Origin of the sequence: Paraburkholderia xenovorans LB400 (genome assembly GCF_000013645.1) — a bacterium.
Taxonomy (GTDB): domain Bacteria; phylum Pseudomonadota; class Gammaproteobacteria; order Burkholderiales; family Burkholderiaceae; genus Paraburkholderia; species Paraburkholderia xenovorans.
The window spans coordinates 1,719,959-1,777,629 of the sequence record NC_007951.1; the positions used below are offsets into that span (position 1 = coordinate 1,719,959).

Here is a 57,671-nt window from a genome sequence, read left to right on the forward strand (position 1 = left end):
GGAACGGCCGCGCGCGAGCGCGAATGTCGAAATTGCGCAAAAAGCCGTTGCTCAACTCCAGCACCGACGAGGTCAGCACGAAACGCTCACTGTCGGGCAGACGGAACAGGAAACCCGCGCCGACCAGGGTGGCGGTGATCCGCGACACGGTGGGCTTGGGAATGCCGGTCAGTTCCGTCAGATCGCGGTTGCTGAGCGGCGCGTCCGCGGCGGCGACGGCGCGCAGTACGGTCAAACCGCGCGCGAGGGCCGTGACTTCCTCGCCGGAGCCGTCTTTCTCTTTGACGGGATCCGCGGCGGTGTGGGAGGGCGTTGATCGACGCATGTGGATTTTTTGGAACTTTATTTCAATTTTCTGTACGCCACCGCGCTGACAATCGTCTCTCGAAGCGCGGACGGTGGCCCCGGAACGGGGCACGCAGCGGATTTTCTATCTGAAGATTCATTGTATCGGAATATTTTGCCGCAACGAATGTTGCCTCTTTAGATTTTGCTTGACTTAGTCAGCATAACCATAAAAAATGGAATCTCATTTCGAAAGACGGTTTCAGGTTCTATATTTTGAAGTTTTCGAACCTGCCGTGGTCCGCGCAATGTCTGGTCGAGTGTCTTCCCACAGTCCACCGTAACAGTCCATGCCGCGCACCGTATGGGCGACGCGTCGCACGCCGCGCTTTCGAATACCGTCTCTCAGGTTCTAGCACGGCCCTCGGAATGGCTAGAACTTTTGGGTATACGGATTTAATGGTTGATGGGGCACCTTCACCCCATCAATCTGATACCACCCTCAGATGGTTGATAGATCGACTCCGTAGTTGAGTTCCTCTGCGAAGTCCGGCAGTCCGTAACCGATGGTTTTCTTGTAGAAAGGAGAGACCTTCGCAGTCGGTGCCTTCTTCTTGTGCTTCGTGGTGTAGAGCATTCGTGCCCGCATCACCTCGAAGGAGTAACCGCGCCCTTCACGGTTCTTGTCCTTGGCCAGTCGGTTGATGGACTCCGTGTAAGCGTTGGTGACGGGCATGTCCGTCTCGAAGTAGGTCATGGTCTCTTCGCGCCAGTTTCCCACTGCCCTGACCAGATCGCTCCAGACTTCCTTTTGGCCCTTCGGGATGGTGGCTATCCACTCGTCCAGGGCGGCTTCTGCCTGGAGCCGTGTGGTGGCGTCCCAGATGCCGTAGAAGCGCTCCTTGTGCTCGTAGGCGGCCAGCAGTTGCGGGAACGCGCCTGTCCAGGTCTCCATGATGAGGCGCTCCCGGTCTGAGACTTCGTGAGCGCGTTTCAGCAGGATTTTCCGGTCTCCCTTGAGAGTCCGGCTCTGGGACGGTTTCAGCTCCTTTCTGAGGCCCTTGCGCACTCTCTCTAGGGCATCGTTGGCCATGCGCACCACATGGAACTTATCGACCACGATACGGGCCTGGGGCAGCACAGCCTTGACCGCTGCCCGGTAGGGGTTCCACATGTCCATGCTGACGATCTCGACCTTCTGCCGGTCTTTCAGCTTCATCAGGTAGTTGGTCACCACGTCCTGGCGGCGGGTGGCCAGCAGGTCGAGCAGGGTTCGCTCCTCAATGTTGGTCAGAATGCAGCGGTAGCGCTTGTTCAGGTATAGCTCGTCAATGCCCAGGATGCGGGGCGTCTCGAAGCGGTGCCAGCGCCCCAGGAACTCGGCGCGGGCGTTGAAGATGTCGCGCACCGTCTTCTCGTCCAGGCCGGTCTGTGCCGCCACAAAGGTGTAGGGGTGGTTGAAGGATTCCTTCTCCACGTACTCATGCAGCCGCAGTGTCATACGGAATCCGTCCACCATCTCCGGTAGCTGGGGCCTGAATGTTGTCTTGCAGGCCCGGCAGGTGTATCGGCGGCGGACCACCCAGAGAGTGACCCGCTTGCCGTGGATGGGCAGATCACGATAGGGAACGTCACGCTTGCCGAACCGTACGAACTCACCCTGCACGCCGCATTCCTCGCAGGCGATGGGATCGGGCACGTCCACCTGGAAGTGCATTTCGTCGTCGGTTGATTTGCAGCCCAGTACTTGGTATTGCGGCAGGTGAAGGATGTTGTCGGGAAGTTCGGTCATGGTGTTGTATAGGCGTAGGTGTCAGTCAGATCCATCCGGCTCGGCATTGGTGTTTGCTTTTTTACCCAACAAGCTGCTGGAAACGAAAAGTAAGGCACCGAGGACAATTGCAATATCAGCCAGGTTGAAGGCCGGCCAATGCCAGTCTCGCCAATAGAAATCAAAGGAATCCACAACATAGCCGCGAAAGACCCGGTCAATCAGGTTGCCCATGGCGCCACCGAGGATAAGACTGTAAGCGATGGCTTCTCCTTTATGACGATTTTCAAGGATCAGCTTGATCAGAAAAATCGAGACCACTACCGCGATTCCGATAAAAAAGTAGCGCTGCCAGCCTCCACCATTCGCAAAAAGACTGAATGCGGCACCGGTGTTCCATAGGTGCACCCAGTTAAAGAACGGGGTCACCGAAACATACTCGCCATAGGCCATTGATTGCTGCACCAGCCACTTTACAGCCTGATCAGACGCTGCCAGCAGGCCCGATATGGACAATAGGGCATACGGCGAGAGCTTTTTGCCAATAATGAGCATTATTTAACCCTTCAACGCCAAAATGCGTCTGGCACCGTTAAGTACAATGCCCCCCGCGATGGTGCCGATAATCAGATCCGGATAATTGGAACCGGTCCACGCGACCAGGGCGCCGGCGGTGATGACCCCCAGGTTGATCACCACGTCGTTGGCCGAGAATATCCAGCTTGCCTTCATGTGCGCCCCGCCTTCCCGATGTTTGGATATGAGCAGCAGACAACTGGTATTGGCAATCAATGCGACGAATGCGATAGCCATCATCACCAGCGATTCAGGCTCACTACCGAATACAAAGCGTCTCACCACCTCTACGAGCACGCCCACAGCCAAGATCAGTTGCAGTACACCAGCAAGATGCGCGGCACGTACCTGCATTTTCACGCTATGTCCAACCGCATAAAGGGCAAGCCCGTACACCGCCGCATCGGCAAAATTGTCCAGGGATTCTCCAATCAGGCCGGTGGACTGGGCGATCAGACCGGCAGTCATTTCCACCACGAACAGAAGTGCATTGATGCCGAGCAACCAGCGCAGGGTCCCGGATTCTTGCTTAGCAGAAGCTGCCGAAAACTCGGCGGCCTTGATGGTCTCCGGATTTGCAGCGACGGTTTCCTGAAGCGAGGCGCCTAGCCCCAAGGTCTTCAGTTTCGAGGTGACGGGCTCGACCTCGCCGTCATGCACGACCTTCAGCCGGCGGTTCGACAAGTCGAAGGACAGCGCCCGAATCTCCTCAAAGCCGTTCAGGGCTAGGCGAATCATTCGTTCTTCTGATGGACAGTCCATCTTCGGCACGGCATAAACACTGACCCATCTCCCTGGCGCCTCGGAGGAGGCCTGTATATCGGTATCCGCTGCGGACGTTGCATCACCGCCACAGGCGCCACCACAGGATTTGCTCATGATACGACTCCACTTGAACAATGTTGTGGTACCATTTAAAACTATAAAGCTACTATAAGGTCAATAGAGTAAAGAATCCGTTGGGGAGGAGGCTGATGCGCATTGGTCAGTTGGCGCAGTTGGTAGGGGTCGAAACACAGACGATCCGCTTCTATGAACAGCAGGGCTTGTTGCCGCCGCCTGATCGGCAGGACAACGGTTACCGTGTCTATACCGAGAAGCATGGTGAGGGGCTGGCCTTCATCCGTCGCTGCAGAATCCTGGGCCTGTCACTGGCTGAGATTCACGAACTACAGAGCTATCAGGACGACCCTCATCAGCCTTGTGCCGCCGTCAACGCCTTGCTCGATGATCACATCTCTCATGTGCGGTCGCAGATAACCGCTCTGCAAGCGCTTGAGAAACAACTCGTTTCACTGAGAGCGAGTTGCAACGATGACCGGGAAGTTGAGGCGTGTGGGGTTCTTGCTGGAATTAGCGAAGGAAACATGCACCAGCAGTAGGTGAAGCATCAACCAGATAATCCGATGAGATGCCGGTCTGTCTCACTCTCATGCAAAGGTAAGATCAACCATTTAATCCGCTTACCCGAACTTTTTAAGGCGTCACGGCAACGTGACGCCTTTTTTTTCGTGCGCCTGGAGACGTTCAGCAAGGTAACCCTCACCGGTTGCGGGTAGCTGGGACATTGCGGTCCGCATCGGTGAGTTGCCCGTAGACAGTGACATGACGGTTCGCACGCTCTGCGAGACCCGCTTGGGTCTTTATGCATCCCCACACTATCTGGCCGAAGACCTCCGGGCGATAACCTGTAAGACAAGCCGTCCAGTTTCCACGATTCATCGCGGGACGCGTGCCCCCGCCGTGCGGATGACCTATCGGCTGGTACGGGAGCGCGTCAGATGAGTTCCTTCAGTACGTCCGGATGCCAGTCGTTCAACTGGTCGATGCGACCCTCGCGGACCTTGTTCGCCCAGTCCGGATTGACCAGCATGCCGCGCCCCACGGCAATCAGGTCGAAGTCGCCACGGTCGACCAGGTACAACAGGTGGTCAAGTGAGGCAACGTTGCTGCCCTCACCCATGAGCGTGTCGATATGCTCGCCCGTCATGCCAATGGAGCCTACGGTCATGGTCGGCTTTCCAGAGAGCTTTTTCGTCCATGCGGCAAGGTTCTGGTCAGAATTGAATTCCGTGTCCCAGAAACGGCGTGTCGAGCAATGGAAAACATCGACGCCGGCATCCGCCATAAGGCTCACAAACTGATCGAGCTCGGCGGGCGTGTTGAAACGCAACATGGCGCTCGAGGGAATGGGGGTCGCACTGTTGCCGCTGCACATCGTCCAGCGGGACCTGATTGAGGGTCGTCTCGTGCATGCGCCCGAACCAGCCGGCTAACGCCGCCTGGCAGGCCTTACGCAGCGAGTTGTTCCTGGTGCAGCGCGACGAGTTCGGCTTCATCCTTCAAAGCCTTTTGAACTGCCGGGCGGGCCTCGATACGGGCGATGAAGGCAGCCAGATTCCTGAGGTGATCCAGGTTGACGCCCGAACGCTCGTGCCACAGCGTTGCCCACACGTATGCGTCTGCTACGGTGAACTGTTCGCCCGTCAGGTACGAACGGCCGTCGGACAGTTGTTTGTCGAGCACGCCGTATGCCGTGAGCAACTTGTTCGTATGAAATTCGATGCCTTCCGGCGTCATCAGCTTGCGCATCAGGGGGATATGCTTCTGCGCGATTTCGGTAGCGATGAAGGTCAGCAACTGGTCCATACGTGCACGTTCGATCGTACCGTGCTTCGGAATCAGGTTTGTTTCCGGATGCTGGTCAGCGAGGTAGGACGTGATGGTGATGGTCTCGGTCAGCGCTTCCTGTTCACCGTCGAGAACCAGCGCCGGCACGTAGAGAAGCGGGTTGACATCAGAGAAGGCCGTCCCGTCGGAGGTCGACTTGCCGAATACGTCAAAGTGAACCAGTTCCGGCCGCAACCCGATTTCGTTAGCGATGGCCTAGGCGGCGAGGGAGCAGGTAGCCTGGGCGATGTAGAGTTTCATTCGAGTGTCTTCCTATGAGGATGAATGACCGGTTCGAGCCGGGTTTCAGTGGGTGCGTCGAGGTGCACCGTTGAGATGAAGTATCGTCAAAACGGGGCAATGGATAAACATCGGTTCAAGCGTCAGTCTGTCGAATCCAAAGCGACAATCGATGAGTCGATTTCCATGCGGCCGAGTTGTGTGACCGCGCCGACCAGCGTCCGTCGGGCGCTCCTATTGACCGTGGGCCGCACCGTGCCTCGTCAGCTCTGCCGCAAGCTGTTCGATGTAAGCATCCGTCATTCCGCAGTCCGCGAGCGCACGTTGAAGTTTGAAAACGTACTCTGCGTTCGTGCCGAATGAGCCGGAGGCCGTTGCGATGAGCGGCGCTATGGTCGCCGGCCGTGCATCCGCTTCGAATTGCGCCTGCCCGGCGTTGGACCGTGTGGATTCCATCGAGGTGCTCGAAGACTGAAAGTCGCGCCCACGATTGCTTCACGAAGCGAAAAAGGGTACCTGGAAATCCAGTTGCCCTTTACGCATGGAGCGGCCCGAGGTCAGTACACCGGACCCTCTACGAATCAGTTCGGCGCAGGGGCGAGGACGTGGCCCGCAGCCTTCCATTCGCGGACGCTGGCGAACGCCGCGCGGACTTCCGCCGCGAAGATTTCCGGCTGTTCGAAAGCGGCGAAGTGGCCGCCCTTTGCCGTACGGTTCCAGTAGAACATCTTGCTGAACGTGCGCTCAGCCCAGGCCTTCGGCGGCGTGTAGATTTCGCCTGGGAAGACGCTGACAGCAACCGGGATGTCGACGGGCACCGCAGCGAACGTCAGGCCCGGATGCTCCGCGTACATGCGTGCCGAGGATGCGCCGCTATTCGTCAGCCAGTACAGCGTGATGTTGTCGAGCATCTGGTCGTAGGAGAACACGTCTTCCGGGACACCGTTGCTATGGCTCCACGCACCGAGCTTCTCGTAAATCCAGGCGGCGAGGCCGGCGGGTGAATCGGCGAGTGAATAGCCGATGGTTTGCGGCCGCGTCGTCTGAAGGTGATGGTAGAAGGAGCCGTCACTGGCGAAACGCAGGCATTGGTCGATGGCAATCTGTTCGTCCGGCGTCGGCACTTCCGGGAACTGGGCCGGCGCAACGAACGGGAGGTTCACGTGAATGGCGCGCAGACCCTCGAGCTTGATTCGACCCATCTCGGTGGTGATGACGCTGCCCCAGTCACCGCCCTGTGCAACGTATTCGTCGTAGCCCAGGCTCTTCATGAGCGTGTCCCATGCCCGGCCGATGCGGTTGCGTTCCCAGCCCCTCGCTGTCGGCTTGTCACTGAAGCCGTAACCGGGAATTGAGGGCAGAACGACGTGGAATGCGTCTTCGGCGTTGCCGCCGTGAGCAGTCGGGTCGACCAGCAGGTCAATGACGTCGAGGAATTCGACGATGGAACCCGGCCATCCGTGAGTCATCACAACGGGCAGCGCATTGTCGTGCCTTGAACGGATATGCAGAAAGTGAATGCCGAGGCCGTCGATGTCGGCCTTGTACTGAGGGTAACCGTTGATGCGAGCTTCAACGCGACGCCAGTCGTATTGGGTGCGCCAGTATTCGACTAGTTTCCGGAGCGCGTCCAGTTGCGCGCCCTGGGACTGGTCGTCCACTGTTTCGCGTTCAGGGAAACGGGTGGCGTCAAGACGCGTTTTCAGGTCGTCAAGGGCCGACTGCGGAATGTCGATACGAAACGGAGTGATGTTCATCTTCGAACCTGCCATGTGAATAGCCTGGAGAGGGAGGTCATCCTAGGCGAACGGGCGGGTTTCAAAAAGACACGTTTGGGAGACGCAGAGTTGCCCGTTGGGAGACAGTGGCCGAAGCTTATTTTTTGCAGTCGAGAAAAGTATTGTCGCTTGTGGGGAGACGCTCTAACCACCGTAGCGTTATTTATCTTACGCAATTCGCTGTTCAGAATGACGTCCTTCGAAGGCCTCATTCCGCGTGAGCCCGTCGACGTGCTTCGCACTCCAATCACTTCACAGGTTCACCGATGAATACTGCAACGTCATCCGGGACGGATAGCAACAGGCTGCTGATTCTTGCAGCCGTCTGTCTTTCCGCGCTAGTTTTGCCTCTCGCCTTTTCAGGAGGCGCCGTCGCTACGCCCGCAATCGGGCGAGACCTGGGGGGTAGCCCCGCCATGCTCACCTGGGTGACTAACGCTTTCATGCTGAGCTTCGGCAGCCTGCTAATGGCCGCCGGTGCGCTGGCTGACCAGTTCGGTCGCAAACGGCTCTTCGTCCTCGGTCTGGGCGGCTTCATCATCACTTCGTTCGCTATGAGCTTCGCGCCTTCGGTGCTGTGGCTCGATATTCTGCGCGGTGTTCAGGGTGTCGCGGCAGCGGCGTCGCTCTCCAGCGGCGGCGCATCGCTTGCGCAGGAGTTCGACGGGCATGCACGTACGCGCGCATTCAGTATGCTCGGCACGAGCTTTGGCATCGGCCTGGCATTCGGACCGCTGATGGCCGGCATGCTGATCGAGCAATTTGGCTGGCGCTCGATTTTCCTCGTCATCGCTGCGATTGGCGTTGTCGCCTTCATCTTTGGCGTGCCGCGTATGCGTGAGACGCGCGACCCGAACGCAACGGGGCTCGACTATCCGGGTACGGTCACTTTCACGGCGACGCTCGCACTCTTCACGTTCGGCGTGATTCAGGCACCGGAAAGCGGATGGGGTAGCCCGCTTGTTGTGACGCTTCTCGTTGCATCGGTTGTCTTTCTCGCCGCGTTCATCGTGGTCGAGACGCACGTCAAGCGTCCGATGCTCGAGTTGAGTCTATTCAGATATCCGCGCTTTGTCGGCGTGCAGATTCTGCCGGTGGGCACCTGCTATTGCTACATCGTGCTGATCGTCATGTTGCCGTTGCGGTTCATTGGTGCGGAAGGGTTGAGCGAAATCGACGCGGGCATGCTGATGATCGCGCTCTCGGCCCCGATGCTGGCCGTGCCGATGCTGGTTGCTTCGTTCACGCGCTGGATGTCCGCCGGCGTGCTGTCGGGCATCGGCTTTCTGATTGCCGCCGCGGGCCTGTACTGGTTGAGTCTGGTCGACTTTAGCGGACCGAAAGCAGAGCTCATCGTGCCGATGCTGGTGATTGGTATCGGTGCGGGTATGCCGTGGGGCCTGATGGATGGTCTGTCGGTCAGCGTGGTGCCGAAGGAGCGGGCCGGGATGGCCTCGGGCATCTTCAGCACGACCCGTGTTGCGGGCGAAGGTATTGCTCTCGCAATCGCGACCGCAGTGCTCGGGGCGCTCGCGCACACGAGCCTGTCGCGCACCATTCCTGACAATGGTGGTGACATCGCCGCTCGTATCGCAGAGGCCGCACAACGTGTGACCGCCGGTGACATGGTGCATGCCGCTTCGACCCTGCCGGAAGTCACCCGGCACGCGTTGTCGTCGAGCTACGCGGACGCGTTCACGAGCCTCCTGCACGTGCTGATTGTCATCACGTTGCTGTCGGCGTTCGCCACCTTCGCGTTCCTGAGCAGGACCCCGGCGCAGGATGACGAACCGGGTGCGAAGTCTGACCGGAAGGATGCTGCTGAAGAGGCTGTTAGCGCATAGCGCTCGTGTGACGGCGCTAAGGGGGCTGTCCCGCAACGGGGTAGCCTCCTTTCGCGTCAGTCGGGTCAATCGGGCTCCTACAGGGCCGCAGGCGCCTGATACAGTCTGATTTTCCCACCTTGCGTAATGGGGTTAAGCGATGAGCGAGCGGGTAGATGCACCCATAAATGAAATCGCGGTATTTGTGGCGGTTGCCCAAACCGGCAGCTTTACGCGCGCGGCCGAAGAAATCGGCAGCAGCAAGTCCAATGTGGGTAAAGCGGTCCAGCGCCTCGAAGCCCGACTCGGCTCCCAGCTTTTTCAGCGCACCACTCGTGCGGTGCGGCTGACCGAAGACGGCGAGACGTATCTGCTTGCCGCGCAGGAAGCGCTCGAATCCCTTCGCGAAGCGGAGCAGCAACTCGCGTCGAGGCGGGCCGAGCCCGCCGGGCGCGTCAAGATTGACCTGCCCGCGGGCTTCGGACGTCTGTTGCTGCCGAGTTTTATCCAGCTTCGTGAAAAGTATCCCAAGCTCACGGTGGAGATGGCCCTGACTGACCGGATGTCCGACCCGGTCGGGGAGGGCTGGGATATTGTCGTTCGCATTGGTGCGCTACCTGACGACAGTGAATTTACCGTGCGCAAGCTGTGCGACCTGAGGCTAGGTCTGTATGCGTCGCCAGAGTATCTCGCGCGCCGGGGTGACGTGAAGACGCTCGCGGAGTTGACTGACCACGACGCAATAGTTTTCCGTGGTCCAACGGGGCGACTACGTTCATGGACAACGCGAGAAAACGACACCGTGCGGGAAATTGTCCCGCACCCTGTTCTCGTGCTTGCCGACGGTCAGGCTCTCGTCGAGGCGGCGGTGGCTGGCTTCGGCATTACTCAGATTTACGACCGTGTCGCGCTTCCACATGTGCGTGCCGGTCGCCTCGTGCACCTGCTACCCGAAGCGGATGTAGACGGGCCGCCCGTGCATGCCATCATTTCGCTCGGGCAGAAGATGACGGCCAAGACACGGGCGGCGGTGAATCACCTCGCCGAAACGCTACAGCAGGGATAACAAAAGCGGCGTACGCGTGGCTGCCTGGCCGTAAAGCCGGGCAGACCTCGATTCAGCGGCATGGAGAGACAATGGTCCCGCATTGCTTTGGACTGTTAATCCTGCGAGCACTGCATCAATGTCGATTGCAGAACCATATGTTCTGCCCATCCAGAATAATCCATATCGCGGCATTGCCGCGCTGGCGAACAGGCGCCATCAATAAAGCTTTTCTACCGGCATGCGGCGGCTTTGCGCAGATGACGCTATCACGCGTTGCAGCGCGCACAAGAGAGAACGCAAGGGTAGTGGCTTGTTTCAGGAGCAGACAATGCGTTTTCTCGAGAACCGAAGGGACCCGTGGAGTCACCTGCTTGGCGAGCTCAGGGTTTTTTCAAAGGGCCTGCAACAGGACGCAGGCCGCCGGTTTGGCGCGACGCAAGTCGTACTTGCGGCGCGGACGATTTATAGACCATCGCCGGAACTCGTTGTGACGCTTGCGGAGCGCACCGGGCCAACGTCGGCAACCGTCGTCTGGAATGAGCCGAATTGCAGGTATGGCTACCAGACCTGGCGAGCCGCAGTATCCCGGGTGTCCGGCGTCTGCGTGATCAGTGGCACACGCATTCGACGCGGCGACCTGGTATTCAAACCACAGATGCGGCCAGTTCCTTTGAATGCGCACGCAATGATTCTTCAGTCAGTAGTCGACAGAATTGCCCCCCTTCTTGAAGAGGAGCCCGAATAAACCGGTGCGAGGCATCAATCAGGCTATCCGGGGACTGTTCGGTCACGGCAAGAAATCAATTCGGAAAACCAATCTTTACCTGAAGGAACAGTCTGGCTAACCTTTTTAGTGAGCCTCGTAGGCGGTCCGAGTCTGCTGGACCACCTGTCCAGAACGCAGGTTGAGCACCCGCAGCATTCTCCCACGGAGCCTAGAACTTGTGACGGATGCCCACAATTGCGATTTCCTGGTGGCTCGTGCCGGCGTAACCGTACGAACCAATGGATGCCTGGGCGGCCTGCGTCGTACGCTTGCCAGTGGTTGCGTCGTACACCGACTGCGTGCCGCTCGCGTGCTGGTAGGCCGCCATCGCGTAGAAGTCCGTACGTTTGGATAGCGCGTAGTCGGCACCCAGCGAAGCCTGATGATAGCTCGCTGACGTGTCGCCGCTCGCCTTCATGTACGTGTACCCTGCACCCACGAGCAATGCCGGCGTGAGCTGGTAGGCGGCGAATACGTTGCCGATATTGTACTTCTCGGTTTCGCTGAAGCCCGACTTGCCATCCGGGCTGTAGCGTGCGTTGCTGTACGACAGACCGACCGTCGCGGAGCCAAAGACGTACTGGCCCGCAACTCGCGCAATACCGATGGAGTGTGCGCTCGAGTAGCCGTTATTGACGGGACTGTTGAAGAGCGAATCGGAAGACGCACTGTTCCAGCCAGTCGTGCGATTTGCCGTCGGATTGTTGGCGTAGAAGTAGCCTGCGGCGAGCGATACCGGACCGTTGTTGTACGTTGCTGCGCCGCTCCACGTCTGTCCCTGGCCGGTCGTGCCCGCGCCATTGCTGAAGCCGTACAGGCCTTCCACCTGGAACCCCGCATACGTGGGCGAGACGTACTTCACTGCGTTGGACGTGCGCAGGCTGTTGTCGTAGTTGTCGACGTCGCCCGGCGTCGCAAACATGCCGCCGAAGAAGTTGTCGCCCGTGATGCCCTGAGCCATGTCGACAAGCGGGTCGTACTGGCGGCCGAGTGTGACGGTGCCGTACTTGTCGCTGGTCAGCCCCACGAAAGCCTGACGGCCGAATTCGCGGCCGCCCTGGTTCAATCTGCCGGTGCCGGGGTCGAAGCCGCTTTCCAGCTGGAAGACCGCCTTCAGTCCGCCGCCGAGGTCTTCGGAACCCTTGATACCCCAGCGGTTGCCGTTCATGTTGCCGTTAATCATCCCCACCTGTTTCCCGTTGCCATCAGCGTTGTGCACATAGCCGATGCCCGCGTCGATGATGCCGTAGAGGGTGACGCTGGATTGCGCGTGGGCTGCCCCCGTCAAGCCGGCGAGCGCAATTGCGAGAGGGGTCAATACGTACCGCTTCATATGTTCGTTCTCCAGATGTTTTACTTACGTCGGTAATGCGGACGTAAAGATAGCGTGTCAGAACGGTGTCGACGAACTACAAAGTGGCGTGTGTCTCGGGGGCGCTACGCACAAAGCGGCGTTCTGGTGGTCTGAAAAATGTCGCGGTGGAATCAGGCAAGGGCTAAACGCCTGTATTCATTGAACTCGCCTGGCACGTATAGGGCGCTGTTCGGAATGAACGAAAAGACTATTCGCAAGCCAGGTCTTCCGAATGGAGGCTCGGCGCGCTACGCTTCGATCAACCCTATCCCCTCGCAGTTGTTGCCCCGGGCCAGGGACTTCGCGCTCTTCACGCGAAGTCCCGATTCTCCCCTCGCGTCGCTCCCATCGGTCCATGTTCGTAATTCTGGAGACTCTGCAATGAGCAGGGAGAATTGACGCGAGTTCGAACGCGCTTTCCAGAAAACGACAGGCCCATCCAATGCTCTGGATAGGCCTGCGTCATGCCCAACTCAAAACTGCTTCCTTATTTCTGTGCGATTGCTGTTTGCACGGAAGCGGGGGGCGCGACCTGTCCCACGGCCGGTTGGGCAGGCTGGGGAACCACGTCACCCCAGCCGCCGCCAAGCGCACGAATCAGATTGACCGTGGAAGCCGCCTGCACACCCTGCAGTTGCACCGCCGCGCGGCGTGCCTGCAGGACGGTGCGCTCCGCATCGATGACGTCCAGATAGTTCACCGCGCCCTCGGTGTACTGCGAGCGCGAGAGGTCCGCTGCACGTTGCGATGCCTTGACTGCTTCGTTCTGCGTCCTGGTCTGGTCTTCCAGAATGCGCATGTCGGACAGGTTGTCTTCGACTTCGCGGAAAGCTACGAGCACCTGCTGCCGGTAATTCGCGACGTCCTCTTCGTAGACAGCCCGAGCGTTCGCGAGGTTGCCTTTGCGGCGGCCGCCGTCAAAGATCGGAATATTCAGCGCCGTACCGGCAAGAGGACCGAGCAGGAACGCACGGCTGCTCCATTTGAAGAGGTCGCCGATCGTTGCGGATTCGAAGCCACCCGTACCCGTGATAGTGAGTGACGGAAAGAACGCGGCCTTTGCGATACCAATGCGCGAGTTCGCGGCGGCCATCGCTCGCTCGGCGGCGGCGATGTCCGGCCGCCGTTCGAGCAGCGACGAGGGCAGTCCTGGCGGCACACGCAGGTTGACAGGCCTGATGGGATCAGCCGCCATAGAGAACTCGGCCGGCGCCTTGCCAAGCAGCACTGCCAGGCTATGCTCGGACGCGGCGCGAAGACGTTGTACGGTCATCGCGTCGGATTGGGCAGAGGCCAGTTCAGCTTTCGCACGCGAGAGGTCGAGCTCGGTGATTTCGCCTTCCGTGTAGCGGCGCTGAACCAGCTTCAAGGCGTGCTGTCGGAGCTCGACAGCGTTCCTGAAGACCTCGGATTCGGCGTCGAGCTCGCGAAGCGCAAAATAGTTCTGCGCGACATCCGCCTGGAGGGCAAGCATTACCGAGCGAAAGAGCGCCTCGCTGCGCTGTGTATCGGCGCGCGCCGCATCGACCGTCGACGCGACACGACCAAACAGGTCGACTTCATACGAAGCGCTCGCCTGAGCGCGCCAGAACGTCCGCTGTGGCACATTCGTGCCGTCCGGCTCAAAGAGGGAAGCGGCCGAGACCCGCTGCCTCGTCGGCCCGAAACCGGCATCGAGCGAGGGGAACAGACCCGCGCGCGCAGCCTGATTCATTGCCCGTGCTTCGTTCACACGGGCCGCCGCCGCTTTCAGGTTCTGGTTCGCGTCCAGCGCCTGCTGTTCGAGGTCGTTCAGCTTCGCGTCATCGAACACCTTCCACCATTCGCCGCGGGCGACGTCTTCCGATGGTTGCGCCGTCTTCCATGTGCCCGCTTCTTGCGCCGACAGCGGCTGCTGCGGTGCTTCCTTGAAGGTCGCCGTCGTCGGTGTCGACGGCACCTCGTACGTCGGTGCGAGTGAACACCCGGACAGAACCATCAGGGCGCCCAGCAGGACGGAGCCAGTAAAGCCTTTCTTCGTCGAAAAAAATGTTTTCATGATGGTCTCCTTACTCCTGGAATGCCGGCTCGGGAGCCTTTACGCCGGGTCTGGCAGGAGCACCCGTCGAGCCACCGCTTCCGCCATGGCCGCCGTCGCGGTCATCCGGCCCGTGAATGTGCGGGTGGTTGCCATGTCTGTCGGTAAGCTGCCTGCCGCCCGAGAGCTTGCGCAGAAGCACGTAGAACACCGGTGTGAGTATCAGACCGAAAAGGGTTACGCCCAACATGCCGAAGAACACCGCGATGCCCATCGCGCGACGCATTTCCGAACCCGCTCCCGTGGAAATCACCAGGGGAATCACACCCATGATGAACGCGATGGACGTCATCAGAATCGGGCGCAGACGCAGCCGGCAGGCTTCAATCGCGGCCTGAACAATCGAACGGCCCTGCATTTCCAGCTCGCGTGCGAACTCCACAATCAGAATCGCGTTCTTCGCGGACAGTCCCACCAGCACCATCAGACCAATCTGCGTGAAGATATTGTTGTCGCCACGCGTGAGCCACACACCAAAGAGCGCGGACAGAATGCTCATCGGCACAATCAGCAGAATCGCGAGCGGCAGCGTCAGGCTTTCGTACATGGCGGCCAGCACGAGGAACACGAGCAGCACGCTGATCGGGAACACCCAGAACGCGGCGTTGCCGGTCAGAATCTGCTGGTAGGTCAAGTCGGTCCATTCAAACTTGATACCTCGCGGCAAGGTTTCAGCCGCGATGCGTTCGACCGCCGCCATCGCCTGGCCAGACGAATATCCCGGAGCGGGTCCACCGTTGATGTCCGCAGCAAGGAAGCCGTTGTAGCGAATCACCGTCTCCGGACCGAACGTAGGCGTTACCTTGATGAGCGACGACAACGGCACCATCTCGCCTGCGGCATTGCGGGTCTTGAGCTGGAGAATGCTTTCGGCCGAGGTACGGAATGGGGCATCGGCCTGCGCACGCACCTGATAGACGCGACCGAACTTGTTGAAGTCGTTCACGTACAGCGAGCCCAGATAAATCTGCATCGTGTCGAACACGTCAGTGACCGAGACACCGAGTTGCTTGGCCTTTTCACGGTCCAGTTCGACGTTCAGTTGCGGAACGTTAATCTGGTAACTCGAGAACGAGGGGCCGAGTTCCGGTGCTTTTGCTGCTGCCGCGAGGAACGACTGCACCGCCTTGTTCAGGGCTTCGTAACCCAGCGCGCCACGGTCTTCAATCTGCAGCTTGAAGCCGCCGATCGTGCCCAGACCCGAGACCGGAGGAGGCGGGAAGGTGGCAATCATCGCGTCCTTGATGCCGGCGTATTCCTTGTTCAGGTTGCCGACAATCGCCGCCGCCGATTCATCCTTGCTGCGCTCCTTCGAGGGGCTCATGACGGGGAACACCAGGCCGCTGCTCGACGAATTCATCAGGCCGGTCACGTTCAGGCCCGGAAATTCCGGCGAATGCACGACACCCGGCTGTTTGCGGGCAATGACGCCCATTTCGTGAACCACTTTTTCAGTGCGGTCGAGCGATGCGCCCGGGGGCAACTGCAGGATGCTGACGAGATAGTCCTTGTCCTGACCCGGCACAAAGCCACCCGGGACAATCTTGCCAAGCAGGAACGTGCCGCCCAGCAGGACGCCGTAGACGACCATCATCGCGGCCTTGCGATTGATAATGCCGCCCACACCCTTGCCGTACGCTTCCGAGCCACGATGGAACACCTTGTTGAACACGTTGAAGAACGGTCCGAGGATGCGGTCCATGACCCGGGTGAGCCAGTCTTCAGGCGCGTGGTGATCCTTGAGCAGCAAAGCCGACAGGGCGGGCGACAGCGTGAGCGAGTTGAACGCGGAGATGACGGTCGAAATCGCAATGGTCATCGCGAACTGCTTGTAGAACTGGCCGGTCAAACCCGACATGAATGCCAGCGGCACGAACACCGCAACCAGCGTCAGCGCAATGGCGATAATCGGACCGCTCACTTCCCGCATCGCTTCGTACGAGGCCTCGAGTGGCGTGAGACCGGAGGCAATATTCCGCTCGACGTTCTCCACCACCACAATTGCATCGTCGACCACAATCCCGATGGCGAGAACCATGCCGAACAATGACAGCGCGTTGATGGTGAAGCCGAAGGCCAGCATCAGCGAGAAGGTGCCCACAATCGAGACAGGCACCGCCAGCAACGGAATCAGCGATGCGCGCCACGTCTGCAGGAAGACGATGACGACGATAACGACAAGGACGATAGCTTCGAAAAGCGTATGGACCACCGCGTCGATGCTTTCGCGGACGAACTGCGTCGGGTCGTAGACAATCTTCGCCTCGACGCCTTCGGGCATGTCCTTTTGCAACTCCGCGGTGATGCGGCGAACATCCGTCGAAATCTGAAGCGAATTTGCGTTGGGCTGCTGGAAGATGATGAGCTGCACGCCAGGCTTGCCGTCCAGACTTGCGCGCAGAGCATATTCCGCTGCACCCATTTCCACGCGCGCCACATCGCTCAGATGCGTCACTGCACCGTCGGGCGAGGTCTTCAGGATGATGTTGCGAAACTCTTCCTCGGTCTTCAGGCGACCCTGAGCGTTCACGCTCAGTTGCATCGGAACGTTCGTCGTCATCGGCGCACCGCCGACGATACCCGCCGCAACCTGGACGTTCTGCTCACGGATTGCCTTCACGACGTCCGTTGCCGTCAGGTTCTGACGGGCTACCTTTGTCGGGTCGAGCCAGACGCGCATGGAGTAGTCGCCCGCGCCCCACATCGCAACTTCGCCAACGCCCGGGACCTGCGCAAGCCGGTCCTTGATGTTGATGAGCGCATAGTTGCGCAGATAGGTAAGGTCGTAGCGGCCGTTCGGCGAGACGAGATTCACGCCCATCGTCAGGGTAGGCGACGACTTGATGGTCGTCACGCCCAGGCGCTGCACGTCCTCGGGAAGACGCGGCATGGCCTGCGATACGCGGTTCTGCACGAGTTGCTGTGCCTTGTCCGGATCGGTGCCGAGCTTGAACGTGACGGTCGTCGTCATTGCGCCGTCGCTGTTGGCCTGCGACTGCATGTACAGCATGTTCTCGACGCCGTTGATCTGCTCTTCAATTGGAGAGGCGACGGTTTCCGCAATGACTTTCGGATTCGCACCGGGGTACTGTGCGCGTACGACTACCGATGGAGGCACGACTTCCGGATATTCGGCCGTTGGCAATTTGGTCAGCGCGATAAAGCCCGCGAGCACAATCACCACCGACAGAACGGCGGCGAAGATTGGCCTGTCGATGAAAAACTTTGAGATGTTCATGATGACCTTCTCGCGTTATTACGCTGCGGATTTGGCAGCGTCTGTCATGCTGACCATGTGCGGGCTGACGGTGTCACTCGGCTTTGCGTGCATCATGCCGTTCACGACGATGCGCTCACCCGCCTTCAGACCCGAGGTCACGACGCGGAGGTTGTCGTGCAGACCGCCAAGCTGGACTTCGCGATAGACGACCTTGTTCGCGCCGTCCACGACCAGCACGAACTTCTTCGCCTGGTCAGTGCCAACGGCCGCGTCGTCAATCAGAATGGCCGGATGGGGCTCGCCGCCGCCAACCTTGACGCGTGCGTAGAGACCCGGAACGAGCGCGCCGTCTGCGTTGTCGATAGTGGCACGCACACGGATGGTGCCGGACGACGTGTCGAGCCGGTTATCAACCGACGTAACCGCCCCCTTGCGCGAGTAGCCGTCTTCATTTGCAAGACCCAGCGACACCGGCACCTTCGTATTGCGGTCGCGGCCAAGGTATTGCAGATACGTCTGTTCATCGACATCGAACGAGGCGTAAATCGGCGACACCGAAACCAGCGTGGTAAGCAGAGGCGCGTTCGCGCCGGTCGATACGACGTTGCCGACGGTCAGTTCGGCGCGCGATACGCGGCCCGTCACCGAGGCGGTAATCCTGGTGTAGCCGAGATTGACCTGTGCTGCTTCCAGCGCGGCTTCGGCAGCCTTCACTCCTGCGGCAGCTTCGCGCGAGGCATTCTGCTTTTCGTCGTAGTCGCGCTTTGCGATGGCATTGTCGGCGAGCAGTCGGTCAGCGCGCGCGGCATCGGTCGACGTGTAAATAGCGCGAGCCCTGGCCGCTGCAACCTGTGCTGCGGCGCGGTCGACTTCGGCCTGATAGGGGCGGGGGTCGATCGTGAAAAGCGGGTCGCCTTTCCTGACCAGCGCGCCGTCCTTGAAGTGGACGGCAATGATGGTGCCGGCAACGAGCGGGCGTACTTCGACATGGTCGATGGCTTCGAGACGCCCGGAGTAGCTTTGCCAGTCCGTGATGGTCTGCGAAAGGACGACCGCGACGTCGACCTGAGTAGCTGGCGGCGGCGCGTCGGCAGCCTGAGCTGCACTCAGCGGACCTGACGTGGTCCCATGAGTGAAGCCAATGCCTGCAACTGCGCCGACAACTGCCAGCGCACCGAGCGCGGCAGTGAGCCGTTTTTGACTGGAGAGCATGAGTAGTACTCCTTATAGATGCAAAGTGGTCTGTAAAACGTGACAGGTCTGGACTTCAGTTCATAGCCGTCTCGGCCTTACATCCATCACTGGGTGTATAGCGTTGACGAAAGTATGGACTCCGTGTTTCTGGTTATAAAGTAGCGAACAGTGGTTTCTTTGTATCTCTTGGAGCGACAATTCGGCCAGTCAATCACGCGCAAGCCGTTTGCGCAGGAATTCGACGACACCGTCGAGTGCCGGTGAATGGGAGATGAGTTCGCCGTGGCAGACTCCGCCGTGGCGTGTCATCTCGACGGGCACGCCTGCCGTAATAAGCTCGCGTGCGTAGGTTTCGCCATCTCCGCGCACGAGGTCCTGTTCTGCCGTCGCTATCAGCGTCGGGGGCAGGGTGGCAAGGCGTCGCGATTCGAGCGGCGCGGCATAAGGGTGGATGCGGTGGTTGGCGCTGGGCAGGTACGCCCGGTACGAGCGCGCGCAATCCTCCGGAGCGAGGTCGCTCCTGCCGGGGCATTGTCCCTCCATCAGCCGCGTCATACTCGGGTCGAGCAAGGGTGCAAGTAGTGCCTGTGCGGACAGGCGGCGCACGCCCCGGTCGCGTGCGATAGCGGCAAGCCCCGCCGCGATGTTGCCTCCAGCGTCGTGTCCGACCGCGGCAATGCGGTTCGGGTCCGCGCGATAGCCGCGTGCGTTTCCCACGGCCCACTCAAGAGCGAGATGGGCATCTTCGGTTGCGGCTGGAAACGGGAATTCAGGCGCGAGCGAATAACCGACGGCAATCACCCATGCAGGAGTTTGCGCTGCAATGAGCGTAGCAGGCTTGCTGGTTTCGTCCAGCGACCCTTTGACAAAGCCACCGCCGTGGAAATACAGCACGATCGGCATTGCGCTGTGAGCGAACGGATGGAAGCTGCGCAACGTGATGTCTTGCGCGTGTCCTGCAATCGTGATGTCCGAGATGTCCAGCCTGGCTTTCATCGAAGTGTCTGCGCTATGCGTCAAAAAGGTAGAGGAGGTTTTAGCAGCCGGAATTCTGCATACATCGGGCTGCCGGATAAACATCTCACTTCCGATAAGACAATTCGCTCGGACCGAATTGTGCTGTTAGGAACCGCGCGCCACATGGCAAGCTTTCCCGCGTGTGCCAGGCCGCCTACATAGGCGCCAGATCCCTGCTGCGCGTACCCGGCGCGCGCGCTGACTCCAGCACGCGGCCCGCAGCGGTGGACGACTGGCGATGCTTGACGTATTGGGCGATACCCGAGGGCAGCACGTTGTCCGCACGCAGCAGATGACAGTTCTCGAACAGTTCGGCAACCCATTCGACAAATACGCGGACCTGTGGAGAGAGGTGACGGTTTTGCGGATACACCGCTGAAATAGGAAACGGACTTGGACGGCAATTGCCGAGTACCTCGACCAGAGCACCCGATTCCAGATGAGGAAGCGCAAGGAAGTGAGGGACCTGGATGAGCCCGAGACCCCTTAGACCGCATTGCAGGTATGCCTCGCCGTCATTGGCGGCGAGCTTCGAGCGCATGCGAACGTCCACGGGCTTGCCGTCGACGACGAAGTCCATCTCCACGATGCGGCCATTGCGGCTGGAGAAGTAGTTGACGGCTGTGTGCGATTCGAGCTCGGCGAGCGACACCGGCTCGCCATTGCGTGCAATGTAGTCCGGGCTCGCCACGGTGACGAACTCCGAGACGCCAACCCTTCTTGCTACCAGCGTCGAGTCCTGCATCGGCCCCATGCGGATGGCACAGTCAACACTGTCCTGAATCAGGTCTACGGCCCTGTCGCCGACGCCGAGCATCAGTTCGATGTCCGGATATCGCGCGTGGAACTCGTCCAGCGCGGGGACGATCAGGAGACGGCCGATAGACCCTGGCATATCGACTTTGAGCTTGCCGCGCGGAGCTGACGCGCGCGAAAACGAGCTCTCCGAATCCTCGACATCGGCGAGAATGCGCGAGCAGCGCTCATAGTACGCAGCACCGTCCGGAGTGAGGCTGATACGGCGGGTCGTGCGATTGAGCAGGCGTACCTTGAGGTACGCCTCAAGAGCCTGGATGATGGTCGTGACTGACGAACGCGTCATGTGCAGGGAGTCGGCGGCACCGGAAAAGCTGTTGGTGTCGACTACCCGCGTGAAGACCTGCATCGCTTGAAGTTTGTCCATGATTCTCACTTAAGGCAACTACGCCAGGCGGCTTTATCTGCGCCGCTCCAGTCATCCGGAGGCGCCGGTTAAATCGCTGCAGGCTCGTCGCGACAGGCGCTCAATTTCGCTGGCGAGTTCTTCGATGTAGGAGTCCTGCAACCCGCACTCAATGAGCGCCTCGTGCAACTTCAGCAGGTACTCGGTATTGCTGCCAAACTTTCCCGCTGCGGTGCCGATGAGCGGCGCAACGGTCGCCACGCGGGAATCTGGCTCGAACTGCTCGCGGCTCTCGTCCGCAACAAAGGCGAGTGCATGCGTTTCGGTGCCGTCGTCCAGGGTTATCGACGCCCAGGTCGGCCGGTACGACCCGAGCACCATCTCCCGGATCCAGATGAGCCGAAGCTCGTCATCGAGCGTGGCCGGCGGCAACTTCAGCGCAACGCCTTGCGTGTGGCCACCAGGCTGCAACGCGAGCATTCGCCCCGGACCTTCGGGACTGCCTCTACCTGCAACCATGCGCAGGCAAAAGCTGCGGTGCCAGCCGTGTAGCGTTGCGGTGCGCCGCTTCTCGAACTCGACTACGGGGTTCCACATCAGGGAGCCGTAAGCAAAAATCCAGGTGTTCTCTGCATCGGCCGGTCTCGCCTGCAGGGTCTCCGTGAGCGAACTCTGGATTCGCTCGCAGGTCCACAGGTTCGGCTGGGACTCGAAATGTTCGAGATACGCCCCGGAGTTGATCGCCTCTCTTGTCAACATCGCCATTGCCCCGTCAGGTTTCAGGTTGCAGGGGCATTGCATGACGACGCTCGCAGGCGCCGCAGAAAACATGTCCCCACGTTTGGCGACAGTATGACGGCGGCGTAATGCCAGATAAACGCTCCTACGGGAGACGCTTTGACCACTCAGAAGCGACAATCCGCACGATGGTACCGGGTCCGCGTGGCCCCTCGGCCGGCCGGGCCGCCTTTCGCAAGGCGTCGCGGGCGGCTTGACCGCAACGGGTCAACCGTCGCGTACCTGCGCAAGTGCCGACGCGAGAATCATCGCATCTGCGTTCGCCGGTGGCGTCTGACCGCGTGTCTGGGGACGGTACACCGCGTCGCCCCGGCGGATGGGAACCCCGGAGAGCGCGCAGCGTCCGGAGCGGCGCGCAAGCGCCGGTGTCCAGACCTGTTCCTCGTAATTGCATAAGGTCGGGTCGTGCCAGGAAAGGCAGACGCGCGAATTGGTCATGTGCTCCAGAACGGTTATCGTGAATGACGTCGCGCGAGAATTATCAGTCGCCATCCGTGCGGGCGAGTATCTGTAGCCTGGCAATCCGAAAGGGTTGAGCGGTTCGTCCGGCGGCGCTGAAAACTGCAGGAGAGCGGTAAGCGTCCCGGACCAGGGGTCGGCCGCGGTGGCCATAGTTGCGTCGAAAGAAGGGTGGCGCCGGGCAACCCGGCCTTGTCCGCGCGACAGACCGGTAAGCGTCGACTCCACCTGCGGACGGCTGGTAGTCGGCAGAACGCCTGAAGAGTCCGGCTCACCGGTCTCGGCCGATGAATCCGCGGGCACGGTAAGTGTTTGAACGTTCAACATCATCTTCCTCTCATCCAGAGTTGATGCAGTTATCGAACAATCAGCGTGAAGCCGCGCACACCTATTGGAGGCAGACCTGCCGGTAGTCCACTGTTCGCCTGTAAAGGCTCCTGCCAAGCCAGGCGACGAAGGTGTATTCGATGTACGCGTTGGCGCCGATGTATATCCAGTTGTGCAGGGCGTGTGACATGGCCAGTTCCTCGAGGCGGGTGCGACGGTTACGGAAGTGCGGTCAGCTACGGCTGCTCGGGGCGCGGGCGCCGGCTTGCCGCATCGCGGGTTAGCACACTGGAGAAAGGATGGCAGTTGGGGACTACGAAGGTCCGTCATCGGTCATGCGCCAATCGCGATGACTGAAGAGTAGATACGGCAAAGGGGCGAATCTACTCTACGGTGGGGTATCGCAATGCCTCAATGGCGTAATCGCGGTATACGGCGGTATAACGCGGCGAGTCGAACTCGCGCGTCGACGCGTTCGGGATTTGGGGGAAACGAGTAGTCCGGGCTGCACCGCTCCTATATGTTTGTATATGATGGAGCTTGTACATGTTGCATAAAAAAGCCTTTTTCTTTCAAGCGTGTAAAGCCAATCAAGCCGATTAGCCGGGCCTCCCGGCGAATGTCTCCACGGCCTGGTTTTTTAACAGGGGCTGGCGCGGGTCACGAGGCGGCAGGCCAGTGGCACGCCACGGGAGGTAGCGTGGGTGGCAAGCTAGGTTCGTCGGACAGGAGCAGCCAGTGGCGCTATCTGGTGCGGCTGTGGATTGGCGGAAGCCTTATCCTCTGCGCTGTTGCATGGCTTTGCCTGAGTCTTGACCTCAGGATTGCCACCACCGGTTTCTGCATGCTGATTGTCATTGTGCTGCTGTCTCTTCTCGACAGCTTCATTTCCTCCGCAATCTTCTCGATCGTTGGCGGCTTACTGCTCAACGTCTACTTCACGCCGCCTCTTTATAGCTTTGCCATCGAGAAACCGCTGGACATCCTGCCGATAGCGGCATTTTTTATTACTTCAATTGCCATTACGTCGCTTGTCCGGCGTATCCGCACGGCCGAACGCTTCCAGCGGGAGCAGGCGAGGCTACTGGACCAGACTCACGATACGGTGTTCGTGCGTGACCCACAGGATGTGATTACGTACTGGAATCACGCGGCGGAAGTACTCTACGGATGGAGTAAGGATGAGGCAGTCGGAAAGGTTGTCGACAGCCTGCTCAAAACTGTATTCCTCATGCCGAAAGAAGAAGTGCAACGCGTACTGGCTCGCGATGGATACTGGGAAGGGGATCTGGTCCACACAAAGCGCGACGGCTCGGCCGTTATCGTGGCGAGCCGCTGGACGCTACAGCGTGACAGTCGCGGAGTCCCCTGCGCAACGCTGGAAACGAACAACGACATCACGCAACGCAGGCGGGCCGAAGAACTGATCCGGAAAAGTCAGGCGCAGTACCTTGCCGAAGCCCAGCAACTGAGCCGTACGGGAAGCTTTGGCTGGAACGTCGCTACCGGCGAACTTTTCTGGTCGGAGGAGGCATTCCGTATTTTTGAGTACGACCTCACGCGTGCACCGACGCTTGAGTCCGTGCGCGAGCGGCTTCATCCGGAGGACGTCCATATCTTCGAGCGCATGCTGCTGCAGGTAAGCGGTACGGCGGATGATTTCGACATCGAGCACCGTCTACTTTTCCCGGATGGTCGTGTGAAGCATTTGCACGTGGTGGCCCATGCTTCCGAAGCCACGGGCGGCAGCCGTCAGTTCATTGGCGCTGTCATGGATGTGACGAATGCGCGCGAGACCGAGATGCAACTTTGGCAGACGCAAAGCGAACTCGCCCGTGCCAGCCGTATCTCGGCTCTGGGCGAGCTGAGCGCCTCGATTGCTCATGAAGTCGGACAGCCGCTTGCTGCCATCATCACGAGCGGCGAAGCCTGTCTGCGATGGCTGCATCGTAACCCACCCAATATGGAGGAAATCGAAGGCTGTGTGACCGAAATGACCAGCGAGGGTACGCGGGCAGCCGGAATCGTCCAGCGGGTGAGAAGACTGATGAAGGGCGCACCGCCCGAACACGCGCCGGTGGAGGTCAACGACCTGGTCGACGAGGTGGTCGCACTCACCAAGGGCGAGATGGAGAGTCATGCATGCTGCCTGACGTTGCAGCTCGCGCGCGAGATGCCTGTCGTGCTGGGCGACCGCGTGCAGCTTCAGCAGGTGCTCATCAATATCATCATCAATGGGTTGCAGTCGATGGCCGCCGTGCCGGGCAAGCATCGGCTAACCGTGAGTTCCTCGACCGACGGCGACGGCAACGTCATACTCGCCGTGCGCGATAGCGGCCCGGGCATCAGCACGGCAAATCTCCCGCGCCTCTTCGATGCCTTCTTCACCACCCGTAGTACCGGCATGGGCATGGGGCTCGCTATCTGTAACTCGATTGTCGAAGCGCACGGAGGCCAGATTCTTGCCTCCAACAACACCGGGGGCGGTGCGACATTCAGCGTCATACTGCCTGCGGCTCATGCATCCATCGCCACGGCCTGACGAGGTGGCCACAAGCGGATGCGGTCCGGTACAACCCGCTTATACAATCGTATCATCGCGCAAGGCGCGGCTGTAAGGTAGTCTGTAAAAGACAAGACGGACGGGCGCGACTCACCGCACCGTTATCCCTTGGGAGAATGAGTAGGGGCCGCGATTTTGCAGACAACGCCTGTGGTATCCATTGTCGACGACGACCTGGCAGTACGTCGCGCGCTTGGCAGCCTTGTGCGCTCACTTGGCTGGGAGGCGCGACTCTTTGAGTCAGCTGAGGCGTTTCTTGCGTCGGGGGAAGCCGCTGTCACCACCTGCCTGATTTCAGATATCCGGATGTCTGGTATGTCAGGTATCGAAATGCACGAGCGCCTGGTCGCACAGGGCGCGGCGCCCGCCACCATTTTTGTTAGCGCATATCCGACACCGGCGCTACACGCGCGAGCTACCGGTAACGGGGCTCTTGTTCTTCTGCAGAAGCCCTACCAGGTTTCCGCGATGACCCACTGGCTTTCGGTTGCACTCGGCAATCCGTAGACGCGATGGGGCAGAGGTTATTGTCGGGCACCATCCGTCCCTGCGCGTGGACCCGGTGAATCGCGCGGTTCATGAGGCTTGATGCCGAGCGCTTCGGCCTTGCGAACGAGGTCAGGCAGGGAACGGGCATTGAGCTTGCGCATCACCTGACCACGGTGAACCTTGACTGTGATTTCGCTAAGGTTCATTTCAGAAGCAATCTGTTTGTTGAGCAAGCCGGCCAGAATGAACGGAACGACCTCTTTCTCGCGCGGCGAGAGGGTTTCGTAGGAGGCTCTCAGCCCCGCGACCATGTGTTCGGATGCGAGGCGCGCGGCGTCCCGGGCGAGCGCGTGACCGATCGCGTCGAGCATGTCCTGGTCGCGAAATGGCTTGGCAAAGAAGTCCATCGCGCCTGCTTTCATTGCCTTGACGCTCATCTCGATGTCGCCATGCCCGGTCATGAACAGAACGGGAATACGCAGTCCGCTTTGCACAATTTCCTGCTGGAAGGCCAGACCGTTTTTATTTCGCAGCCGCACATCCAGAATGAGGCAGCTCGGCACGGCGGGGCGCGCGAATTGCAGGAACTCCTCTGCGGAGGAGAATGTTTCGACACGCATGTCGACCGAGCGCATGAGCGTTGCCAGTGCGCGACGTACGGGTGCTTCGTCGTCGACGACATAGACAACGGCGTCGCGCCAATCAGAGGTGCTTGAAGACTTCACGGGCGGTAGAAGGGCAAGTCCATTAGACATCTGCTCACACTCCGGCTGGAGCCCGATCAAGACCCCGACAGGCGTTCTTTTGCGACGACTTATTCTTCGCTTTCGAACAAGGGGAGTATAGAACGACAATACGGTCGCTTGCATCCCGCGACACCTGTTTATTACGAGGGAATTACAGGTTGTCGGTGCGCGTTGTTATAAGTCGGAATTTGTTAATCCTGCGACAATGATGGCGGGTAGTCGTGCGGCGGATTCGGACTACTGGCTTATTTTCGGGAGGCTGCAATGGCAACGCAGCGCGGAACGACTGCTCCTCCGCAAACCGGTTCAGAGCAGACGGGTTCGGTAGCCGGAGCCGGCAATGCGCGGGCGTCACTCGGCGTTGATGGCGCCGTGCGCCTTGCGACTTCGAGCGTCACGACGCAGTCCTATGCGCGGGAGTTCGCCAGACTGTTCAACGTGGACACAGCCCACACGCTCACCACGACCAGTCTGAAGACAGCACAACTAACGGCCACTCATATGTGTTCGTCGGTTCACGGGCTAGGGAAGAGCACGCCCCTGCCGACGGAGGACGCATATATCCTCTCGTTGCAATTGCAACACTCGGGCGGAGCGGAGCTGTGGAAGCGAGGTCGACGGGTCCCGACCGAGCCCTATGCCCCAGGTTCGATCATGTTGGGCCATCTTTCCGATGAACCGGTAGCGAACCTGCCCGACCCCTTTGAGTGCATTCTGTTCCATATTCCTCGGCCCGCCTTTGACGAGCTCTGCGGGCTGTCCGCTTTGCCGCCGGTTGGGGAGCTGGATGATGTCAACCGGACAATTGACCCCGTTTTGCATCATCTCGGCCTGGCTCTCGTCCCTGCGATGGCGGACCCGCAGCTCGCCGGAAGTCTTTTCTTTGACCATGTTGCGCATGCCATGTACGAACGCCTCGCTACTACGTACGGACGCTTTCGGGGTACGTTGCCGCCGCGCGGCCGGGTGCTCTCCAAGACGCAGGAGCGCATAGCCAAGGAATTGCTCGTAGCGGACCTGCTGGTCGAGCCGCCTCTCAGCGACATTGCCCTCGCGTGCGGGCTGTCGGTACGGCAGTTCGTTGACGCATTTCGCAGCACGACGGGAATGCCCCCATTCCGATGGTTGCGCGCCTATCGGATAGAGCGCGCGAAGGAGTTGCTTCGTCGCACTTCGTTCTCGCTGGCAGAAATCGGCGCCGCTTGCGGGTTTGCCGACCAGAGCCACTTCACCAGAACGTTCTCGGCGGCAACCGGGACTACGCCGGGTGACTGGCGCCGTGCATGTGGTGCCTAGCGTCGGCAATCGCAGCCGGCTGCGGGGCAGGTTCCCGAAGAACCCAGTGGACCAGGCCCATCAGCCCGCATTGTTCAAAGGAGACCGAAAAGACTATTCGCCGGCGCCTGCGATACAGGTTGCCCGATATCAACTACATTCGCGAGTCACGTCTCACACTCACCTGCAAGCGATAGTGAAGTCCACGCTTTTCTCTCCGCTGACGCTCCGAAACGTCACGCTGCGCAATCGGATCGTCATCAGCCCCGTCCGGCAGTATTGCGCCCACGAGGGGCTGGCTAATGACTGGCATCTCGTTCATTACGGCAAACTCGCGCAGGCCGGTGCCGGCATGGTGATGCTGGAAACGACGGCCGTCGAATCGCGCGGTCGCGTGACCTATGGGGATTTGGGCTTATGGTCGAATGACCAGGTAGAGCCCCTTGGTCGAATCGCGAGCTTTATCAAGGCCCGGGGCGCGGTGCCCGGCATCAGGCTGGGCCATGCGGGCCGCAAGGCTGCGATGACGCGTCCGTGGGAAGGTCATGCACCCCTTTTGTCGAGGCGGATTCCATCCGGGGAGAAGCGCCCTGGAGAACGGTCGCACCCTCCGCACTTCCGGCCGCGCGAGGTTGGCCTGAACCGGTCGCTATGGGTGCGGATCAGGTGGAGACTGTCGCGGCAGCGTGGGAAGCGGCAGCGCGACGTGCGTCCCGCGCGGGCTTCGAAGTACTCGAGATTCACTGTGGACACGGTTATCTGCTTCACGAGTTTCTTTCCCCCGTGTCCAACCTTCGAAGCGATGCCTGTGGTGGCGGACCCGCTGGCCGGCGAGCGTATCCGCTTGAAATCGTCAAACGGCTGCGCGCCGTCTGGCCGCAGAATAAGCCCCTCATGTGCAGGATTTCGGTCATCGACGGTGCGGACGGCGGTTACGGCATCGCGACAACGAGACCAGGATTTCCGTAACTGGCCACCAGAAAGAAAAGGCTCACAATCAGACCGACGGCGTTGATGCCTGGCGTGTCGGGAAGTTTCAAAAACCTTTGATTCAGGAGGCCAAAGACAGCAATGAGGGAAAGCAGAATGCCCACTCCCTGGAACAGGGTCATTTCCGGGTCTCCAGTTTCATACAGTGTCCTCTGATGGTGTTTCGCTGCGGAATGCTCGTGCGCCGCTTATATCTGTCCGCCGACGATCGTGGGTTTCCGGAAAGTAGCTCGCTGAAAAATTGGAAGAGACGGCGATTGCCTGTCAATTACCGGCTCGTGAACAGTTCTTTCGGATTGTTCGTTGGTTACAAAAAAATGGGCACAACCAGGGTCGTGCCCAATGACGACGAGCGTCAGGAGGGATCGGTTTTCAACGTGAAGGGAGACGGCGGAATTTCTCCAGTTATTCAAAACGATATGCAGCCGCTTTATCCGGGCGCGACAGGTTGTAGCCTAAACAAAAAACCGGTCCGCACAAAGTTCCGGGAACAGAAAACACATATCGCTCACGTTGAACAATCCCATACATGCCTGGTGTTAATCAGTGCGCGCAGTCAGTTCAAGCGCCTGGGGCCACTTGCCTGGATACAGACTTTTTTTGTAGTTGGGATGAGGTTCTTCCACGCAAGAGATAACGACGCATCGCCAGACTTGCGGCTGCCGTGAGAATAATGCGTTGCATCGTTTACGATCGGCCCCAAAAAAATAGGTATGGACAGGGTACATCCTATTGATAAGGATACCCATTCGCATGTACCTTGAAAGCGTGAAGCCGCGCGTACGGAGCACGGGACAGATGCTGCGGCGCGAAGGAGACAGGAGACAAGACGTGCACAATCCTTCGACCGAATGGTCAACCAGCGACGTTCCTTTGGGCGACCGCACCGACGCCTGGGAATCGGTGCTCAGCACGAGTTATCGCGAGTGGCAGGTTCCGCATCGCCTTCCGGCCACGTTCTATGCGCATGTGAAACAGCATGACTTCGCCGGGGCGGAGATTGTCGAGACGGTGTGTGATCCCTGCATGGGACAACGCACGGCCGGACACGTCCGCCACGACGACGAGCTTTACGTCGGCGTTCAATTGACGACTGCCGGCCGCGAGCGGTTCAGGATTGGAGATGCCGGCGTGGAGGTTGCGTCCGGCGACGTCGTTGTCTGGACAACCGGGCAGGCTGTCGAGTTTGAGGTTCTGGAGCGCCTTCACAAAGTCACTTTGATGATTCCCTGGTCGGTAATGCGCGAGCGTTTGCCGGAACGCAAACAACCCCCCACCGGCGGCAAGATCGAAAGTCGCATGGGCGTTGGCTCGCTGCTCGCCGTTCACCTGCTCGCGCTTTCGAATGAGATCGCGACGCTCGACGAGAGCGTTCAGGGCTCGGTCAACAGGTCCACGCTCGAGTTGCTGGGTATTGCGCTATCGGGTCAGCAACCGTGCGCAACGTTCGATGCGAGTGTGGCCATGCTGCGGCGCGTGCAGGACTTCATTCTGCAACATCTGCACGAAGACGACCTGAATCCAACCCGAATTGCCGAAGCAAATCACATTTCGCTGCGCTATCTGCACATGCTATTTCAGCGCAGCGACATGACCGTTTCGGGGTGGATTCTGGACAGGAGACTGCACGCATGCAAGCAGGCTTTGATGGACCCCGCCTACAACCGCCAGCGCATCTCGGAGATCGCGTTCCGCTGGGGTTTCAATTCGACCAGCCATTTTTGCCGCGCATTCAGGGAAAAGTACGGCGCCTCTCCAGGCGACGTACGCAGGACCGTGGGCGCCGGGCCGGCGGATGAACTGGCATGACAGGTAGACGATAGGCGGACAGGAGATGACCTGTCCGCTCAAGGACGAAACCGTTCGAGGCGCGACGCAACTGCGGCGCTGCCACGCCGCGTCGCGTAACTGGCCAGTTACACCGAGAAGCGGCAGAGCGTCTCGCCGCCATCGATGCGAATGAGATCGCCGTGGATGTAACTCGATTCGTCCGAGGCGAGAAATACCGCGAGGTTCGCAATATCTTCGACTTCGCCCCAGCGTTTCAGCGGAATGGCTTCCGTGAACACCTTGTCGAAGTCCTTGTCGTCGAATAGCGCGCGTGTCAGCGACGTTTTCGCATACGTGGGGCAGATGCCGTTGACGCGAATCCTGTCGCGCCCATATTCGATTGCGAGGCAGCGTGTCAGATTGGCGGCCGCGCCCTTCGATATGTTGTAGACGGATTGCTTCGGGTGGCCTTGCAAGCCGGCGGTCGAAACAATGTTGATGATGTTGCCGCCGCGAGCCTGCTTGAGAAATACCTTGATGGCTTCCTGACAGCCGAACCACGTGCCTTTCACATTCACGTCGAAGCAGGCGTCGAGGTCTTCGACCGAAAATTCGTGGGCGAGCTTCCCGGCGCGATAGATACCGGCGTTATTGACCATCACATCGAGACCGCCGTAGAGCCGGACTGTTTCCTTGACCAGGTTCGCAACCTGGTCGAGCCTCGTCACATCGCATGCCACGTACTGAGCCTTGCCGCCGGCGCCGGTAATGGCGGCTGCGGTCGTCAGTTGCGGGTTGCCTTCGAAACCGCCCTGGTTCGGGGCCTCGTGGATATCGCTCACAACCACGCTGGCACCTTCCGTGGCATACGCCATCGCGATGCCGCGACCGAATCCCGAACTCGCGCCCGTGACGATGGCGACCTTTCCTTTGAGCCTTTCCATGAATCCTCCTGGGAGAAAGGACGGCCGGCCCGCGACGGGCCGGCCGTTACCGCGTTCAACGCGCCGTAAAGGCGCCGTCGACTGTGAGCATGGAACCTGTCATCCATTCGGCGTCGTCAGAAGCGAGGAATAGCGCGGCTTTCGCGACATCTTCCGCGGTGCCGACACGCGGCCACGGCGTCAGGTCGTGAAGCAGCTTGTTGGTATCGTCGTTTTCGAGGAAGGAACGCACCATCGCGGTTGCGAGGAACCCGGGGCAGATCGCGTTCACATTGATTCGCTCGGGTGCGAAGTCGAGTGCCAGTTCGCGTGTCAGATTGACGACGGCTCCCTTCGACGCACAATAAGCCGGCTCGAGTGCCAACCCGACCAGGCCGCCGATCGACGCGATGTTGACAATGCGGCCACGGACCTGGACGCCGGTTGACGTGGTCAGCGGCTCCTGTTTCATGAACTGCGTGATAGCGTATTTGCAACCGAGCCACACGCCTTTTGCATTCACGTTCATCGTGAAATCGTATTGCTCTTCGGTCTCATCGATGATGCTATGCAGACCGGTGAACACGCCGGCGTTGTTGACGATGATGTCGAGCCGGCCGAAAGTCGAAACCGCATGATCGACGATTTTCTGCACGTCGGCTGCTTTGCTGGCGTCAGCCGCGATGAACGCGGTCTTCCCACCTTGCTGGGCGATAACTGCGTCGGTATCGGTTTCGATATCCTTCTCGTAGCCGCCTTTCAGTGCCGACTTCTTCAGGTCAGAGCAGACGACGTGGGCGCCTTCGCGCGCGAGGGCTAGCGCGATTGCTCGTCCATTGCCCGAACTGGAGCCGGTTACGATGGCGACGCGACCTTCGAGTTTGCGGGTCAAGATTGTCTCCTTGAGTAGTAGTACTTTCGAATGACTTCGCGTCACATGATTTCCAGACAATGCGGTGACGCTCGACCTGCCCGCTCAGGCCGGGAAGGCCGTGAACGTCTGGACGGCGATTTTTCCGTCCCTGACCACCAGCGTGTCCGTTGCCAGGATGATCCAGGGCTTTGCTTCCCACGCAATGTAGGCCACGTCGCGCACCGTACTCATGCCCGTAATCCTGAACGCCGGCCAGAACGCCGGGTCCGCGCCGTCGACAAAGGCCTTGAAGAAATCGGTTATCTCCTCGCGGCCACGAAAGGTCTTGTCCGGCGTGACGAGGGCGGAGTTGTCGTCGTAATCCTTGAGAATCTCGGCCACGCCGTGAGCGAAGGCGCCGAGATGATGGTCGAGGATTTGCCTGGTTGCAGCTTCGGTCTGTTGAGAAGAATCTGACATGTCGAATGTCCACAGGAGGGGCAGCGGGATGGACCGGCAGCGCGATGAGCGAGCCGATACATGGCGTGGGCAACCAAGGTCTTTTCAGCCCGCGTAGGCGCGCTGGGCTTCGTCCCAGGTGACCACCACGATTGGCGTGCCGTCTTCCTTGATAAAGGAAAGCGGCCCAAGGAACGTCATATAAAACTCGCTGTCGACCGGGAACGAGGTTTTGTCGTGACGGGCATTGGCAGACTCGTAGCCGTACGCCGGTGCCACGACGGTGTCGCCGCCATGCTCACGGCCGCCACGGACGTCCATGCGGCCTTTTGTCAGCAGATATTCGCCTGGCCCGACGTGAAAGTGCGAGTTGAAGGACGAGCCGGCCGGACAGTCAAAAATCGCCGTCCACGCGCCCATTTCGGGCGAGGCGTGGAGCATCTTCCAGCGAATGCCACCTTGGGAAAGTGCGTCCGGGAAGGGCTTCCACGGAATCTCATCGATCTGAACGGCTTCTTCGCGAACCTTCGGTTTGATTTCCATCGTTGTCTCCTGATTTCGCCGCACCGGAATCGAGTTCGAGTTCGGCAAGGTTTGTGGGTGAAACAACGATATCGCAGGCAAAGGGGCAAAGTTTGCACGCTAGTGCAGCTCGGGTTGCCTGACAGTGCAGTGGAGCAGGGGAGGTGTGCACACGGCTAATGCAGTGCTGCGGTCCCTCTGTTGCGTGCAAGGAGACGAGATGGCAAATGGCAAATGGCAAATGGCAAATGGCAGCGTGCGCGTGCGAATCCTGCATGGGCGGGCCAACGCCGATTGTTTGTCCCGCAGCAATTGTGATTTCACGCTATCGGCATAGAAAAAAGATAGGTCCCACCTAAACTGAATTCTGTCAGCGGCGCGCGTCTCACCGACTTGCACTGCTCCTGAAACCGGATTGGGGATTCATCATGAAAAACAGACTTCTTGCGATGCTGCTCGTTGCAGCCACGGCCTCCATTGCTGCGCCTGCGTTTGCCAGCGGCTACGGACCGGCGCCTTCGTACCGTCCTTCAGTCGGGGCTCCTGCGTCACAACGAGGCCAGAGCGCGCAAACCGTTGCGGCGGAACGCAGCGATGCAGTGGGCTCCGTCAATGATTCGTACGGCGGCGTGGTTGCGCAAACCGTGGCGTCCGGCAGCCGTCAACCTGACCAGTCGGCTGTCCGCCTGTACTCGCGTCATTAATTCGAAAGGCGTCTGCTGATCAAGGCTGTGACGAGGTGTTGAAATGCTGAAGATTATTCAAGGTGCGGTCGTGATCGCCGTGCTGATGCTTTATCTGGCGCCCGCAATGATTGCCGACGCCAGAAACCGGGAAGACGCCTTTGCGGTGACGATGGTGAACATCCTGCTCGGGTGGACGGTTCTGGGCTGGTTTGCCGCACTGATTTGGGCGCGGCATCCGGTCAGCGACCGTCGATTGAAGCACTTCGCAAGACGGGCGCAACGCGCGGTGGCACGCGTCACCATCAATGCAATCGTTGCCCGAGCCGAAGGTCGTGCGAGCTCAATCCCGGTGGTGAACCCTCGCCTGGTGCCGTTGGTGGCACGCATTGCGGCAAGGAGCAATCGCTGCCCGAGGGACTGAGTTTTCCGCATGGCGGGGCGCCGGTCTACCCGTGGCTGTCGATCCATGCACGAGCCCATTCGAGTCCAGCCTGCTGCGCGCCCTCGTCAGTATCGAAAAAGCCGAGCACACCGGACGCTTCAATCACCTTGTTGTTTTGAGTAATGGTGCCGCTGGCAGCGTAGCGTTCAGGTCGAAGCGGTTCCTCATGCTGCTGTATCGCATGTCCCCAGATGTTGTAGCCGCGGTAGGTTTCTGATTCCATTAACGCGACACCCCGACATAAGCCTGGCGGGAATCGACCCGCAGGATGTTCCCTTCAGGCGTGATCTGCCGCGGGAGGTCTGTCAGATCAGGCGTTGCGGTTCGCGAATCCACCGGAATTTCACGCTGTTTCGCAATCAACTTCCGCGTGGGCGCCGGAGTGCTTCGCGCACGATATTTCACGGCTCGCGGAGCACTGTGCCGATGCATGGACTGTTTATGCGGCAGTTTGGCGCGTGGTGCGTCAACCCGCGCCTCAGGCGGATTCCAGACTTCCACATAGCGTTCGCCTGCCGACACCGTAGAAACAACTGTCAGCAGCAGTACGCCGATGCCCAGGAATCGAAGCATGTCTTCTCCGTATTTTTCCAGCCGTTCCAAACCTTGCACGACTCGCGGTTCCTACGCGTGAGGCGCCCTCGCGAGCGGCCACACGGCGGCCGTGCACTGAAAACCGCGACGGAAGTCCGTGCCGGATACTGTACATTCATACAGGTATTTTGGCAAACAAATGGCAGTGTCGATGTTGCGCCCGCGCGAACCCGCCGATCGCCGGGTCTTCGGGAATGCGGCCACGCCACTCTTTTCTCCGCTTCACGCTGCGTGAAGCTGTAATCGAACTATGCGCCTAGACCTTGCGTCGAGTCATGACGCACCCTTGTAGGTCGCGACAAAGCCCGCCAGGTCTCCCCAGTTCGGCGACGACAGCAATTCCGGATGATCCTGCTGAACCTTGAGCGCGACGCTACGAAAGGCTTGCGCACATGCCGAAAGGCCGGCCGATGGCGTCACGGGAGCGGCCGCGGGAGGCGGTACTGGCGAGTTCGCCAGCGAAGGCGCGTTCAGCCTGGGAGCGGGGCCGGGCGTTTTCACCCCGGAGAGAGCGGCGCTGAGCTTCGAAAGCTGTGTGCGTGCGCTGACCGGGGCGGAGTAGGTACCACCGGCGTTGAATTTGTCCGCGAGAAGCTGAAGGATCGACGTATGGTCCAGGTCGCCGGAAAAGACGCCGCCCGGCGTGACATACGGCGAGATCAGGAATGCGGGTACCCGCAGCCCGGTAGTCTGAAACTGGTAGCCGGCGACCTCGGTCGGGATGCTGAGTGGGCTTACGTGGTCGAAGAACCCGCCATGCTCGTCATACGTGACGATCATCAGCGTCTCATTCCATCGTTCCGACGCGGAAACCGTTCGATAAATGTCGGCGAGGAACGCTTGCCCTCGGGCAACGCCGGTAGGCGAATGGTCGTCGTTCGGCGCGAGGTGCGGACCGTCCGTGTATTCCGGTTCGATGAAAATGACTTGAGGCATGTTCGAACCGTTCGTCCAGTCCGCCTTGAAGCGCGAATACCGTCTGAACCTGCCTCCGTTGCCGTCCAGCGGCAAAGCGAGCGAAGTCACTATTTCAGGCAGCCACTTGGGCATCAGGCTGAAGAACGGAAAAAATCCTCCCGACTGATAGACGCACCAGCTCGTGCCGTGTGCGGTCAGCCAGTCGTAAACCAAAGACTGCTGCGGGAGAAAACCCGAAACGTTGTCGCTGATCGTACTCTCTCCCGACATGGCCATCAGGCGATTGGCCTGGGTGCCGGTGGGAAGCGGCGCAAACCAGCTATCGCAAATCGTGAAATTGTTTGCGAAGAAATCGAAAACGGGCAGCGCGTCGGCGGTGTAATAGCCCATCACCATCGAGAGATCGGCCGGCGGCGGGTTGCGAGTCGCGTAGCTTGCAACGAAGCCGCCCAGTTCGGGGCAGCCTCCGTTCGCGCACGGCGTGTTTATCTGTGTCGAGATCGGCGCGCGGTCATGCGGTGGGTCGGGGATTAGCTGGGTCGACGGCGAAAGAGCATGGATCGCATATGTCCTGTCGTCGTAAAGATTCGTGAAATTCTGTTGCCAGGCGGGGTCGGCAGAGAGTCCGTTGACGTCTTTTCCGTCGAGGCTCAGGTAACCGAGCACATGATCGAACGACCGGTTCTCCATCATGACCACGATGATGGTCTTAATGTTGTCCACTGACATGCTGCCTCCGTACAACGGCATCACAGCGACCATGTAGCCTGCCAGGTTCGCGCCCCGCAGGAAACGACGGGAGCGCGACACCGCAGGTCTCCTGACCCGACCCCGTCTCCTGCATTCACCGCTTGTAGCGTGAGCGAGGACCGGATAGCTCAAACGCTCGCCGCAGGGCAGCCGCACTTTCGACGCAAGGCTCGATACCGGAGTCTTGCTTCCGGCCAGACGTTAAGGCTAGTTCACGTTACATCGCCGTTCAACTTCCGTTCTCGCTGGGGGGCAGGTTGTTCCCACTTCGCTCCAGCCAGTAGAGGCATCTGCGAATCATGACGGATGGCAAGCCGTATGAAATCGGATGGACCGGAGGAGAGGATCGTCTGCGCCTGGAGCGGCGCCGCCCGTAGCGTTTTCAGCGCGACAGCAACGACACCGTTGCGATGCCGAGAATGGTCATCACGAGCGACGCGCCCACATGAATCACGATCTCGCCCGCAGCCCAGCCGAGCCGGCCGTCCTGCAACCGCTGCACGACTTCCGCTGAAAAAGTCGAGAAGGTCGACAGGCCGCCCATCAAGCCGGTGATGACGAAGAGCCGCCATTCCGGTGCGATCTGCGGCGCCCGCGCAAACCCGGCGACGGCGACGCCGATGACGTAGCCGGCAATCACGTTGGCGGCGAAAGTGCCGAGCGGCAGGCCGCTGAACAGGCCGTTCAGGCGGATGCCCAGAAACCAGCGAAATAACGAACCGAGCGCGCCGCCGATTCCGACGGCGAGAATGGACCAATACATGGGAGGCCTGGCAAAACCGGAGAGTCGACAAACCGGGCTGAGCGTGGAGCGCGACGCTGCGTCCGCAATCATCCGGGCGAGCAGGCATCATCAGCCATAAGGGCGGTTAAAGGAGAATGCCATCTCCAGCGCAGCAGTCTAACACCGCGAGTGCATGTGGGGACAGTTCGGCGCGGACGCGGGCAGCATGCCCACCCGCTCTTTACGCCCGAATCCGGCGTGTGCGGCAGCGAGGCGCACGTGCGGGAACCGGAGCCGCCAGTGCGCTCGCGCGAAGCAAAACAACTGTCGAAGCGCTCTTATTCGGGTGTCGCCGAAATCTTGTGGATCGACAGGTCGGCGCCGTTGTACTCGTCTTCCTGGTCGAGCCTCAGGCCGACTGTCAGCCGGATCGCGCCGTACACGAGCGTGCCGCCGAGCGTCGCCACCACAATCCCGCCCAGCGTGCCGACCAGTTGCGCCCCGAACGACACACCACCCATGCCGCCGAGCGCGCGCAGGCCGAAGATGCCCGCCGCGAGGCCGCCCCACGCGCCGCACAGTCCGTGCAAGGGCCACACGCCGAGCACGTCGTCGATGCGCCAGCGGTTCTGCACGCAGGTGAACATATAAACGAAAAGCACGCCGGCAATGCCACCCGTCACCAGCGCGCCGAGCGGATGCATGATGTCGGAGCCGGCGCAGACCGCCACCAGTCCGGCAAGCGGGCCGTTGTAGGAGAAGCCGGGGTCGTTGCGGCCGGCGAGCCACGCGGTCAGGGTGCCGCCCACCATCGCCATCAGCGAATTGACGGCAACCAGCCCGCTGATCTTGTCGACGGTCTGCGCGCTCATCACATTGAAGCCGAACCAGCCGACCGCCAGCACCCAGGCGCCCAGCGCGAGGAACGGAATATTCGACGGCGGATGCGCGGCGATGCCGCCGTCGCGGTGATAGCGCCCGTGGCGCGCGCCCAGCAACAGCACCGCCGGCAGGGCGACCCAGCCGCCGAATGCATGCACGACCACCGAGCCGGCGAAGTCATGGAACTGCGCGCCGAACATCTCGGCGAGCCAGTTCTGGATGCCGAAGCGGCCGTTCCACGCGATTCCTTCGAAGAACGGGTAGATGAAGCCGACCAGCACGAAGGTCGCGAAGAGTTGCGGATTGAATTTCGAGCGCTCGGCGATGCCGCCCGAAACGATCGCCGGAATCGCGGCGGCGAAGGTCAGCAGGAAGAAGAAGCGCACCAGCGCATAGCCGTTGTGTGCGGCCAGCGACTCGGCGCTGCCGAAGAACTGCACGCCGTAGGCAATCGCGTAGCCGATAAAGAAGTAGGCAATCGTCGAGACCGAGAAATCCACCAGAATCTTGACCAGTGCATTGACCTGGTTCTTCTTGCGCACCGTGCCGAGTTCGAGAAAGGCGAACCCTGCGTGCATCGCCAGCACCATGCCGGCGCCGAGCAGAAGAAAGAGGGTATCGGTGCCGGTTTTCAGACTTTCCATCGATATGTCCTGCTTATGACAAAAAGCGCGCAGTGAATGCAAGAAGTGGGCCAAATTTGTGCCAGATCGCGTCGATCCGGTGCGGTTCAGCACCGGGATGGGACTTGATGCTCGCTTTGCTCAACGCAACTGACATGTCTTTGCACATCTTCGTGGCGTTAATCAGCACAATTGATGTGCATGACGCCGTAATCGAGGGCGAAGCGAACCAAAGAAGGGCAAGATATTCGATTTCATTTACGTTTAATTCAAAATCCTGACGCCGGGCCGGCATTCATCCGGCATTGTTTGCGGCAAATGCCTGGTCAATGGCGTGCCCTCTTTGTTTTCCTGTGCAATCGCCGACATAATGTGCCGTCCCCGAGCATGATCTGCCGGCCACCGACCTCCAGTGCGCACGCATGAGACTGACCACCAAAGGCCTGTTGCTGATCGCGATTCCGGCCGTCTTCGAACTGGCGCTGTTGTCCGGGCTGGTCAAGGCTGAGTCGGACGCGGCGCAGGCGGAGCGCTGGGCCATCCATAGCCAGGACGTGCTGCGTCAGACCACCGCGATTCTCGATCCGGTGCTGGGCGAGTCCGTGGCGCTGCGCGGGGCGGTGCTCGCCAACGACGCCCATTTCGCCACGCCGGTAACGGTGTGGATGGACGTCGACCGGCGCATCGACCAACTGGCCGATCTGGTCGCCGACAATCCGGCGCAGGTCGAACGCGTGGTTCAGGTGCGCCAGGCGGTGCAGGCCTACCGGCAATGGTCGGACCGCGTTCAGGACATGCTGCGTTCTGGCCGGCGGCGCGACGTGCTCGCGCGCTTTCGCGACCTCGCACCCACCGACGTGCTCGACCGGTTTCGTCAGCAACTCGCCGCGTTTCAAGCCGAGGAGCGGCGTCTCGACACGCTGCGTTCGAATGCCGCAGACGCCGCGCGCGAGCGGCAGCAGACCCTGGTGGTCGCGGCCGTGCTCGGCTCGCTGCTGTTCGTCGCGCTGGCCGTCTGGTTATTCACCCGCGGCGTGCGCGGCCGGCTCGCGCTCCTTGCCGACAACGCCGGGCGCCTCGCGGGCAACGAACCGCTGGCGCCGATCGGCTCCGGACGCGATGAAATCGCCCGCCTCGATCTGACCTTGCACGAGACGAGCCGTCGCCTGCTCGAAGCCGAGCGCATCCAGGCGCGCTTCCAGGCCGATCTGGCGCGCCGCACGGGGGAACTCGCGCGCATCAACGAGACCTTGCGTCAGCAGACTCAGGAAAACGAGATGTTCATTTACAGCGTGTCGCATGATCTGCGTGCGCCGCTGGTGAACCTGCAGGGCTTCTCGAAGGAACTGATCCGCGCGTGCGACGAACTGCGCGTGGCGGTGCGCGAGTCGTCGCTCGCGGCCGGCACGCGGCAGCGCATCGAACGGGTGGTCGACGAGGATATCGGCGAAGCGCTGCACTATCTGCAAACGGCGGTGCTGCGCGCGTCGCACATCATCGACGCGCTGTTGCGGCTGTCGCGCGTGGGCCGGGTGGAATACCGCCAGCAGAAGGTCGAGGTGCGCGATATCGTGCCGCGCGTGATCGACGCGATGCAAGGCTCGATCCGGGCGCGGCGCGCTCACGTCCACGTGGACGAACTGCCCGCGGTATGGGGCGACCCGACCGCGCTGGAACAGGTGTTCGCGAACCTGATCGGCAATGCGGTGAATTACCTGGATCCGTCACGGGAGGGCAGGATCGAGATCGGCACGACGCCGGCGCCGCCGGGCGTGCATTCGCTAAGGATCTTCTATGTGAGGGACAACGGCCTGGGCATTCCTGCGGTTGCCTTGCCGCGGCTATTCAACGCCTTTCAGCGGTTGCACGGCAATGTGGCGGCCGGCGAGGGCATCGGCCTCGCGCTCGTGCGCCGCGTGGTGGAGCGGCACGGCGGGCGCGTGTGGGCGGAGTCGAAAGAAGGCGTGGGCACGACGTTCTATCTGTCGCTGCCTGAAGCCAACGCACGGATCGCGCAACTGGCTGCCGGCACGCAAGGACCGCCGACGGCGCCCGGTGTCCAGGCCGCTCGCGATGCCCGCCCGGCCCTGGAGGACCGCGAGCGGAAGAGCGGCAGCGGCAGCAATAGTGGCAGCAGCAATAGCGGTAGCGCAGCCACGCACGCCGCCGATGCCAAGCCCGGCATCAGTACGCCTTAGCCAGGTTACGACGTGGTAAAGAGACGGCGCGGTTTGAGCAACTGGCTGCCGCGAATCGACCAGTAGCAGCCGCAAGCGATGAGTACGGCAATACCCGCCATGAGCTGAAGAGGCGTGGGCCGCACGCCGTGTATTCCGTTCAGTGCAAAGAGGCCGCGCGCGACGAGCAGCAGCGCAGCCCACACCGACCACGCAGCCTGAACCAGCATGCGCATGCCGGCCAGACGCCGTGCGCGATTTTCACTCGACCAGTTGGCCGGCGCACGTCCGCAGAAAAAGGCAATTGCCAGCAACACGACGGCGAGAATCACGATCCAGTCGGTCAGTTCCATTGAAAACACTCCCAAGTCAGCCGGCGACTATAGGAAAGCCTTCCGTTGCAAACTATCGGACTAGTCTCAAATGGGATGAGTTTTGGCGAGCGCGAGTTGCCGCAAGGGCAGGGCGCTCGCCGATATGGATCAGGCAGAAAGATCAGAGCTCGATGCGAGTGCCGAGCAGCACGAGGAATTGGCGCAGCCACTCGGGATGCGCGGGCCACGCCGGGGCGGTGACGAAATTGGCGTCGGTGATCGCGGCGTCGACGGGAATGTCGGCGTATTCGCCGCCCGCCATTTTCACTTCGGGCGCGCAGGCCGGGTACGCCGAAATGCGCTTGCCGCGGATCACGTCGGCGGCGGCCAGCAGTTGCGCGGCGTGGCAGATCGCGGCGATCGGCTTGCCTGCCTCGGCGAATTGCCGCACCACTTCGATCACCTTGGGATTGAGCCGCAGATATTCCGGCGCGCGGCCGCCTGCGATCGCCAGCGCGTCGTATTGGCGCGGATCGGCGTCGTCGAAGGTGGCGTTCAGCGTGAATTGATGGCCGGGTTTTTCCGTATAGGTCTGATCGCCTTCGAAATCGTGAATCGCGGTCTTGATCCGGTCACCGGCCTTCCTGTTCGGGCAGACCGCGTCGACCACGTGGCCGACTGCCTGCAGCGCCTGAAACGGCACCATCGTTTCGTAATCCTCGGCGAAGTCGCCGGTCAGAAACAGAATTTTCTTTGCCGCCATCGTATGCCTCCAATTGATCAACGGAACACAGCGAATGCGTCATTGACGCTCACTCATCAACGCTCATATAAGCTCAAGCAGTCTACTCCACTACGTTTGACAGAACCGCGACGGATCATGCCGCGCAGCGGTCACCAAGGAGCACAGGCGGCGCAACGGCGTATCATGGGCGCGTTTTCGCATGCGGAAGCCGCTCGACGCGGCTCACACTGAAATATGACTTCACCTATCCGTTCATCTTTGCTGCGCCGTGCCGCGTTTGTGGCCATCGTGTTCGGCGGCCTCGCCGCCTGTCAGAAGAACGACGCGTCCGCGGACCAGGTCGCGGGCAAGCTCAACAACGCGGCTCAGGTCGCCGGTCAGAAGCTCGATCAGGCGGCGAGCTACATCGGCCAGCAGGTCGACGCGACCAAATCCGCCGCCCAGCAGAATCTCGAATCCGCCTCCGCGCCGTCGATCAGGATCGACCCCGGCGCGCTCGCTTCGACCGCGCAGGCGAATCTGCAGAGTGCGGCGAGCGCCACCAATGCGCAACTCGGCAAGGCCGCGTCGCTCACAGGCCAGAGCCTCGAATCGGCCGGGCGCAAGCTCCAGGAGTGGTCGGCGCAAAGCTCGGCGTCGTCGGCGAATGCGTCGGCTTCGGCTTCGTCGGGCGACTCGGGCGACGCGCAAAAGCAGATGGACAAGTGATATGCCGGCCGGACTGCACGGCCGTTTGACAGCCGGATTAAATGTAATTACTATGGTTACACATTGTCGTTGCCGGACGGGTTTGCTGTGAACACGAGTAGCCGGTTTGCATTTGCGGTGCATGTGCTCGCGCTGCTGTCGTTGCAGGGGGGCGTGCCGCTTTCGTCGGAAATGATCGCGGGCAGCGTGAATACGAATCCCGCGCTGATCCGCCGGCTTCTGAGCATGCTGGCGGAAGCCGGCCTCACCACTTCGCAGCTTGGCGCGGGCGGCGGCGCGCTGCTGGCGCGGGCGCCTGAACACATCACGCTGCTCGAGGTGTATCGTGCAGTGGATGACGCGCAGTTATTCGCGTTGCATCGCGAGGAGCCGAATCCGGCGTGCATGGTCGGGCGCAACATTCAGGGCGTGTTGCGCGGCATCATCGACGAAGCGCAGCAGGCTATGGAGGCTTCGCTCGGCGCGCGTACACTGGCCGACGCCACAGCCGACGTGGTACGCGCCGAAAAGCTGCGCGAACGCAAGAAACGCTCGCACGGGTGAGGTAGCAAAAAAGCAGCAGGAAAGCAGGAAGAAAGGGGCGCGTGCCGGTCAATCGAAACACGCGCTTCTCGACGAACGGGGGCTCATGCCTCTCTTTTTTCCCGGTTATATGTAATCAACGTGGTTACATATATATCAATCAAGGAGCATTGAAAATGAGCAAACAGTTGAAGATCGCGTTGTTCGGCGCCACTGGCATGATTGGTTCGCGGGTTGCCGCGGAAGCTGCTCGCCGCGGGCATCAGGTGACGGCGCTGGCGCGCAATCCGGCGCGCGTGCCGGCCGGTGTGGCGAATCTGAAAGCGGCGCAAGCCGATCTGCTCGACGCCGCAAGCGTGGGCGCGGCGGTGCGCGGTCACGACGTGGTGGCGAGCGCCTATGCGCCGCCGCAGGACGACCTCGCGGCGCTCGGCAAAGCCACCCGTGCGCTCGTCGAAGGCGTGCGCGCGGCGGGCCTGAAGCGCCTCGTCGTGGTGGGCGGCGCGGGTTCGCTCGAAGTGGCGCCGGGCAAGCAACTGGTCGACGCGGAAGGCTTCCCGGATGCCTACAAGGCGATCGCGCTCGCGCATCGGGACGCGTTCGCTTACTACCGCGGCGTCACCGACCTCGACTGGACCTTCTTCGCCCCGGCCGCGCTGATCGCGCCGGGCGAGCGCACGGGAAAATTCCGCACGGGCGCCAACACTTTGCTGACCGACGCCGAGGGCAATAGCCGCATTTCCGCGGAAGATTTCGCAATCGCTTTCGTCGATGAACTGGAGCAGGGCCATTTCGTCCGTCAGATCGCGACGGCCGCTTATTGAGCCCGAAACGAGGCTGAGTGGGACGCGCGCGGTCCTCCATGCGGGCAGGCCGCGCAAGCGTCCTAACATTCGGTTACGCATGTCAGGTTGCTCTGGTGGAAACTGCGGCTACACTGGCGTCTCCCGTTTTCCTACGGATTGCCATGCAATCATGCCCGTTGCGGCGTGAGTCCGGGGCTGCGCCGTTCAACGGCGGGCAGCCGGCGACTCACGCCGCCTTCTACTTTTCCCCTTGCCGTAGCGAGCGCGACGCGCGCCGCGCCGTGCGCCCGCCACTCGCGGCGCGGCTTGGCGCATGGGCCGCAGCGCTTTGCGCCGCGCTGATCCTGTGCCTTGGCGGGATGCCCGCGAATGCGCTCGCGGCCGGCGCCGCCACCGGCACGCCGGTTATTCCGGCCCTGCAGAGTCTGATCAACAGCGCGACGGTGACTGCGGCGCCGGCGTCTTCTGCTTCAGGCGCATCGGCGGCGGAGGTGGCATCCGCGCCCTCGCCGGCGAGTCAGGCGGAACTGGCGCGTTCGCTCGACAGCGTGATCTCCACGCTCGACAACGACCGGCAACGCACCGCGCTCGTCGCCCAGCTCAAAAAACTGCGCGACGTCTCGCAGAACGTTGCGCCGGCCGCGCCCGTGCAACCGAGCCCTGGCTTGCTCGGCGCGATCGCGTCCGGCATTGCGTCGTTCGAATCCGACGTGCATCAAGGGCGCACGCCGGTCCGCTATTGGGGCGGACGCTTCAATGCCGCCGGCAACGAGCTCTACACGATCATTTCGGGGCAGGGGCACGAGAGCTTCGGCCGCATTGTGTTCTCGATGATTGCGATGCTGGCGGGCTGGGGCGCGTGCGCCGGCGCGCTGATCTACGTGCAGCACCGGTTGTACCGGCGCTTCGGCATCGTCATGGGGCTCAATCCGAACCCCACCACGCGCGAGTTGCTGATCTTCGCGCTGCGCCGCGTCGGCCCGTGGATCATCGCCTTTCTCGCCGCGCTGCTGTTCGTGCGCGCCATGCCCGACGCGCTCGGCCGCACGCTCGGCATGGTGGTTGCCTATGCGATCGTTGCGGGTGCGGTGTTCTCGGCGATCTGTCTGATCATGTTTTCGCTGTTCGGCTCGGGGCATCGGCGGATCGCGGTGCGCCTGCTGATCGATCATGCGCGGCGCGTGCTGTTCGTGGTCGGCGTGTGCGGCGCGCTCGGCGACGCCGCCGTCAATTACGACGTCGCGCATCAACTCGGGCCGAATCTCGCCGCATTGATTTCGACCGCGGCCAACATGACGGCCGCCGTCCTCACCGGCTACTTCGCGCTCGCGTTTCGCCGGCCGGTCGCGCATCTGATCCGCAACCGGCCCTACGAGCAGCGCACCACCCACAAGGCCGCGACCGACGCCTTCGACGTACTCGCCGCGCTGTGGCACGTGCCCGTGCTGGTGCTCGCCACCGCGTCGGTGGTTGCCACGCTCGGCGGCTCGGGTTCGAGCGAAAACGTGCTGCAGATCTCGGTGGTGACCGCGCTGCTGCTGGTGCTGGCCTTTTTCGTGTCGGCCATCGTGTTGCGCCTGACGCGTCCGCGCAGCGCGCGCACGCGGCGCCGCTCGCCGTATCTGACGCGCCTGCTGCGTTTTTTCGGCACGCTGGTCACGCTGTTTGTCTGGCTGTTTTTCTTTGAACTCGCGGCGCGTTTGTGGGGCGTCTCGCTCGCTGCGGTGGTCGAAGAAAACGTGGCGGCGCGCGGCATCGCGCATGCGGTGACGGCGATCATCGCCACCGTGTTCATTGCGTGGCTGCTGTGGATTCTGGTCGATACCGCGATCACGGAAGCGCTCAATCCGGGGGGGCCGCGCAACAAGTCGCGCGCGCCGAGCATGCGCGCCCGCACCATGCTGCCGCTGTTGCGCAACGTGCTGCTCGTCACGATCATGACGATCGCCGGCATCGTGACGGCGGCCAATCTCGGCATCAATGTCACGCCGCTGCTGGCGGGCGCCGGCGTGATCGGCCTCGCGATCGGCTTCGGCGCGCAGTCGCTCGTGACCGACCTGATCACGGGGCTGTTCATCATCATCGAAGACACGATTTCGGTGGGCGACTGGATCGACGTGGACGGCGGCCACGCGGGCACGGTCGAGCATCTGTCGATCCGCACGGTGCGGCTGCGCGACGGGCAAGGCGCGATTCACGCGATTCCGTTCTCGCAGATCAAGATCGTCAAGAACCTGTCGCGCGATTTCGCGTATGCGGTGTTCGAAGTGCGCATGTCGTTCTCCACCGACGTCGATGAGATCACGCAGTTGATCCGTGAGGTCGGCGCCGATCTGATGGCCGATTTCCGTTACCGGCGCGAGATGCTCGGACCGATCGAAGTGTGGGGACTGGACCGTTTCGATCCGAACTGGATGGTCGTGAAAGGACAGATCAAGACGCGGCCGCTGCAGCAATGGAGCGTGGCGCGCGCGTTCAATCTGCGTCTCAAGCGCAAGATGGACGAAGCGGGCATCGAGATTCCGGTGCCGCAGATGCGTGTGTATACGTCGTCGAAGGATAGCGAAGGGCAGCCTTTGCAGGACGACGAGATGTCGGGGTTGGGCCCGCGTGGGCATGCCGAGAGTCAGCCGGGGGCGTCGGCGTCCGCATCGGCGGCGCGGGCCGTGCATCCGCCGCTTGCGGTGGCGCGCGACGTGTCGCACGAACCGCGGCCGGCGCCGCCGCCGACCGGGCAGACAGCGCCGGTTCCACCGCAGATTCCTACGGCCGGCGAGGCGGGCGGGAAGACCTAGCTGCGGGCATTGTGACCACAGTCGGCAACGCTCACCACGTCGTTGACGTGCGTCGCAATCTGCGCACCCGCCACGCCGTAAATATGCAGCGAGACGGCAGGCTCGTCGCTGCGATTGCCCAGTTGATGAATCCCGCCACGGCCGCCTCGCACGAACGACACGGCGCCCCGATTGCGTGCTTGTGTGCGCGTGGCGCTCGCGCAGTGCCGTGCGCCGTTCCACTCGAATACCGTTTCGCTCAGCGTGCCTTCCATCACCGCGTAGCCGCACCATGTGTGATGCGCGTGCACGGGGCTCGCCTGCTGCGGCAGCCACACCAGAGCGGCGATTGCATAGCGGCCGTACGGGTCCGCCGCCAGCAGATGACGCCGGTACTTCTCCGCTGAGCCTTCGCGCTGCGCTGCCGTCAGCAGGTCGGGATTCGCCGCCGCGTCCGCGAGCGCCATGCGCATGCTGCGCGCGAAGAAGGCTGAATCGGACGGTTCCGGAGATGGCCCGCAGGCTTCGAACATCGCATCCAGGGCATCACACAGGCGCGCGAGGGGCGCGTTGCGCGCGCCGCACAACAGCATGTCGGCCCGATCGCGCGGGGCCGCCTGAGGCGTTCTGGCGGACTGCGGCTGTTGGACTGGGAAACGCGTCGGTGACGCTGTGTGAAAGTCTTGGCTCATGGTCGTTGGGCGGCCGCCGGGGCTGCTTGTCGGTTATTTTCGGATAGCGATATTTATACCGGTTTGCCCAGAGAAAGAGTTTCCATATAATTCCCCCTGGAATCGGAAAAGTAGAATAATTTCCTATGGAGGTGTCATGATGGGAATGGATATCATCGACCGGAAGCTGCTGGAGTTGCTGCAAGCGGACGCGACCATGCCGATCGCCGAATTGGCGCAACGCGTGAACCTGTCGCAAACGCCTTGCTGGAAGCGGCTGCAACGTCTGAAAGAGGCGGGCGTGATCCGCGCGCAGGTCGCGCTTTGCGACGCGCGCAAGCTCGGCGTGGGCACGACCGTGTTCGTCGCGGTGCGCACCAATCAGCACACGGAGGAATGGGCGCAGACGTTCACGCGTGCGGTGCGGGACATTCCGGAAGTCGTGGAGGTGTACCGGATGAGCGGCGAAACCGATTACCTGCTGCGCGTGGTGGTGTCCGATATCGACGACTACGACCGCGTGTACAAGCTGCTGATCGCGGCCGTGCCGCTATACGACGTGAGTTCGAGCTTCGCGATGGAGCAGATCAAATATTCGACGGCTTTGCCGGTGCGCTATACGGTGTAGGCCCTGCATTGGCGAGCCCAATGCGATTTGGGTCAAGAGTGTCAATATTCAGTTAACATTGTTCATAACTGGCGATTTTTTTACCGGTCCTTGATATAAATGGACTGACTCTGGTGTATGTTACGAAAAGTTTCAGTTTCGTCGTAACAATACCCATAATGAATAAAAAGACCTACAGGCTGATCTTCAGCCGGCTTCGGGGCATGCTGGTCGCGGTATCGGAAACCGCCACGGCGGCAGGTAACACAGTATCGGGAGAAACCGGATGGGCGCGGCAGGCCGCGCGCCAGACGGTATTGCGCCGGTCGCTTTCGTGCTTCGCGCTGCGTCATGCCGCGTTTGGCGCGATGACGCTCGCCGGCGCGCTCGTCATCTCCACGCCCGAGGCGCACGCGCAGATCGTGCCGGGCGGCGCGCATGCGCCGTCGGTGATCCAGACGCAGAGCGGGATTCCCCAGGTCAACGTGAACCGGCCGTCCGCTGCCGGCGTTTCGGTCAACACATACGGCCAGTTCGACGTCCAACGCCCCGGCGCGATTCTGAACAATTCGCCGACCATCGTGAATACGCAGCAGGCAGGCTATATCAACGGTAATCCTAACTACCTGCCGGGGCAGTCCGCGTCGATCATCGTCAATCAGGTCAACAGCAATAATCCCTCGCAATTGCGCGGGTACGTCGAGGTGGCGGGCCGGCGCGCGGAGGTGGTGATTGCAAATTCGTCCGGTCTGATTCTGGACGGCGGCGGTTTTATCAACACCTCGCGGGCGATTCTCACCACCGGCAATCCGACCTATGGCGGGAACGGCGCCCTGACCGGTTTCGATGTCACGGCGGGGCGGATCACGGTCCAGGGCGCGGGGCTGAACGCATCGAACGTCGACCAGGTCGACCTGATTGCGCGAGCCGTAGCGGCGAACGCGGCGATCTACGGCAACACGCTGAATGTCGTCGCCGGCGCGAATCACGTCGATCACGATACGCTGGCTGCCACGCCTATTGCGGGCAGCGGATCATTGCCGGCCGTTTCGATCGACGTGAGCCAGTTGGGCGGGATGTATGCGAACAGGATTTTTCTGGCGAGCAACGAGTACGGCGTGGGCGTCTCGAATGCAGGCGTGCTCGCCGCGCAGGCGGGCGACCTGACGCTGCAGTCGAACGGCCAGCTCGTGCTTGCCGGCAAGACCACGGCGAGCGGCAATCTCGCCGCCACGGCGGCCAGTATCCAGAACAGCGGCTCCACGTACGCGCAGCAGTCGGTGACGGTCAATACGTCGGGCGCGCTGTCCAACACCGGCACGCTCGCCGCGCAGCAGAACACGAACATCAGCGCAGCGAGCCTCAGTTCGAGCGGCACGCTCGGCGCGGGCATCAACGGCGACGGATCGATCGGTCATGCAGGCGATCTGACGGTCGCGGCTTCGGGCGCGCTGGGTGCGACGGGACACACTGCCGCAGGCGGCAACGCGACGCTGTCGGGCGCGGCGCTGAGCCTCGGCGGTAGCCAGACTTCAGCCAGCGGCAACCTCACGTTGCTGGCCAGCATTGGCGACATGAGTCTCGCGGGCGCGAGCGTCGCTGCGGGCGGTGCGATCAATGCCACCGCGCGGGGGACGCTGACGAACGATAACGGCGCGCTTTCCTCCGCCGGTGCGCAAACGGTTGCGGCGGGCGCGCTGTCGAATCAGGGCGGCCAGATCATCTCGCAGTCGACGCTGAACATCGGTACCGGCGGTGCGTTGAACAACCGTCAGGGCATCATCCAGTCTTCCGGAAACCAGACGCTTGGCGCGGCCTCGATCGACAATACCGCAGGGCGGGTGGTGATGCTCGGCAACGGCGCTCAGAGCGTCACGGCGACCGGCGCGCTGGTCAATGCGCCGGGTACCACTGCAACGGGCGCGCCAGGCGGCGTGATCGGCAGCAACGGCGCGCTCGGCGTGTCGGCCGGATCGATTGCGAACCAGGGGCAGTTCAACGCGCTGGGCGACGCATCGCTTCACGCCCAGTCGATCGACAATCATGCGGGCAGCGTCACGGCGGGCGGCAATCTCAGCGCGAGCAGCACGGGCGCGCTCAATAACCGCGACGGTACGCTCTCAGGAACGGTGACGACCGTGAGCGGCGCGTCGGTCGACAATTCCAGCGGCACGGTCGAAGGCAATACGCTGACGCTGTCCAGTAGCGGCAACCTGACCAATCGCGGCGGCCATATCAGCCAGTCCGGCAATGCGGCGCAGCGCATTTTCGCAGGCGGCGCATTCGACAATACCGGGGGTTCGATTGCATCGAACGCGACGAACCTCGACGTCTCGGCGCAATCGCTTGCGAACGATGCCGGTTCGATCCAGCACGCGGGTAGCGGCACGCTGGCCGTGACTACCACGGGAAATCTGTCGAACAGCGCAGGCAAGGTGGTGACCAATGGCGCGCTCGACGCGACGGGCGCGGCCGTATCGAATCAGGGCAGTCTGAGCGCGAAGGGTGATGCGACCGTGCGGGCGCAGACGCTCGATAACCACGCGGGCAGCATCGTCGCCGGCGGCGCGCTGGTCGCGTCAGGCATTGGCGTCGTCGACAACCGGAACGGCACGCTTTCAGGTGCGGCTACGAACGTGAGCGGCGCGTCCGTCGACAACTCGAACGGCACGATCGAAGGCGACACGCTGGCGCTGTCCAGCAGCGGCAACCTGAGCAATCGCGGCGGCCGCCTCACCCAGTACGGCAGCGCTGACCAGACGCTTTCGGCCGGCGGCACGCTCGACAACACCGGCGGTTTCGTCGCCACCAATGCGACCAACCTGACCGTGTCAAGCCAGTCGGTTACGAACGACACCGGTTCGATCCAGCACGCGGGTAGCGGCACGCTCGCGCTGGCCTCGGCGGGCACGCTGTCGAATACGGGCGGCAACGTCGTGACCAACGGCGCGCTCGACGTGTCCGGTACGGCCGTGTCGAACCAGGGGAGTCTGAGCGCAAAGGGCGATGCCACTGTGCGGGCTCAGTCGCTCGACAATCATGCGGGGAGCGTTGTTGCGGGCGGCAACCTCGGCGCTAACATCGCGGGCGCGCTGGCTAACCAGAGCGGCACGCTTTCGGGTGCGACCACGACCGTGAGCGGATCGTCCGTCGACAACTCGAACGGCACGATCGAAGGCAACACACTGGCGCTGTCCAGCAGCGGCAACCTGAGCAATCGCGGCGGCCGCCTCACCCAGTACGGCAGCGCTGACCAGACGCTTTCGGCCGGCGGCGCGCTCGACAACACCGGCGGCACGCTTGCCACCAATGCGGCGAACCTGACCGTGTCAGGCCAGTCGATCACGAACGACGCCGGTTCGATCCAGCACGCCGGCACCGGCACGCTGAATGTGACGACGCCTGGCGCGCTGTCGGATGTGGCCGGGCAGATCGCGACCAATGGCGCACTCATCGCCCGCTCGGCCAGTCTCGATAATTCGAACGGCACCGTGTCCGCCCAGGGCTCGGCACAGGTCGATGCGAACACGAGCCTGACGAACCGCGGCGGCACGCTGTACGGTAAAGCCGGCCTGACGGCGACCACCCAAGGCGCGTTCGACAACACCCAAGGGTCCGTGCAGACCGACGGCAATCTGTCGGTGAACGCAGGCGGGGCGCTTTCGAACACGAGCGGGACGATTTCGGTGAACGGCGCGTCCGGCAATGCCGCGACCGCCACCGTGTCGGCCTCGTCCATCGACAACACCTCGGGCAAGCTCACGAATAGCGGCAGCGGCGCGACCACCATTACGGCCGCGACCGGCATCACCAACAGCGCGGGTACGATGGGCGGCAATGGCGACGTGACGCTCGGCGCGCAGACGCTCACCAACACCGCCAGCGCAAAATTTGTTGCCGCGCGCGTGGCCAGCCTGAACGTCACGAACCGGGTGAACAATTCGGGCGGGACGATCTACGGCGGTACGGCGCTGAACCTCAACCAGTCCGGTGCGAGCGTGATCAACGACAGTGGCCGCCTCGAAGGTGGCCAGGACGTGTCGGTGCGGGTGGCGTCGCTCGCGAATTCGGCGGGCGCGCTCAGGGCAAATCGCGACATCACGGCTAGCGGCGTGGTCAGCGGTGATGGCACCATGACGGCCGGCCGGAATCTGGGGCTCGCCGTCACGGGCGACTACACCAACGGCGCGTCGAACAGCCTGCATGCGGACGGCAACATGACGGTGTCGGCCACCGGCACGCTGACGAACGCCGGCACGCTCGCGGCGAGCGGTGCGTTGAGCGCAAGCGGCGCGAACGTGGTCAATGCGGCCGGCGCGGACATCAACTCGGCGTCGACCACGGTCAATGCGACGGGCACGCTCACCAATGCCGGAAGGATCGAGGGCGATTCGGTCACGACCCACAGTGCGACGCTCGCGAACACCGGCACGCTGATCGGCAACACCGTGCAGGTCAACGCGGCGGACGTGCAGAATACCGGCGCGGCCGCGGCGATTGCGGCCGCTCAGAGTCTGAACATCTATGCGTCGAACTCGGTCACGAATTCGGACGGCGCGCTGATCTATAGCGGCGGCAGTCTCGCGATCGCGAAGGATGGCGCGCGCGACGGCTCGGGCATGCTCGCGAACCAGACGGGGACGCTTACGAACAGCGCCGCGACGATCGAGGCGGTGGGTGACGTGGATATCGCCGCTCACACGGTCAACAACCTGCGCACGGGGGTTCAGACGCAGGCGGGCACGCCGCAGAACACCGGGACGAACACGCTGACGCTGTGGACCGCAGGCCTCTCCGGTGATGACCTCGGCTTTTACGACAGTTCGGTCTATCCGCAGTGGAACTGGCGGGGCGGAGCGATCGGCACGGCGACCATCGGTGCGCTGATGCATCCGATCACGGTCACGGTCCCGAAATCGCAGGTCGCCAGCCTCGATGCCAACGCGCAAACATTGTCGTTTGCGCAGCCGCTGACCGATACGTATATCAGTACCTCGACCCCGCTGGTCGAGGTCTGCAACACCCACGATTTCTGCAGCCAGCAGCATGTCTCGCAGACGCGCACCATCACGAACAACGCAACCCAGTACTACAACAGCATCACTGACAACGGCAGCACCTACACGATCACGTTGTGGCCGGACTACAACCCCGCCACGAACATCCGGCCCGACAACGTGACCGTGCGCACCGATCTCGGTTCGGACAATCACGACTACGTCGAGATGAAGCGCGTATCGACCAGCACCACATCGACTGACCAGCTGCTGAGCGCCGGCACGCCCGCGCTTCTGCAGGCGCAGGGTTCGATCCGGATCAATTCGGACGGTGGCGCGATCAACAACCAATCGTCGACCATGACCGCGGGCGGGAATCTCATTCGCCGCGCCGTGGGCGGCAGCGTGAACGACTCAGGCACGGTGCTGCAGCAGACCGTGACCGCCGACACACAGTCCACCTATTACTGGCATCAGAAGACCGGCGGCAGTGACGACACGAAGATCGTCGAAGACGGCATCACGCAGAGCACGACCACGGTCGCGGCGCTGCCCGCGATTGCGACCGCCAACGGCGCGGTGCAGACGAGCGGCCAGACCATCAGCGTCGCCAGTGTGAACCGGGTCGGCCAGACAGTCGTGGGTTCCGGCGTGACGGGCGGCAACGCGACGGGCACGCAACTCGGCGGCGTGAACGGACAGGCCGCGGACGCGGGCACGGCAGGCGGCGTGACTGGCCAGACGGCGAGCGCGAACATTGCCACAGGCGTGAGCGGCCTCACCGTACGTCCACAGACACTCGGTGGCGCGGCAGGCGGCATCCCGAACCTGAAGCTGCCGGTGAACAGCCTGTACACGTATCAGACCGCGCCAGGGGCGACGTATCTGGTCGCAACCGATCCACGCCTGACGACTTACACGAAATTCATCTCCAGCGACTATCTGCTGGGCGCGCTGGGGCTGAACCCGCAGACCACGGAGAAACGCCTCGGCGACGGGGCTTATGAGCAGCAACTCGTGATGAACCAGGTCACGCAGTTGACCGGCCGAACGTTCCTCGCCGGCTATTCGGACAATCTGGATGAGTACACCGCGCTGATGAACAGCGGTGTCACGTATGCGAAGTCGTTCGGACTCACGCCGGGCATCGGCCTGACCGACGCGCAAATGAAGCAGCTGACAACCGACCTGGTGTGGCTCGTGTCGCAGACCGTGACGCTGCCCGACGGCACCCAGCAGACCGTGCTCGTGCCGAAGCTGTATCTTGCACAGGCCAACACGGTCGATCTGCAGGACAGCGGCGCGCTGGTCGCCGGTAACGCGGTGAGCCTGAATGCGACCGGCGACGTGAGCAACAGCGGTCACATTGTGGGGGACATGGCCACTGCGGTGCTCGGCAACAACATCGTCAATAGCGGTGTGATCGGCAGCGGCGGCACGACGGTGGTGTCGGCCGTGCAGGACGTGCGTAACACGAGCGGGCGCATCGGCGGGGTGCAGACGGTGGTTCAGGCCGGGCGCGATGTGATCAACGAAACGGCGACCGCGAGTGTGTCGAACACACTGCAGCAGGCCGGTTTCACGTCCAGTGCTTCTTCGCAAAACATACTGGCCACCGGCACGATTTCGGCGTCGGAGAATGCGGTGGTGCTGGCGCAGCGCGATGTGAATCTCGCCGGCGCCGCCATCGAGTCGGGCAACAGTGCCTTTGTGGGCGCGGGCCGCAATATCAACGTCGGCACGACGACGCTTGGCGCGACGCAGGATGCGGGTACTAACGACGGGCTCAACGGCGGGCATACCACCACGACACAGAACGTCGGCAGCATGATCACGACGGGCGGCAACCTGACCACGGTGTCGGGCGGCAATACGACGCTCACCAATGCGACCGTCAGGACGGGTGGCGATGCAGCGATGATTGCCGCCAACAATCTGACGCTGACCGCCGCGACCGACACGCGTTCGCACAAAGAGCAATCGCTCGGCGGCCCGCAGTCGAAGCACACCGGTTCGAGCTACGACGAGACGGCGCAGGGTAGCAATCTGAACGCCGCCAGAGATCTGACGCTCGGGGCCGGGCAGACGGCAGCGGCGGCTGCTCTGCTGAAGGAGCATGGCCTCGTCGCGGCAGCGGACGCGCCCATCGGCGCAGGCAATCTCACGGTGCTGGGGTCGAGCGCGACCACCGGGGCGAGTGCCGCAGACGGTAGCGTGAGCGGAGGCGCCGCCACGCTGGCGGCGACCGGCAATGTGACGATCGGCGCGGTGACCGAAACGCACGACTCGCAGAGCTGGTCGCACAATGAACACTCGGGCTTCATGTCGAGCGACAAGACGACCGACCAGACATCGTCGCATCAGGTGATCTCCGTTGGCTCGACGGTCTCGGGTGATACGGTGAGTGCGAATGCCGGTCACGATCTGACGATTGCGGGCTCGACAGTCGCCTCGACGAACGACATGTCGCTGTCGGCCGGGCATGATCTGACGGTGACGACGACGCAGGACACCAGTCAGAGCAGCCGTTTTCACCAGGAACAGAAGTCGGGTCTGGGCGGCACGGGCGGCGCCGGCATTTCGTACGGCACGAGCGACCGGAAGGAAACGACGACCGATAACTCGGTCACGCAGAACGGCAGTCTGGTGGGCAGCACGGACGGCAGCGTGACGATGACGGCGGGCAACGGTTTGCATATCACGGGCAGCGATGTGATCGCGGCGCGGGATGTGACGGGCAAGGCGGCGAGCGTCACGATCGATGCGGCGACGGGTACGAATCACCATGACGAGACGCAGGAGACGAAGACGAGCGGCTTCACGCTTGGGCTGGGCGGTAGTGTGGGGGATGCGATCAATAACGCGATCCAGCAGTCGCAGGCGGCGGGTAGCGGTGCGGGTGATTCGAGGGCGAAGGCGTTGCACGGTATTGCGGCGGCCGGAAACGCTGCAATGGCTGTTGCAGGTGTGACCGGTGGCTCGCTCGCCGGTTCGAACCCGAGCATTTCGGTGCAGTTGAGCTACGGCACGAGCCAGTCGAAGAATACCTTCACGGAAGACCAGACGATGCAGACCGGCTCGACCATCAAGGCCGGTGGTACGGCCTCGTTCACCGCGACCGGTGGCGGTGATGGGCCGGCCTCGCCGAATAATGGCAATGTGACGATCGCCGGTTCGAGCGTCAGCGGCAACAACGTTGCGCTGAGCGCGCAGAACGAGGTGAATCTCATCAACACGACGAACACCGATTCGACGCGCAGCACGAACAGGTCGAGTAGTGCGAGCGTAGGGGTTTCGTACGGCACCAATGGTTTCGGTGTGTCGGCATCGATGTCCAACGCGCACGGCGACGCGAATTCCGATGCGGCGATGCAGAACAACACGCATGTAAGTGCGGCAAACAACGTGTCGATCGTCTCGGGCGGCAACACCAGCATCGTCGGCGCGGATGTGAGCGGCAATCACGTGTCGGCGGATGTAGGCGGTAACCTGAACGTGCAGAGCGTGCAGGACACGACCGTGAGCGCCGCGCACCAGTCGAGCACGAGCGGTGGCTTCAGCATCAGTCAGGGCGGTGGCAATGCGAGCTTCAGCAGCCAGCACGGCAGTTCGAGCGGGAACTATGCGGCGGTGAACGGGCAGGCGGGGATTCAGGCGGGCAATGGCGGGTTCGATATCAATGTAAAGGGCAACACGAATCTCACGGGCGCGTACATCGCGAGTACGGCCGATGCCTCGAAGAACGGTTTGACCACCGGCACGCTGACGGTGAGCGATATCCAGAACCACTCCGATTACAGCGCCTCGAGCGGCGGCTTCAGTGCGGGCGCGGGGATCGGTTCAACGGGCAAGGCGGTGGGGCCGGGTTCGGTCAGCGGTGCGGGTGGCGTGACGCCGATGATGTCGCAACACGATAGCGGCAGCAGCAGTGCGACGACGAAAAGTGCGATCAGTGCCGGCACGATCAGCGTCACGGACGCGGCGAACCAGGCGCAGGATGTGGCGGGTATCAATCGCGATACGACGGACCTGAACGGCAGGGTGTCGAAGCTGCCGGATGTCAATAATCTGCTGTCGGCGCAGGCGGATACGATGAATGCGGCGCAGGCGGCGGGGCAGGTTGTGGCGCAGGGAATTGGTGCGTATGCGGATATGAAGCGTGATCAGGCATCTGATGAAGCGACTGCAGCTTCTTGGGATGAGGGTGGGACGGATCGCACCTTGCTGCATATCGCGGGCGGTGCACTCATCGGCGGGCTCGGTGGTGGTGGAATTGGAACGGCCCTGCAGGGTGCAGCAGGCGCGGGGCTGTCGGCAGCGATGGCGAAGCAACTGGAGGATATCTACAAGGGCGTAGGATCAGCCACCGGTTCGGAACTGCTGGGCAACATTGCTGCCAATGTGGTTGCTGGCGTCGGCGGTGCGCTGGTCGGTGGCGGCGTTGGGGCGAGCACGGCATCGAACGTCGAGTTGTATAACCAGGCGGCACACCGGAAGCCGAAAGACCTCGTATCACAGGTGTGCCCAGCAGGGGCGCAATGTAGCGACGCGACGTTGAACGCGGTGATTCAGGCGC

At 61.7% G+C, this 57,671-nt stretch carries 49 protein-coding genes, 1 pseudogene and 1 riboswitch (2 of these 51 running past the window's edge); of the genes and pseudogenes, 20 read left to right on the forward strand and 30 right to left on the reverse strand.

Features of this window, described 5'->3' with window-relative positions; genetic code table 11:
• The 4 genes from BXE_RS07595 to BXE_RS07610 form a co-directional block, all read right to left on the reverse strand.
• Positions 1-325 carry the 5' end (the start) of an IclR family transcriptional regulator gene (locus BXE_RS07595; RefSeq protein ID WP_011487780.1) on the reverse strand. Its footprint begins 512 nt before the window's first position, so only the first 325 of its 837 coding nucleotides appear in the window; the start codon lies at positions 323-325; the stop codon falls past the left edge of the window.
• Positions 326-787: 462 nt separating this feature from the next.
• A complete protein-coding gene (locus BXE_RS07600; RefSeq protein ID WP_004574636.1) occupies positions 788-2,077 on the reverse strand; it encodes an ISL3-like element ISPpu12 family transposase in 1,290 nt (429 codons plus the stop codon).
• 21 nt (positions 2,078-2,098) lie between these two features.
• Complete coding sequence (lspA, locus tag BXE_RS07605) at positions 2,099-2,611, reverse strand: signal peptidase II (protein WP_004863699.1); 513 nt, start codon at positions 2,609-2,611, stop codon at positions 2,099-2,101.
• Between the two features lie 3 nt (positions 2,612-2,614).
• Positions 2,615-3,511 carry a cation transporter gene (locus tag BXE_RS07610; RefSeq protein WP_004574643.1) on the reverse strand — a complete coding sequence of 299 codons (897 nt, stop codon included), beginning with the start codon at positions 3,509-3,511 and terminating at the stop codon, positions 2,615-2,617.
• Positions 3,512-3,606: 95 nt separating this feature from the next.
• On the opposite strand from BXE_RS07610, the gene cadR reads away from it, so the two are divergent.
• Positions 3,607-4,014, forward strand: a complete 408-nt coding sequence (cadR, locus tag BXE_RS07615) for a Cd(II)/Pb(II)-responsive transcriptional regulator (RefSeq protein ID WP_011487781.1) — start codon at positions 3,607-3,609, stop codon at positions 4,012-4,014.
• A gap of 395 nt (positions 4,015-4,409) precedes the next feature.
• Here the strand turns inward: cadR and BXE_RS07620 are convergent, their stop codons facing one another.
• The 4 genes from BXE_RS07620 to BXE_RS07635 form a co-directional block, all read right to left on the reverse strand.
• Positions 4,410-4,808 (reverse strand): hypothetical protein, encoded by a 399-nt coding sequence (locus BXE_RS07620; RefSeq protein WP_049782113.1) that lies wholly within the window; start codon positions 4,806-4,808, stop codon positions 4,410-4,412.
• 116 nt (positions 4,809-4,924) lie between these two features.
• A complete protein-coding gene (locus BXE_RS07625; RefSeq protein ID WP_011487782.1) occupies positions 4,925-5,497 on the reverse strand; it encodes a glutathione S-transferase family protein in 573 nt (190 codons plus the stop codon).
• Between the two features lie 279 nt (positions 5,498-5,776).
• Positions 5,777-5,998, reverse strand: a complete 222-nt coding sequence (locus BXE_RS07630) for a gamma-glutamylcyclotransferase (RefSeq protein WP_038456479.1) — start codon at positions 5,996-5,998, stop codon at positions 5,777-5,779.
• A 125-nt stretch (positions 5,999-6,123) separates the two neighbouring features.
• On the reverse strand, positions 6,124-7,314 hold the full coding sequence (locus BXE_RS07635) for an epoxide hydrolase family protein (RefSeq protein ID WP_199577086.1): 1,191 nt from the start codon (positions 7,312-7,314) through the stop codon (positions 6,124-6,126).
• A 272-nt stretch (positions 7,315-7,586) separates the two neighbouring features.
• Between BXE_RS07635 and BXE_RS07640 the strand changes: the two genes are divergently transcribed.
• From BXE_RS07640 to BXE_RS43290, 3 genes are all read left to right on the forward strand, one after another.
• Positions 7,587-9,164 (forward strand): MFS transporter, encoded by a 1,578-nt coding sequence (locus BXE_RS07640; RefSeq protein ID WP_011487784.1) that lies wholly within the window; start codon positions 7,587-7,589, stop codon positions 9,162-9,164.
• Between the two features lie 139 nt (positions 9,165-9,303).
• Positions 9,304-10,209, forward strand: coding sequence for a LysR family transcriptional regulator (locus BXE_RS07645; RefSeq protein WP_011487785.1), 906 nt, complete (start codon positions 9,304-9,306; stop codon positions 10,207-10,209).
• A gap of 310 nt (positions 10,210-10,519) precedes the next feature.
• Entirely contained in the window at positions 10,520-10,936 is a 417-nt protein-coding gene (locus BXE_RS43290) for a DUF3331 domain-containing protein (protein ID WP_052115890.1), read from the forward strand.
• 190 nt (positions 10,937-11,126) lie between these two features.
• Here the strand turns inward: BXE_RS43290 and BXE_RS07655 are convergent, their stop codons facing one another.
• The 8 genes from BXE_RS07655 to BXE_RS47125 all read right to left on the reverse strand — a co-directional run bounded on the left by BXE_RS07655 (position 11,127) and on the right by BXE_RS47125 (position 22,568).
• Positions 11,127-12,290 carry a porin gene (locus BXE_RS07655; protein ID WP_011487787.1) on the reverse strand — a complete coding sequence of 388 codons (1,164 nt, stop codon included), beginning with the start codon at positions 12,288-12,290 and terminating at the stop codon, positions 11,127-11,129.
• A gap of 508 nt (positions 12,291-12,798) precedes the next feature.
• Positions 12,799-14,349: an efflux transporter outer membrane subunit gene (locus BXE_RS07660; protein WP_011487788.1), complete on the reverse strand. Its 1,551-nt coding sequence runs from the start codon at positions 14,347-14,349 to the stop codon at positions 12,799-12,801.
• Between the two features lie 10 nt (positions 14,350-14,359).
• Positions 14,360-17,626 (reverse strand): efflux RND transporter permease subunit, encoded by a 3,267-nt coding sequence (locus BXE_RS07665; protein WP_011487789.1) that lies wholly within the window; start codon positions 17,624-17,626, stop codon positions 14,360-14,362.
• 18 nt (positions 17,627-17,644) lie between these two features.
• Complete coding sequence (locus BXE_RS07670; RefSeq protein WP_011487790.1) at positions 17,645-18,820, reverse strand: efflux RND transporter periplasmic adaptor subunit; 1,176 nt, start codon at positions 18,818-18,820, stop codon at positions 17,645-17,647.
• Between the two features lie 189 nt (positions 18,821-19,009).
• The gene (locus BXE_RS07675) at positions 19,010-19,798 is read right to left on the reverse strand and encodes an alpha/beta hydrolase (protein WP_148222924.1); all 789 of its coding nucleotides are present in this window, start codon (positions 19,796-19,798) and stop codon (positions 19,010-19,012) included.
• A gap of 175 nt (positions 19,799-19,973) precedes the next feature.
• Positions 19,974-21,002: a LysR family transcriptional regulator gene (locus tag BXE_RS07680; protein WP_011487792.1), complete on the reverse strand. Its 1,029-nt coding sequence runs from the start codon at positions 21,000-21,002 to the stop codon at positions 19,974-19,976.
• A 51-nt stretch (positions 21,003-21,053) separates the two neighbouring features.
• Entirely contained in the window at positions 21,054-21,740 is a 687-nt protein-coding gene (locus BXE_RS07685) for a gamma-glutamylcyclotransferase (protein ID WP_011487793.1), read from the reverse strand.
• A gap of 246 nt (positions 21,741-21,986) precedes the next feature.
• The gene (locus BXE_RS47125; protein WP_049782115.1) at positions 21,987-22,568 is read right to left on the reverse strand and encodes a DUF3331 domain-containing protein; all 582 of its coding nucleotides are present in this window, start codon (positions 22,566-22,568) and stop codon (positions 21,987-21,989) included.
• A gap of 697 nt (positions 22,569-23,265) precedes the next feature.
• Between BXE_RS47125 and BXE_RS07695 the strand changes: the two genes are divergently transcribed.
• On the forward strand, positions 23,266-25,107 hold the full coding sequence (locus BXE_RS07695) for an ATP-binding protein (RefSeq protein ID WP_233518802.1): 1,842 nt from the start codon (positions 23,266-23,268) through the stop codon (positions 25,105-25,107).
• A 156-nt stretch (positions 25,108-25,263) separates the two neighbouring features.
• Positions 25,264-25,635: a response regulator transcription factor gene (locus BXE_RS07700; RefSeq protein ID WP_011487796.1), complete on the forward strand. Its 372-nt coding sequence runs from the start codon at positions 25,264-25,266 to the stop codon at positions 25,633-25,635.
• 17 nt (positions 25,636-25,652) lie between these two features.
• Here BXE_RS07700 and BXE_RS07705 read toward each other — a convergent pair whose 3' ends face one another.
• Complete coding sequence (locus BXE_RS07705; RefSeq protein WP_049782116.1) at positions 25,653-26,372, reverse strand: response regulator transcription factor; 720 nt, start codon at positions 26,370-26,372, stop codon at positions 25,653-25,655.
• Between the two features lie 255 nt (positions 26,373-26,627).
• Between BXE_RS07705 and BXE_RS07710 the strand changes: the two genes are divergently transcribed.
• The 3 genes and pseudogenes from BXE_RS07710 (at position 26,628) to BXE_RS48140 (ending at position 28,607) form a co-directional block, all read left to right on the forward strand.
• Entirely contained in the window at positions 26,628-27,659 is a 1,032-nt protein-coding gene (locus BXE_RS07710) for a helix-turn-helix domain-containing protein (RefSeq protein ID WP_052115889.1), read from the forward strand.
• 175 nt (positions 27,660-27,834) lie between these two features.
• A pseudogene (locus BXE_RS48135) lies at positions 27,835-28,152 on the forward strand (oxidoreductase); the annotation flags it as partial.
• A 137-nt stretch (positions 28,153-28,289) separates the two neighbouring features.
• Positions 28,290-28,607: a hypothetical protein gene (locus tag BXE_RS48140; protein ID WP_081435495.1), complete on the forward strand. Its 318-nt coding sequence runs from the start codon at positions 28,290-28,292 to the stop codon at positions 28,605-28,607.
• On the opposite strand, the gene BXE_RS45715 is transcribed toward BXE_RS48140, so the two are convergent.
• Positions 28,571-28,750 (reverse strand): hypothetical protein, encoded by a 180-nt coding sequence (locus BXE_RS45715; RefSeq protein ID WP_038456474.1) that lies wholly within the window; start codon positions 28,748-28,750, stop codon positions 28,571-28,573. The genes BXE_RS48140 and BXE_RS45715 overlap by 37 nt on opposite strands.
• A gap of 57 nt (positions 28,751-28,807) precedes the next feature.
• Between BXE_RS45715 and BXE_RS45720 the strand changes: the two genes are divergently transcribed.
• Complete coding sequence (locus BXE_RS45720) at positions 28,808-29,296, forward strand: hypothetical protein (RefSeq protein ID WP_148222925.1); 489 nt, start codon at positions 28,808-28,810, stop codon at positions 29,294-29,296.
• A 163-nt stretch (positions 29,297-29,459) separates the two neighbouring features.
• The gene (locus BXE_RS07720) at positions 29,460-30,437 is read left to right on the forward strand and encodes a helix-turn-helix domain-containing protein (RefSeq protein ID WP_233518800.1); all 978 of its coding nucleotides are present in this window, start codon (positions 29,460-29,462) and stop codon (positions 30,435-30,437) included.
• A 107-nt stretch (positions 30,438-30,544) separates the two neighbouring features.
• On the opposite strand, the gene BXE_RS07725 is transcribed toward BXE_RS07720, so the two are convergent.
• The 4 genes from BXE_RS07725 to BXE_RS07740 all read right to left on the reverse strand — a co-directional run bounded on the left by BXE_RS07725 (position 30,545) and on the right by BXE_RS07740 (position 33,176).
• On the reverse strand, positions 30,545-31,342 hold the full coding sequence (locus tag BXE_RS07725; protein ID WP_011487802.1) for an SDR family NAD(P)-dependent oxidoreductase: 798 nt from the start codon (positions 31,340-31,342) through the stop codon (positions 30,545-30,547).
• 55 nt (positions 31,343-31,397) lie between these two features.
• The gene (locus BXE_RS07730; protein WP_011487803.1) at positions 31,398-32,213 is read right to left on the reverse strand and encodes an SDR family NAD(P)-dependent oxidoreductase; all 816 of its coding nucleotides are present in this window, start codon (positions 32,211-32,213) and stop codon (positions 31,398-31,400) included.
• Positions 32,214-32,297: 84 nt separating this feature from the next.
• Complete coding sequence (locus BXE_RS07735; protein WP_011487804.1) at positions 32,298-32,654, reverse strand: nuclear transport factor 2 family protein; 357 nt, start codon at positions 32,652-32,654, stop codon at positions 32,298-32,300.
• A gap of 84 nt (positions 32,655-32,738) precedes the next feature.
• The gene (locus BXE_RS07740) at positions 32,739-33,176 is read right to left on the reverse strand and encodes a 2,4'-dihydroxyacetophenone dioxygenase family protein (RefSeq protein ID WP_011487805.1); all 438 of its coding nucleotides are present in this window, start codon (positions 33,174-33,176) and stop codon (positions 32,739-32,741) included.
• Positions 33,177-33,583: 407 nt separating this feature from the next.
• Between BXE_RS07740 and BXE_RS07745 the strand changes: the two genes are divergently transcribed.
• Together BXE_RS07745 and BXE_RS07750 are read left to right on the forward strand one after the other, a co-directional pair.
• Positions 33,584-33,859, forward strand: coding sequence for a hypothetical protein (locus BXE_RS07745; protein ID WP_038456472.1), 276 nt, complete (start codon positions 33,584-33,586; stop codon positions 33,857-33,859).
• Between the two features lie 43 nt (positions 33,860-33,902).
• Entirely contained in the window at positions 33,903-34,262 is a 360-nt protein-coding gene (locus tag BXE_RS07750; protein ID WP_011487807.1) for a superinfection immunity protein, read from the forward strand.
• A gap of 25 nt (positions 34,263-34,287) precedes the next feature.
• Here the strand turns inward: BXE_RS07750 and BXE_RS07755 are convergent, their stop codons facing one another.
• The 5 genes from BXE_RS07755 to BXE_RS07775 all read right to left on the reverse strand — a co-directional run bounded on the left by BXE_RS07755 (position 34,288) and on the right by BXE_RS07775 (position 38,795).
• Entirely contained in the window at positions 34,288-34,506 is a 219-nt protein-coding gene (locus tag BXE_RS07755; protein WP_038456466.1) for a hypothetical protein, read from the reverse strand.
• On the reverse strand, positions 34,506-34,895 hold the full coding sequence (locus tag BXE_RS07760) for a hypothetical protein (protein ID WP_011487808.1): 390 nt from the start codon (positions 34,893-34,895) through the stop codon (positions 34,506-34,508). Before BXE_RS07760 ends, BXE_RS07755 begins: the two co-directional genes overlap by 1 nt.
• A gap of 255 nt (positions 34,896-35,150) precedes the next feature.
• Positions 35,151-36,605 carry an alkaline phosphatase family protein gene (locus tag BXE_RS07765; RefSeq protein WP_011487809.1) on the reverse strand — a complete coding sequence of 485 codons (1,455 nt, stop codon included), beginning with the start codon at positions 36,603-36,605 and terminating at the stop codon, positions 35,151-35,153.
• 322 nt (positions 36,606-36,927) lie between these two features.
• Positions 36,928-37,308 (reverse strand): fluoride efflux transporter CrcB, encoded by a 381-nt coding sequence (gene crcB / locus BXE_RS07770; RefSeq protein WP_038456463.1) that lies wholly within the window; start codon positions 37,306-37,308, stop codon positions 36,928-36,930.
• A gap of 74 nt (positions 37,309-37,382) precedes the next feature.
• Positions 37,383-37,444, reverse strand: a riboswitch (Fluoride riboswitch).
• Between the two features lie 163 nt (positions 37,445-37,607).
• A complete protein-coding gene (locus BXE_RS07775) occupies positions 37,608-38,795 on the reverse strand; it encodes an ammonium transporter (protein WP_011487811.1) in 1,188 nt (395 codons plus the stop codon).
• A 401-nt stretch (positions 38,796-39,196) separates the two neighbouring features.
• On the opposite strand from BXE_RS07775, the gene BXE_RS07780 reads away from it, so the two are divergent.
• Positions 39,197-40,972 carry a sensor histidine kinase gene (locus BXE_RS07780; protein WP_011487813.1) on the forward strand — a complete coding sequence of 592 codons (1,776 nt, stop codon included), beginning with the start codon at positions 39,197-39,199 and terminating at the stop codon, positions 40,970-40,972.
• Positions 40,973-40,977: 5 nt separating this feature from the next.
• Here the strand turns inward: BXE_RS07780 and BXE_RS07785 are convergent, their stop codons facing one another.
• Positions 40,978-41,304 carry a hypothetical protein gene (locus tag BXE_RS07785; protein WP_011487814.1) on the reverse strand — a complete coding sequence of 109 codons (327 nt, stop codon included), beginning with the start codon at positions 41,302-41,304 and terminating at the stop codon, positions 40,978-40,980.
• Positions 41,305-41,446: 142 nt separating this feature from the next.
• Positions 41,447-42,028, reverse strand: coding sequence for a DJ-1/PfpI family protein (locus BXE_RS07790; RefSeq protein ID WP_011487815.1), 582 nt, complete (start codon positions 42,026-42,028; stop codon positions 41,447-41,449).
• Positions 42,029-42,244: 216 nt separating this feature from the next.
• Here BXE_RS07790 and BXE_RS07795 point away from each other — a divergent pair, with 216 nt between their 5' ends.
• The 4 genes from BXE_RS07795 (at position 42,245) to BXE_RS07810 (ending at position 46,841) form a co-directional block, all read left to right on the forward strand.
• A complete protein-coding gene (locus tag BXE_RS07795; protein ID WP_011487816.1) occupies positions 42,245-42,718 on the forward strand; it encodes a hypothetical protein in 474 nt (157 codons plus the stop codon).
• An 87-nt stretch (positions 42,719-42,805) separates the two neighbouring features.
• Positions 42,806-43,261, forward strand: coding sequence for an Rrf2 family transcriptional regulator (locus BXE_RS07800; RefSeq protein ID WP_011487817.1), 456 nt, complete (start codon positions 42,806-42,808; stop codon positions 43,259-43,261).
• Between the two features lie 155 nt (positions 43,262-43,416).
• Complete coding sequence (locus tag BXE_RS07805) at positions 43,417-44,064, forward strand: NAD(P)-dependent oxidoreductase (RefSeq protein ID WP_011487818.1); 648 nt, start codon at positions 43,417-43,419, stop codon at positions 44,062-44,064.
• A 143-nt stretch (positions 44,065-44,207) separates the two neighbouring features.
• Complete coding sequence (locus BXE_RS07810; RefSeq protein ID WP_038456459.1) at positions 44,208-46,841, forward strand: mechanosensitive ion channel domain-containing protein; 2,634 nt, start codon at positions 44,208-44,210, stop codon at positions 46,839-46,841.
• On the opposite strand, the gene BXE_RS07815 is transcribed toward BXE_RS07810, so the two are convergent.
• Positions 46,838-47,413, reverse strand: coding sequence for a cysteine dioxygenase family protein (locus BXE_RS07815; RefSeq protein ID WP_011487820.1), 576 nt, complete (start codon positions 47,411-47,413; stop codon positions 46,838-46,840). The two genes, BXE_RS07810 and BXE_RS07815, sit on opposite strands and share 4 nt — an antisense overlap.
• 238 nt (positions 47,414-47,651) lie before the next feature.
• Here BXE_RS07815 and BXE_RS07820 point away from each other — a divergent pair, with 238 nt between their 5' ends.
• Positions 47,652-48,119: an Lrp/AsnC family transcriptional regulator gene (locus tag BXE_RS07820; RefSeq protein WP_011487821.1), complete on the forward strand. Its 468-nt coding sequence runs from the start codon at positions 47,652-47,654 to the stop codon at positions 48,117-48,119.
• A gap of 158 nt (positions 48,120-48,277) precedes the next feature.
• Positions 48,278-57,671, forward strand: partial view of a hemagglutinin repeat-containing protein gene (locus BXE_RS07825; RefSeq protein ID WP_011487822.1) — the 5' portion only. The gene runs 512 nt beyond the window's last position; the window shows 9,394 of its 9,906 coding nt (coding positions 1-9,394); it begins with the start codon at positions 48,278-48,280; its stop codon lies off the right edge, out of view.

Coding starts and splice junctions, on each gene's coding strand:
- BXE_RS07600 (WP_004574636.1), bottom strand. CDS start 2,077: ATGACCGAACTTCCCGACAACATCCTTCACCTGCCGCAATACCAAGTA.
- lspA (WP_004863699.1), bottom strand. CDS start 2,611: ATGCTCATTATTGGCAAAAAGCTCTCGCCGTATGCCCTATTGTCCATA.
- BXE_RS07610 (WP_004574643.1), bottom strand. CDS start 3,511: ATGAGCAAATCCTGTGGTGGCGCCTGTGGCGGTGATGCAACGTCCGCA.
- cadR (WP_011487781.1), top strand. CDS start 3,607: ATGCGCATTGGTCAGTTGGCGCAGTTGGTAGGGGTCGAAACACAGACG.
- BXE_RS07620 (WP_049782113.1), bottom strand. CDS start 4,808: ATGTTGCGTTTCAACACGCCCGCCGAGCTCGATCAGTTTGTGAGCCTT.
- BXE_RS07630 (WP_038456479.1), bottom strand. CDS start 5,998: ATGGAATCCACACGGTCCAACGCCGGGCAGGCGCAATTCGAAGCGGAT.
- BXE_RS07635 (WP_199577086.1), bottom strand. CDS start 7,314: ATGGCAGGTTCGAAGATGAACATCACTCCGTTTCGTATCGACATTCCG.
- BXE_RS07640 (WP_011487784.1), top strand. CDS start 7,587: ATGAATACTGCAACGTCATCCGGGACGGATAGCAACAGGCTGCTGATT.
- BXE_RS07645 (WP_011487785.1), top strand. CDS start 9,304: ATGAGCGAGCGGGTAGATGCACCCATAAATGAAATCGCGGTATTTGTG.
- BXE_RS43290 (WP_052115890.1), top strand. CDS start 10,520: ATGCGTTTTCTCGAGAACCGAAGGGACCCGTGGAGTCACCTGCTTGGC.
- BXE_RS07655 (WP_011487787.1), bottom strand. CDS start 12,290: ATGAAGCGGTACGTATTGACCCCTCTCGCAATTGCGCTCGCCGGCTTG.
- BXE_RS07660 (WP_011487788.1), bottom strand. CDS start 14,349: ATGAAAACATTTTTTTCGACGAAGAAAGGCTTTACTGGCTCCGTCCTG.
- BXE_RS07665 (WP_011487789.1), bottom strand. CDS start 17,626: ATGAACATCTCAAAGTTTTTCATCGACAGGCCAATCTTCGCCGCCGTT.
- BXE_RS07670 (WP_011487790.1), bottom strand. CDS start 18,820: ATGCTCTCCAGTCAAAAACGGCTCACTGCCGCGCTCGGTGCGCTGGCA.
- BXE_RS07675 (WP_148222924.1), bottom strand. CDS start 19,798: ATGAAAGCCAGGCTGGACATCTCGGACATCACGATTGCAGGACACGCG.
- BXE_RS07680 (WP_011487792.1), bottom strand. CDS start 21,002: ATGGACAAACTTCAAGCGATGCAGGTCTTCACGCGGGTAGTCGACACC.
- BXE_RS07685 (WP_011487793.1), bottom strand. CDS start 21,740: ATGTTGACAAGAGAGGCGATCAACTCCGGGGCGTATCTCGAACATTTC.
- BXE_RS47125 (WP_049782115.1), bottom strand. CDS start 22,568: ATGATGTTGAACGTTCAAACACTTACCGTGCCCGCGGATTCATCGGCC.
- BXE_RS07705 (WP_049782116.1), bottom strand. CDS start 26,372: ATGTCTAATGGACTTGCCCTTCTACCGCCCGTGAAGTCTTCAAGCACC.
- BXE_RS07710 (WP_052115889.1), top strand. CDS start 26,628: ATGGCAACGCAGCGCGGAACGACTGCTCCTCCGCAAACCGGTTCAGAG.
- BXE_RS48140 (WP_081435495.1), top strand. CDS start 28,290: ATGGGTGCGGATCAGGTGGAGACTGTCGCGGCAGCGTGGGAAGCGGCA.
- BXE_RS45715 (WP_038456474.1), bottom strand. CDS start 28,750: ATGACCCTGTTCCAGGGAGTGGGCATTCTGCTTTCCCTCATTGCTGTC.
- BXE_RS07725 (WP_011487802.1), bottom strand. CDS start 31,342: ATGGAAAGGCTCAAAGGAAAGGTCGCCATCGTCACGGGCGCGAGTTCG.
- BXE_RS07735 (WP_011487804.1), bottom strand. CDS start 32,654: ATGTCAGATTCTTCTCAACAGACCGAAGCTGCAACCAGGCAAATCCTC.
- BXE_RS07740 (WP_011487805.1), bottom strand. CDS start 33,176: ATGGAAATCAAACCGAAGGTTCGCGAAGAAGCCGTTCAGATCGATGAG.
- BXE_RS07745 (WP_038456472.1), top strand. CDS start 33,584: ATGAAAAACAGACTTCTTGCGATGCTGCTCGTTGCAGCCACGGCCTCC.
- BXE_RS07750 (WP_011487807.1), top strand. CDS start 33,903: ATGCTGAAGATTATTCAAGGTGCGGTCGTGATCGCCGTGCTGATGCTT.
- BXE_RS07755 (WP_038456466.1), bottom strand. CDS start 34,506: ATGGAATCAGAAACCTACCGCGGCTACAACATCTGGGGACATGCGATA.
- crcB (WP_038456463.1), bottom strand. CDS start 37,308: ATGTATTGGTCCATTCTCGCCGTCGGAATCGGCGGCGCGCTCGGTTCG.
- BXE_RS07775 (WP_011487811.1), bottom strand. CDS start 38,795: ATGGAAAGTCTGAAAACCGGCACCGATACCCTCTTTCTTCTGCTCGGC.
- BXE_RS07780 (WP_011487813.1), top strand. CDS start 39,197: ATGAGACTGACCACCAAAGGCCTGTTGCTGATCGCGATTCCGGCCGTC.
- BXE_RS07785 (WP_011487814.1), bottom strand. CDS start 41,304: ATGGAACTGACCGACTGGATCGTGATTCTCGCCGTCGTGTTGCTGGCA.
- BXE_RS07790 (WP_011487815.1), bottom strand. CDS start 42,028: ATGGCGGCAAAGAAAATTCTGTTTCTGACCGGCGACTTCGCCGAGGAT.
- BXE_RS07795 (WP_011487816.1), top strand. CDS start 42,245: ATGACTTCACCTATCCGTTCATCTTTGCTGCGCCGTGCCGCGTTTGTG.
- BXE_RS07805 (WP_011487818.1), top strand. CDS start 43,417: ATGAGCAAACAGTTGAAGATCGCGTTGTTCGGCGCCACTGGCATGATT.
- BXE_RS07810 (WP_038456459.1), top strand. CDS start 44,208: ATGCAATCATGCCCGTTGCGGCGTGAGTCCGGGGCTGCGCCGTTCAAC.
- BXE_RS07815 (WP_011487820.1), bottom strand. CDS start 47,413: ATGCTGTTGTGCGGCGCGCGCAACGCGCCCCTCGCGCGCCTGTGTGAT.
- BXE_RS07820 (WP_011487821.1), top strand. CDS start 47,652: ATGGGAATGGATATCATCGACCGGAAGCTGCTGGAGTTGCTGCAAGCG.